Origin of the sequence: Bremerella cremea (assembly GCF_003335505.1) — a bacterium.
Taxonomy (GTDB): Bacteria; Planctomycetota; Planctomycetia; order Pirellulales; family Pirellulaceae; genus Bremerella; species Bremerella cremea_A.
Window position 1 is genome coordinate 288,358 of record NZ_QPEX01000046.1, and the last position, 57,671, is coordinate 346,028.

The window sequence follows — 57,671 nt, forward strand, 5'->3', positions numbered from 1 at the left end:
GAAGACGCCACGGAAGTCGATGTCGACTGCATCAGCGACGGCGAGAACGTGATTGTCGCCGGGGTAATGGAACACATCGAAGAAGCAGGCGTGCATAGCGGGGACTCGGCTTGTGTGATTCCTCCATACAGCTTGCCTGGCCCAGTCGTGCAGGAAATTCGCGAGGCAACCATTGCCATGGCGAAGTACCTGAAAGTGGTTGGCTTGATGAATGTTCAGTTTGCGGTCAAAGCAGAAGACGGCAAAATGAACGTCTACGTTTTGGAAGTGAACCCGCGAGCCAGTCGCACGGTTCCATTTGTAGCCAAGGCGACCGGAATGCCGGTTGCCAAGATTGCCGCCAAGGTCATGGCCGGCTGCACGCTGCCGGAACTTGGTATCACCGGCGAACCGATTCCGGCGCACGTTTCGATCAAGGAATCGGTCTTCCCGTTCCGCAAGTTCCCAGGCGTCGACATCGTGCTTGGCCCCGAGATGCGTTCGACCGGCGAAGTGATGGGGATCAGCGAACGTTTCTCGCTGGCATTCGCCAAGTGTCAACTTGCCGCTGGCGTGGTCTTGCCGCTGCCGAAAGATGGCAAGATCTTTGTGAGCGTCTCAGGTCGCCACAAAGACCAAATCGCCGACATCTCGCGCCGCCTTCGCGATATGGGTTACGAGCTTCTCGCCACCGACGGCACGGCCCGTCGTTTGGAAGAGGCAGGCGTCCAAGCTCAGCGAATCAAGAAGCTGGCCGAAGGACACCCGAACCTTTTAGACCAAATGATCGACGGCAATGTCTCGCTGGTGATGAACACGCCCAACGGCAAAGGGGCCCGTACCGACGAAGGCCGCATCCGCGCCGCCGCCGTGCAACATGGCATCCCTTGTATCACCACCATCCAAGCTGCCGAAGCCGCCACCAAGGCGATGGAAGCTTTGCGAGAAGAAGAAATGAACGTCGAGTCCCTACAAGACCGCTTCCGCGATGTGCGAATGCAACAGACGACGTAAGCTTCGACCGATTCATTCAGGCAACTATAGCGGGATAGTGTGCAGCTTGACTCTGCCACTATCCCTTTTTCATGCGCGCTCACACTAGCAGTCTGTTGATTTTCTGCTTCGTGAGCGAGTGATTGAGATTGGAGCGAGTGCAAGGCGTGAATCCGCAGGCATATCCACAAGATATGTCGAGGAATTCACAACGCCGCAATCGGCCCAAGCTCAATAACGTAGCCGATCTGAGAAATTCAACAGGCTGCTAGGCAAGCCTGACCAAACGTTGGACACCAACCCAAATTTCTCGTAGCGTATTGATCAGAGGCCAGTGCGTACTCTGAGGTAACGAGATGACCAGCGCTGAACCCAACCCGTATGTTTCGCCAGTCGATCGAAAGCCACTCGACGAGACTTCGTCCTACGGGCAAGCTATCGCCCGGATATTCTCTCTCGGAATCTTCAGTGCTTCTCTGCTGCCAACGCTCTACATTCTGTATGGCCTTAGCGTTCACTACGACTTTCTGTTGGCCCATCCCCATCGAAGCTATCGCCCCTTGCTCATTGTGTTCGGGCTGCCTCTCTCGATCGTCACAGTGTTCTTGCTGGCCATTGCGGCGGTCATTTTTACAGTGCTTGGGTGTGAAAAGGATGCCGCCCTAATACTAAATCTAGGGATTCCGCTAAGCATTCTCCCGTTTGCTTTAAGCATCCTCGGTCCGCTGGTAATCTGCTTATTAACGGGAGCCTCGCTGGGCAGCTAACGCTTTCCATGCGTTCCCAAAGTCTTCGCGAACCTGCAGCCCGGTTTTGGTGTCGCAGAGCAGATGCAAGCAACGGGATTAGCATTTGTTTTTAGTACGATTGAGAGCCGTGTCATGGACGTCCGCAAATTCAACCGCGAAGCCTGGGACCGAGATGTTGAGAACCAGGATCGCTGGACCATTCCCGTTTCGCCTGAGGAAGTCGCCCGGGCCAGAGCAGGGGAGTGGTCGCTGATTCTGACGCCGACCAAACCAGTGCCTCGGCATTGGTATCCCGAGCACATGGAAGGTTGCCAGATCTTGTGCCTCGCTTCCGGAGGTGGACAACAAGGTCCTATCTTGGCGGCGACCGGGGCGGACGTGACCGTGTTCGACAACTCGCCGAAGCAGCTAGGACAAGACCGCCTAGTCGCCCAGCGCGATGGGCTTTCCCTGAAAACGGTAGAAGGCGACATGGCCGATCTCAGCTGCTTTGCGGACAAGCAGTTCGATTTGATCTTTCATCCCTGCTCGAACTGTTTTGCGGTCGATATCTTACCGGTCTGGCGGGAAGCGTTTCGCGTGCTGAAGCCTGGCGGTCAACTGCTGGCAGGCCTCAGCAATCCGGTACGCTATCTCTTCGACGAGGCTGCCCAGGACAATCGAAATGAATTGGTCGTGCGGCATAAGATTCCCTATTCCGACGTATGCGACCTGACCGCCGAAGAATTGGAACATTACAAGCAGATTCGCCCGCTGCAATTCGGACATACGCTGGAGAACCAAATCGGTGGTCAGCTGGCGGCAGGCTTTGTGCTGGTGGAAATGTTTGAAGACCGTTTCGACGAAAGTGATCTTATTTCACGCTACCTCGATACGTTCATCGCCACACGAGCGATCAAGCTGAAGTCGCCTGACTAGTCGAGCTGAGGCAGCGGATCGGCGCGTTTGGCTTGCTCTTCCATCAACGTGCGAACGGAGGCGTTGGCCGATTCCCAGTTACCTTCCATGGCATTGCTGGCGATCTTTTTCAACCACGCTGCCTCTTGTTCGGGAAGTTCGCCAGCGATCTGCGATTGCTCGACCATGCTGACAATCTTCTCGATCTTAGCGGTACTCCTGCCGTTACAGGCAGCGAACAACGCCATCGCATAGTCGTACCCTTTGTCGCTAATCTCTCCGTAGCTAGGACGTGATAACCACCAAGCAAAGCCACCAACAACCACCACGCCGGCCAAGACAACCAGCGTAATATTACGTGTCGAGTTTTCCATCATCAAAGTCCATTCCCAGAGATGACTTCCCCTTCGTTCATACTGGCAAGTTCCGCTGCCAGCATTAAATCGATCGTTTCCGGCTGGAAGCCGACCGAACCGTCCCCCATCAGCACATTGCCTCCGCCAGGATGATCCGAAACCATCTGCCCAACGTGCAGCGTAGGGAAGTTCATCGGGTGAATGATGGGCGAACCGGTGATATCAAGCTCGCCGCCGGAGGGCCCAACGTGCATCAAAATCAACGTGGCGGCTGCATCCGGTCCGTTTTCCGGCGTGGAAATCCGTGGATGGGTGAAAGCCCCAGGAATCGCCCCAACCCAAGTTTTATCGCTGACCCGCGAGGTATGCTCGCTGATGAATAGCGTATTCGTCGTGCCGTCGGTCACGTCGCGAAAGCGGACTCGCGAATTGCGATAAAAAGGCCCATCGGCCACATTCGCGGCGTTGCCGTTGACCTGAACCGTCTTCGTTGTTCCGGTATAGATGTTGGTAAAAATCACCCCACTGGGAGACGCGCCACACTCTCCCCAGCATGATTCCTGGCCGTGGCTGGCGATGTAATTTGATCGCCCGATAACAATGGGATCACCGAAACGAGTTAGGGCATTTCCGGACGCATCGCGCACGGTAAATGGTTGGCTGTCACCACTTGAAGAAGGACAGAGATACGCTTCCAAACGCGTCGAAATCAACGGTCGGTTCGCTGCGTCCCAAATCGGTCGATCCAGGCGTAGGCTATCCGTGATAACTCGCTGCTCCATGAACGGCAAAATCAGCGTTGCCCATCCCCAGCCAGGTGCGGCATCCCAGGTTTTCGAATCGATCGCCGCCCAACCTGGGGCGCTGCCGTTTTGTGTGGCGTAGGAGACATAGCCGGAAGGAAAAACGCCGTGCGTACCGGCATAGTTATGAACCGCCAAACCGATTTGCTTGAGGTTATTCGAGCATTGCATTCGCCGCGCGGCTTCGCGAGCTTGCTGCACCGCTGGCAACAGCAAAGCAACAAGCACCCCAATAATGGCAATGACAACTAGCAACTCCACCAAAGTAAACCCTGAGGGCAACTTGGCCGTGCCTCGATGGACCGCACCCCGTATTTTCATATCTGCAAAATCCAATATTTGTCATAGCTCAATATTTTTTTTGAGCTATCAAAATACAAGACGAAGTCAGTGGATGTCAATAGACTTTGCTTTGCTGAAGAAAACACCCACGGCAGAAGGAACGCGTCACTCACGGTCCCTTAGAAAGAACTTCAAGCTGGGAGCTATTAAATTTCCGCGACCACTTCGCGACCAATTTTGACTTGGATTTTCCCCGATTCGAGATCAAAGCTAATGACTCGTCCTGAATTGCCGCCCACATGTTCGGCCAAGATCGGAATGCGGAGTTCGCGGAGCATCTCTTGAGACTTCTCGATATTACGGCGACCGACGTCCTGGGTGTTGGTTCCCCCTTTAAACATATTCGAGCCGCCACACAGCTTGGCCACAATGGCTCGGCGGCGTGCTCCTCGCTTGCTCAAGGTATCGAGCATGAAGGGAATCGCGCTATCAACAAAGCGGCCAGGCTGCTTCATTTCGCCTCGGCATTCGCTTAGCATCGCGTGAGCAAGCGAACCATGCTGGGTGTCACGACACCAGAGAGCGATACCCACACAACTCCCCAGCAACGTTTCTAACGAATCTGGTGAGCTTCCAGCCTCGATCCCGGCCATTGGCACGCGAATCGATTGCCTTTTAAGGTTTGCTGTTGCCATTTTATGCCTGCCCCATTCCGATTTCGGAGATATTCCCGAGCAACATCGAGTGCCAGGAAATCTAGCTCAAAATGGGCTAACGTTTCAGGGACGACATTATTTCCCCGTAACATTACCCAGACTTAATCTTGCTCCCAGCACAAACAAAGGAATAATTCGCTCTGTAACGATAAAAACGACGCCCCTGGCAGATCGATAACAGCCAGGGAAATTGTATTAATAAACGCAAGACAGCCCAAACAATAACTCAAGTGCTTGCAATTCAATATTGATTTTGCGTTGATAAATTGGTGTTAAATACTTTACAAGTTGCTCAGGCGCTGATAATCTCCGCTTGTAGAACCATCACGCACTTATAAAGATCTGTCATGGCGAAAAAGAAGGCAAAACCAGCCCCACCCGCGGATAACAAGAATCGAATTCCGCGTAAGGAACCTTACGATAGCGACCGCATGGCGAATGTGGTGGAACGCTTGCGAGAACAGGCCGGTCGACTCTCACAGCTCGCTCGCACCTTAGATGACGCCGATATCGATGAGGTCGTGATTGATGGCCATGCGATGCTTTTGCGTGGCTTGAACCAGATCGACAACTTCGCCGACAATGCAGCCCGCGCGGTTCGCGAAGCACGCACAATGAAGTTCGGCTAATACGCCCACGCGAATACTATCTTGCATTCCCAATCCGGTGATATGCTTGCGCTGGTATAGGTTAACGCTCGTGTGAGTATGTGTCGTGTAGAAGCTCGACACATGCGGCCGCACCCTACAAAGCCACATTCTGCGAATACAGCACAAGCAGGTTGTGAAAGAACTTCAAGGATTTGTCCGCGGAGAGGCAATGACTCGAAAACCGGTCTCTTGGGGTGCAGTGGGCTGGCTGACTCTACTTGGCTTGATGCTGCTGATTCCGCTGATGGGAATCCTCATCGATCAAGCGACCGCCCTCACTTCGCTAGTGTTTCCCGTATTCACCGGGGCAATCCTTGGGGCAGCTACGCTTCTGGTCGCCCGACACCTTCGCTGGCATCCTTGGTCGTGGTCGTTTGTCTTGGGAACTTGGGCTTTATTCCTGATTCTGTTCCATCGCCAGATTGGCTTGCTGCTGCTTGGTAGCGGCCTCGGAGTCGCGCTGACGCACTTTCGCGTTCCCGTACTTCAGGCAACAAGCAAAGCGTTTACCTGGGGCATGGAACGCCTGAAGCGAGCCACCAAGCAAGCGAAGTAGAGCCTTGACCGCAATTACCGCGTCACTCACTCGCAGGCTCGTCCGCCGCGCCCTTTTGTGACTCCTCGTCGGACGACCGCTTCCAAAGCGTCTCGATCAGACGGTACCCTTCCGGGTCGTGTTCTTTCAACTCAGCATTGTTGAAAGGGTAAAAATCGTTGCTGCCAAAATAGGCTTCGGTAGTTTCGGCGAAATACTCTTTGTGATTTTCCAAAGCGTAATGCTTACGCTTGCTGCCGTTGATATGCAGCACTTCCTCGTAGCCGCCTCCTTTTTTGGCCGAATTGTAGGCTTCGATCACCTGCGGATCGTCGAAACCTAACTCGCGATCATGAAAGCCGTGCGCGAGTTCGTGCAACAACATAAACGGCTGACGATGCGTCCAATCCAGAAAGGTTTTCGCGCTGGTGATCTCGACGCACTTTTCTTTTTCCACAAGAAAGCCGTTCTCTTTCAGCCAATCGACATCCGGATGATAGCATGCGCACGGGCTATCCTTCGTGTTTTCATTTTCGAGCCAGATCGGAATCTTTTGCAGATCGGTCAACGCTGGCTTCGGGATGCAACGGGTGACCTCGTAAAGCTGGTGATCTAGCATTTCCAATGCCGCGTCGCCGGTCTCTTTGTCTTCGCGAAGCAGCGTTTTATGGACATACACATCCCAGCCCCGGATGTTGGTCAGGTGATAAGCACTCACCGGATCAGGCTTCGCTGGGGCAGCTTCGTTTACTTCCGCACCAACCAACGCCGTAAGAACGACTAACCAACACATAAACGACTACTCCAGGAAAGAACCGCAAAATCGTCTCTTACCAGAATAGCTCAGTCAGGCAGGCAGAGCAAAACCAGCCAGGACGCTACTTGGCCGAATACTGCTCGGCATACTCAACGATCCACAAATCGATCAAGTCCCGGAAATCGGCTTCGTTGACTTCGCTGAGCTTCTCGAAGTGGCTTCGATTGAAGAGTTCTTTATTCCGGACCGTCCCCTTGGCAACCAATTCCAAGACGTGGACCGAGGAATAAGGTTTGATCGCCATCTCCAGTCGGCTATACAAATTCCGACGCTTGCCGCTGCCCAGATCGATATCGTCTCGCACGCAAGCACCGCCCCAGCCTTTGTCCCCGAAGAGAGTTTCGTACTCAAAACCGGGAAAGTAATTGGGCAGTTTTTCCAAGCACTGGGCGATATAGTCCGACAGCTTCAAACGCAGACTTCCATGCAGTTCGCGACACTGCTCTTCTGAAAGAGCGGCCTCGGCGGCAGCGCGTCGTTTCATGTCGTTGCGTTTCTCGCCACGTTCGATGGCGCGCTTCAATCGATCTTCAAAGTCGGACATTTGCACCTTTTAACCTACCGAGAATCATGAGACCGGGAACTTTCCATTATGCCTCCCCCAGGCGATAGAAAAAACCACGGCCCCACCAGAACACCGTATCGCCGCCTCACCATCTATCGATTTTTCTGCTTCGTGAGCCGAGTTTTAAGTCGTGCGGAGAGATTCGACCGGTCTAGCGACGTTTCTGCTGGCCTTGCTTCTGCCACAAGCGAATCACCTCGCGGCTAACACTTAAGACGGTCACAATCAGCATTGGGGCCGCTAGCGTCACGAACAAGAAGCCAAATCGTTTCGGCAGCAGACCTTGCTCCCCTTCGTTCAGCATCAAGTGCCCCATCAAAAACGCGACACTCAACAGCCCCGTGGCGAACATGATGGTGGCGATACCAAACCGAGGCCGCCACGGCCGGGCGAGTTCTTTTTCTTCCACGATCTCGGCTAGATCGTCATCGTCGAAGAGGGGATCGCTGCCCATAATACCTAAGGTGCCGCCACAAGCATGGGGTCGTGAAGAGAATAAATCCGGTTTAACAGATCATCCTGAGTCAGGCCGTCTGACATTGGTATCATCATATACTTGCCCAGCCGACTGCAACAATCCAACACAATTTGACGCGAATTAGGGGAAGCAAAGCCATATTTACACGGTTCGTGACCGGTAATGAACAAATCGACGCCCAATTGCTGAGCCAGATGGTCGGCGTTCTCTTGCCGAAAATCACGCCCCCAGACCATGCGGTGCAACGAACCACCACACGAACGATCGTGAACATTCAACTCGCGATCAAAGATCGAGATATCAAACGGCTCGGCGTCACAATGCTTGGGCAAGCTATGCGTTACCAGGATTTGCTGGCCTATTCGAATGGCTATCGGCAAGCTGGCTAAAAACTCAAGCTGGGCGGCTCGAATCATCGGCACCGCATCACCGTACATCTGTCCCATGCCACAGCGAAACATGAGGTTGAGCATCTTGCCCCCCTTCATGATGGGGTAATCGGTCAGTTCAGCCAGTTCGTGATTAGAAATCAGGAAATGAACCTGATGAGGAAACTCGACAATTAGCTGAGCAATATCTTCCAGCATCAAGTGCGACATGCACCCGCCCGCCTTGGGATAAGTAGGTCCGCCGTGGCAGACTTCCTGAAAAACGAGGTGGCGGTTCGGGTGGGCACCGAGATCAGCGATTTCCATGATTCGCCGGAAATTGGTGCGATTGCCGTGCAGGTCGGCCGTCACCATCACATCTTCGGTGTTCGACTTATCTAACTGGACGACGTTGCCTTTTCGCAGCGGCGAACTACGTAAAATTCGCCCAGCTTCCTGGTAAGTCCTGGCGGTCTTCTCAGCGACTTCAGCAGCAACACACATGAGCTTCAGTAAGAAAGAGCAAATAGGAAAACAAAAGAACCGGCACACTTTTATTGTTGTCAGTTCGCTCGGGCGAGGCAAACAGGAATCTTGTCACGATCCTTTATGCCGGTTTTTCCGCCAAAGCTGCACACCCCTCTAAAGCCTAGGTGCTTTCTCAGGCAATTCACCTCTTTCTTTCAAGGGGTGTGGGTAAATCGAAGCCTATATTTGCAATGAACTCATCTCCATGCTTCCCTTGTCCCGCTGATCGAAAATGAACGTAGACCGACGAAACTCCATGCGATTCGCCGTCACACCCACCCGGGTCAAAGCCCGGTTGCAGATCGGTCGCGATTGGTACAAGGCCGAACTTTTAGACGAATCGATGGCCGGTTTTGCCCTGTCGGTCGAGATTCCACGCCGTAAACTGGGCGAAAAAGGCTTCACTTGCGAAGCGGAATGTCCTTTTTTTGGTGAAATCGCCCGGCTTTCGATCGACAAACATTCCCAATACGAAATCCAAATCATCAGCATCGTTCCCCGCGAGGACGAGTCGTCTTCCTCGACACGTTCGCGGGCAAGCTTGCGTCTGGGAACCCGCGTCGTGCGCGAGATTTACCAAGAAGATCGCAACTCACTCGGCCGAAATTTACGATTGACCGCTGTCCTGGTCCTTGCCACGCTCTTTTCCTTTTATTGCACGGCGCACTCGTATTCTGGACAACTAGCCGCGATGATCCCCCACGCCGAAGCCAGCTTCGGTCAACTATCTGCCTTCTGGCCTAACGCCAACTCTCCCCAGCGCGTCTGGAAGCACGAGATCGCTTATGCCACCACGCACGGTTTTGTCATCCCTGGCACTCCTGAGATGGATCACCTTTTAGCCATCAGCCAGTCGCAAACTTCGCTACAGCGGGTTCAAAAATTGCTTCTCTTCCAGCAGGATAGCCCTTTTCTGCGGCAAATGAATCTGAACCCCAGCCAACTTCGCGAGGTGCGTAAGATCGCGATGGAAGCCCACGCCGAGATGCAGGGGCTCTGGCAACAACTGCAAAATCACCACGAAATCTTACAACAACAACTCACTGAACTGCTGGTCACCTTGGAAACACGTATTTTGGCGAACCTTACGCCAGTCCAAGCTGAAATGTGGACTCACGCCCAACTTGGCTAAACAATCCCGCTAGCAACGCGACATTCTTTCGCCCAGCCCAAGCCTGCTCAGCCCTAATTCTTTACCAGCCGGGTGGGATTGGCACGATTTGTTCAATTTTCACGATCTTGAGGCCGATCAATCCTACTGGACCGGCCTTACGACACTGGGCTGGTTCGAAATGGCATTGCCACAATCGGCTTGCCGTTTCCGCGTCTATGACCCGAATGACCCAACGCAGTGCCCGTTTCCGTGCGAGGAAATACGACATGAATCGCTTGTTCTTCATCTTGGCAGCCGTCTGCCTTTTAGCCGGTAGCGGTTGCTGCCATCACATCGGGTCGAGCCCCTGCAACAACCCGACCAGCGTCAGCGCTCCTCCGCCAGCCGTTCAAGGTGGTGGCAGTGCTCAAGTCACATACCCCTACTACACCACGCGTGGCCCGCGAGACTTCCTCAACCCGGCCCCGATGGACATCGGCTACTAATGCCAAGCCGGTAGGGCTAAAGAACACGAAGACGAAGGTGCCGCTTTCTGGAGAGTGGGAAGCGGCACCTTTTTTTGCGCGCAAATGATTTTTCGCAGGCTTTCCGGCAAGCGGGAAAGCATCTTACGCAACCCTTAAACATTCCCTGAATTGTGCTTTCAAGCCACCCAAATTGGGTTTCTAAGCGCAAACACAAGAAACGTCCGTTAAATATGGGCACAGATCTTCACGCTAATCCTTGACAAGTGCGATTGGGGCCCCTATGTTGCCGTGCTGGTATCATCGATACAAAATATCGCTTTAGTCAAACAGCATTTGCGCTTACGTCATTTCTCCGACGAGCAAATTTGCGACAGCTCCTACCCAGGCATCCCATGGATACGACAATCGTCACGGACCTTCAAATCGTCGCCCGTGAAGTTGGTATTCCTCTCGAAAAAGTCCAGCGCACCGTCGACCTGCTCGACGATGGCAACACCGTTCCATTCATCACGCGGTATCGCAAAGATGAAACCGGTGGGTTGGATGAAGAGCAGATCCGCGCGATTCAAAGCAGTACAACCAAGCTGCGTCAATTGAACGAGCGAAAACGGACCATCCTCAAGTCGATCCAGTCGCAGGAAAAGCTGACGGAAGAACTTGCCGACCAGATCCGCAAGGCTCAAACCCAAAAGCTGCTGGAAGATCTCTATCTTCCGTTCAAGCCAAAGAAGCAAACCCTGGCGACCCAGGCCCGCGAACGCGGTCTCGAACCGCTCGCCCTGGAAGTTCTGGGCGATGTCGAAGAAGCCAAAGACCTTTCAGCCCGCGCTACGGCATTTGTCGATGCCGAGAAGTCCCTGGCCGATGTCGACGCCGTCCTGCAAGGCGTCGGCTACATCATCGCTGAATCATTCTCGGAACATGCCCTGTTGCGAGGCCGTCTGCGAAAGCTTTTCTGGAAAACAGGCCAGCTAACCAGCACGCGGATCGAGAACGGCGGCCAAGATGATAAAAACGACGAAGAAGAAGATTTCGAACATTCGAGCGACGATTCGGACGTAACTGCGGAAGAAACCGCCACGCCCGAGCAAGCCCCCGACGACACCCCGTCGGAAACACCCGAAACGGCTTCCGCCGACGACACCAGCGCCGAGGCAGCCCCCGCCAGCCCGGCTCCTGCGAAGAAGGAAGGGGGCAAAAAGCCTACCATCCAAGAGATTCGTCGCGAAAAACGAAAGCGTCAAAAGGAAAAAGAACGCGCCAAGAAGGACAAAGCCTTCCGCGATTACTACGACTACCACGAGCCGGTCTCGAAGATTCCACCTCATCGCGTGCTGGCGATCAATCGTGGCGATCGGACCCGCTTCCTCAAAGTCCGCATTGAAGTCGACTTCGACAAAATCACGAAAACGTCGGAAGATACGGTCATTCCAGAAGGACATTCGCACGCTGCTTATTTGAAGCAAGTGTTGCGAGACAGCCTAAATCGACTGATCATTCCCAGTATCGAACGGGAAATTCGCCGCGAACTGACTGAAAAGGCCGAAACGCACGCCATCGAGGTGTTCGCCTGTAACCTCCGCAAGCTGCTGCTTCAGCCGCCAGTACGAGGCAAGCGCGTATTGGCCATTGATCCTGGTTTCCGCAGCGGTTGCAAGTTGGTCGCGATCGACCCGTTTGGCAACGTCATGGGGACCGGCGTCATTCACTTGATTGGCCCGCAAGATCGCGTCGAAAAGAGCCGTTCGCGTATTGTCGAAATGATCAAGCAGTACGACGTGCAGATAGTTGCGATTGGCAACGGCACGGCCTGTCGCGAGACCGAGCAAATCGTCGCCGGGGCGATTACTAACGAGTTGAAAGATCGAGATCTCTGCTATCTGATTGTCAACGAAGCTGGGGCTAGTGTTTACTCGACCAGTGAACTGGGCCGCGAGGAATTCCCCAAGTTCGACGCCACGATCCGAGGCACAATCAGCATCGGTCGTCGCCTGCTCGATCCTCTTTCGGAACTGGTCAAGATTAACCCGTCGAACATCGGCGTGGGCTTGTACCAGCACGACGTGAAAGCCAAGCATCTCCGCGATTCGCTGGACGATGTGGTCGAGTCTTGCGTGAACTACGTCGGCGTCGACGTCAACACGGCCAGCCCGGCCCTCTTGAGCTACGTCTCAGGACTCAACCAGCTGACTGCTCGGCGCATTTACGAGCATCGCCAAGCCAACGGTCCGTTCCGCTCGCGAGAAGAAATTCGCGAAGTCGCCGGTATCGGTGAAGCCACGTTCGTGCAAGCTGCTGGGTTCTTGAAGGTCGTGCCGACCGAAAATCCGTTGGACGCTACCTGGATTCACCCGGAAAGCTATGACGTTGCCACCCAGCTTCTCGAAAAGCTCGGCTGTTCGCTGACCGAAGTCTTGTCGACGGTTCCTTCGCCCCCGCCGATCAAACCGAAGACGCCAGCGAGTGCGCTGTTGGCTCCAGAGCCGGAAGCAGAGACGCCCGCCGAGGAAACGCCTACCGAAGAAGCCGCGGCTGTTGAGGCTCCGGCTGAAAACGCGGAAGCACCGGCGAGCGAAGAACATTCAGCCCCCAGCGAAGTCGCCGAAACGGTTGCTTCTGCTGAGCCTGCTGAAGACGCAGAAGCTTCGTCCGAGGCCGAACCTGCAGCGACGGACAGCAGCGAAGAAACGGCCACCACCGAGCCAACTGCATCCGACGAAGAAACAACCGCCGAACCACCAGCTCCGCAGCCGGTGCCAGTGGAAATTGCCGCGTCCGACGAACAGCACAAACAGCTGGTCGCCAAGATCACTTCGGCCAACGTCGAGCAACTGGCCGAAGAGCTGAACGTGGGTGTTCACTTGGCTCGCGACATCCTGGGGGCCCTTTCCCGGCCTGGTCGCGACCCGCGTGCCGATTTCCCACCACCGCTGTTCCGCCGAGGCGTGCTGAAGCTGGAAGACCTAGAGCCCGGCATGGAAATGATGGGCACCGTGCTGAACGTCGTCGACTTCGGTGCGTTCGTCGATATCGGTCTGCATGACAGCGGCATGGTCCATATCAGCCGGCTGGCGGACCGCTATGTGGGCGATCCCCATGAAGTGGTCAGCGTCGGCGATGTGCTGCGTGTGTGGGTTATAGAAATCGACCGCGAACGTCGCCGTGTCTCGCTCACCGCGATCGATCCCGCCAAGGAAGTTCCCAAGTCGGAAAAGCCACAGCGGCACAGCAATCGCCAACAGCGTACCGACCGCCCCCAACGCCCCAAGCAGCAGCAAAAGTCTGGTCACAAGCCACACGGCGGGCACGGCAAGGGGAAGCAAGGTGGCGGCAAGCCTCGTCATGGCGAGAAGCGTGGCAAACCGAAACCAGTGAAGCCACTGACCGACGCGATGAAGGAAGGCAAAGAACCGCTCCGCTCGTTCGGCGACCTGCAACAGTTCTTCCAAATGCAGAAGGACGACAAGAAAAAGCCCAACGGAAAGTAATTTCCCGGCAGCGATCCACACCAATAAAAAAAAGGGCTCGAACTTTCGAGCCCTTTTTTTAATCCATCTCTTACTGAAAACTTCAGACTACGCCCTTACAAATCTGCGTAGTCCAAATCATGAAGTCCTAAAGCTGGCCTTTCTAGTTAGCCAACCCACGGCGGCGCAGTTCTTCCACCACGCCGTGAACGATCTTTGCGACGTCGTCTGGATTCGGGTCGTTTTTCCCCGCTGGGCAGCCACCGACCGGTTCGTCGACGAAACCTTCTGCCGAGAGCATGCATTGCAATTGGTTTCGCAGCTTATCGACCTCCAACTTCTGGCTGGCCGATTGTGGCTGGCGACCACTGCCCGGCTTGAAGCCGCGCAAAGCCAACGCTGCTCGGAAACCTTCCGGAAATTCGCAGTTCTGAATCATCGCGTCGAACAACGTCAGCAAGCGGAACTGCAGGTCGCGGGCCTGGTCCATGCGGCCCAGTAGCGTTAAATCGAACAGTCGCCGAGTGATCTCTGGCACCACGCCACTCGTTGCGTTGGTTCCGCCATCGCAGCCGATCAAAAGCATCGGCATCAACGCCGCATCCCAGCCGGTCATAAAGCTGAAATCTGGCCGTAGCGGGCGAACCGCCGTGATCATTCGCATCATGTGCGGCAAATCGCCGGACGAATCCTTGATCGCCACAATCCGCGGGCATTCTTCCGCCAGACGCTGCACCGTAGGCACGTCGATCGGCGAAGCGAACATCGGAATGTTGTACAGTGTCACATCGATTGGCGAGTTGTCGCCAATCTCTTTGAAATAAGCGTAAACGGCCGAAGGGCTGAGCTTAAAGTAAAACGGTGAGACAATCGCCACGGCGCGGCAACCGAGCTCGTGGTACGCTTCACAAGCTTTCAGCGTTTCCTTGACGTTCGCCTCGGCGGCTCCGGCCAAAATGGGGACGCGTCCACGCGTTTGGTCGGCAATGATTTCGATAATCCGACGGCGTTCTTCCACCGTGAACCGGAGGAACTCGCCGGTCGAACCGTTGGGATACAAGCCGTGAACCCCTTTGTCGATTAACCAGTCGACGTAACGCCGCAATTCGGCTTCGTTAATGTCGCCGTTGGCGTCCAAGGGAACGATATTGGGGGTGAAGATACCAGAGAGACGCTGCGAGGTAGGAGCCATCGAAACTATTCCGCTTAGGGCGTGAAGGCTAACGTGAAGGGAGCAAACCCGTTAGAATCTACGGGCTGTGCTTGTCGTAGGCAAATAGTGATTCAGAAACACTAGCATAGTCCGCCCAGCAGGGCGAGTCAGCCCGACGAATCCTCGAAAAAGTAGCCGTCTTTCCCGTGTCTCGCCAGAAACGCACTTCCGCTCCCACTTCCGAGTCCTCTTCACTGCTCGACGCGCCTCTATATGTCTGGCTGCTGCTGGTTGGGATGCTCGTTTACGCGTCCTGGTATTTTTCGGCAGCCATGCCATGGCAAGCCGTCAGCCCCGATCTGCCCCCTTACAACCCGACACGTGGCCAACTATTAAAAGATGGCCTCCTTTTGCTGCCAGAGGCCCTCAGCAACTGGTTCGGCGGCGGCGAGGCTCCCCTGGGGCTTTTCGACCGGATGGGCATTGTGCTGATGGCCAGCGTAATGCTGCTGTGCAGCTACGCGCTGGGCGAGTTCCTGCTGTTCCGCCTCAAGCTGCTGCGGTGCTTTGGCCTGGTCGATGGTATCGTCCTACGACTGGCCAGCGGCTTAATGCTGCTGAGCTGGGGAACATGCGTGCTCGGCCAGTTCGGACTCTTGCACCATCCGCTGGTCTTTTTTGTGGCGTTTGCGATTTCGTTTTTTACTCTGGGAATCGCTTGGAAAAAGCAACTTTTCGCCCAATTAAAAGCCGAACCTCAGCCGCCTGAGCCCCAGCCACACAGCATGGAAACGCGGGGCTGGCTCTTGGCTGCGGCTCCGCTGGTGCTGTTTATCGTCGGCGTTTCGCTGCTGCCACCATATGAATACGATGTCTTAGAATATCATCTGCAAGTCCCCAAACAGTGGTATCAAGCCGGCCAGATTACCGTTCTGCCTGAGAACGTTTACTCTGGCATGCCGATGGGGGCCGAGATGTGGGCTTTGCTGCCGATGATCTTCCAGCCGTGGCCCTTGGACTGGTACTACGGGGCGTTGACCGGCAAGCTGGTAATGGGGCTGTTCACCTTGCTAACCGCTGGGCTGCTATACGGGGCCGGCAAGCGACTGGCAGGCGTATGGGCAGCCCGGGCAGCAGCCATCTGTGCGATTAGCGTCCCTACACTCATCTATCAAAGTGGCACCGGCCTGGTCGACGGTGTATGGGCTTTTTACACGTTGGCCGCACTGTATCCGGTGCTGCTTGTTCTGGGGCATAAACCCACCGAAGACGACACTCCGTTGCCACTTTACGGCCTGGGCATCCTCTCTGGCCTTATGGCCGGCATGGCTTTCTCAGTGAAGTATCCGGCTCTGCTCATGGCCGTGCTGCCGATCTTCGGGCTCTGGATTTTCGCCGTAAAAACCAATTGGAAAACACTTGGCTTGTACGTGGCCGCCGTGACCGTGGTTGTTTCCCCTTGGCTGGTGAAAAACGCGATCGCAACCGGCAACCCGGTCTACCCGTTGGCTGGCCAAGTTTTTCCTGCGGACATCCGCACCGAAGCCCAAATTACGCAGTGGAATCAAGCCCATCAGGTTCCCGCCAACGCCCAAGGCAGCCGCTATTCGGGTCCGCAACTTTTTGCCGGTATCACAACCTTTTTAGGGGCAGATCCTTGGTTGGGGCTAACCATGGTTCCTCTGGCCATCGCCGCGTTCTGGCTCGCTCCGCGCAAGCTCTCGCTGCCGTTAGCCGTTCTGCTGGCCATTGGCTGGCTGGTTTGGTGGGGCCTATCGCACCGGCTCGATCGTTTTCTAACCCCGACGATCCCGCTGGGCTGCCTCTTAGCTGGTCTGGCAGCACAGCGAATCGCCGAAAGCCCACTGGGCCGCTGCACGCTGCGAGTCTGGCTAGGCTGGGGACTGGTGACGGCGTTCGTCTTGGTGAACATGCCCCTCTCGATCAAGCTCGATCCGCGCATCTTCGTTTCACTAGAAAGCCTTCGCACTTCCAATACTTCAGATCCCCTTCAGTTTCTCAACGAAAACGTCACTGCCGACGAGACCGTTCTGGCGACCGGCGATGCAGCGTTGTTCTATTTGCAGCCACCGGTGATCTATCACACCTGCTTCGACGCAGCCCCCACCGAGCCGCTGCTGGACATGACCGCTCAGCAGCGTCAGACGTGGCTGGCCGACCGTGATATTAGCTGGATTTACGTCCATTGGGGCGAGATTGCCCGCTTCCGCAGCCCTGGGAATTACGGTTTTCCCCAGTCGGTAACTCCCGAGCTGTTTGAGGAAATGGAGAGTCAGGGCATTTTAGAGACCAAATGGGAACAGTTGCCCACTGGCGCCCCCAGCCCCCTAGCCGTCATTTATCGCGTTCACGCTGCAGACAGCCCGTAAGTCTGACTTGTTCAGCTTGCGAATCTGTCATAGGCTGACAGTTTGGAAGAAAAGAATCGCCCCTCGATCGCTATGTATTTGCCATGATGGATGGATCCTCCTCACTAGCCCGCGACCGGAATTCGGCATCGGACGCGGGGGTCAATGTCCCTTCGCTTTCTACCGCGATCCAGCGCACTTCGGACTGGCTGCTGGCCAATCAGCACCCCGAGGGCTACTGGTGCGCAGAGCTGGAAGGGGATTCGATCTTGCAGAGCGAGTACCTGCTGCTTCTCGCTTGGGCACGTCGCGAAGATACCGAAATCGCGCAAAAGCTTGCCAAAAAACTGCTTAGCCAACAGCGAGCCGACGGCAGTTGGGCTCAGTACCCTGAAGGCAAGATCGACGTCAGTTCGAGCGTCAAAGCTTACTTTGCGTTGAAGCTGACCGGGCACTCTCCCTCGGCAGACTACATGGTCAAAGCTCGCGATGCCATTTTAGAAGCTGGTGGAGCCGACACCGTCAACAGCTTCACGCGGTTGTACCTGGCATTGCTCGGCCAAATTCCGATGGAGATTTGCCCGGCAATTCCTCCGGAAATGATCCTGCTGCCAAACTGGTTCCCGCTGAACATCTACCGCATGAGCAGTTGGTCGCGCACGATTTTCATTCCGCTGTCGATCTGCTGGGCTTTGCGTCCGGTGGTCGATCGCTCGGAAGAATGCTCGATTCGCGAACTGTTCATCAAACCGCCGGAACATTGGCCAGAACTGCGCTGCCCTGGGCAGGAAAAAGCCAGTGGCCTGTTCACTTGGGATCGTTTCTTTCGCACGGCAGATGCCACGCTTAAACGCCTGGAAAAGTGGCGTCTGCGTCCGCTTCGCAAACGAGCACTCAAAGCGTGCGAGCAGTGGATCCTCGACCGCCTGCCCAAAAGCGACGGCCTGGGCGCCATCTTCCCGCCGATTCTGTGGAGCATCGTCGCCTTTCGAGCACTCGGCTACGACGACCAGCACGAGGCCGTCCAGTCTTGCTGGAACGAACTCGACAAGCTGATGATTCACGACGAAGAAGACGGCACCATCCGTATTCAGCCGTGTAAAAGCCCCGTTTGGGATACCACCATCACACTGCGTGCTTTGGCTGCTGGTCGCTTAGGGGCCGACGTACCACGAGTTCGCAAGTCACTCGATTGGTTACTGGCGAAAGAAGTTCGGGACAAGGGAGACTGGACCAACAACGTCCGCAGCGAGCCGGGCGGCTGGTACTTCGAGTTCAATAACGAGTTCTATCCCGATCTCGACGACACCGCGATGGCCCTGATGGCGATGCAAGAGCAACTGGCCGAGATGGGCATCACCTTGGAAGTCCATCCGGGGCAATCGTGGGAGAACACGACCGTTCTTACCACCTCAAGCGGCGTTACCGTTGCCGATGCAATCGATCGGACCATGCTGCTAGACAAGGTTTCTGGCGCCACCAAGCGGGCTCTCGCTTGGAGCGCCGACATGCAGAACCATGACGGTGGCTGGGGCGCGTTCGATAAGAACAACGATGCCGAGTTCTTATGCAAGGTTCCCTTCGCCGATCACAACGCGATGATCGATCCTAGCTGGCCCGATCTTTCCGCCCGCGTGATCGAATCGTTCGGCCTGTTAGGCGTCAGCCAACATAGCCGCGGCAAGCTGGGTGACGTCGTCCGTAAAGCGATCACGTACATTCGCGAGAACCAACATTACGACGGCTCTTGGTATGGTCGCTGGGGCGTCAATTACGTGTACGGCACTTGGCAATGCTTAGTCGGTTTGGTTGCCGTCGGCATTCCGACCGACGACGAAATGATTCAGCGCGGTGCCGCTTGGCTTAAAGGTTGTCAGCAACAATCAGGCGCTTGGGGCGAGACATGCGACAGCTATGAAAACCCCAACCTAAAGGGCATCGGCACGCCCACTCCATCGCAAACCGCTTGGGCTTTGCTCGGCTTGATGGCCGCTGGAGAAGAAAACAGCGAGGCCGTTCGCAAGGGTGTTCAGTACCTGCTGCGAACCCAAAAAGCAGATGGCACCTGGGACGAAGAACCGTACACCGGCACTGGCTTCCCACGCGTGTTTTACCTTCGCTATCACTATTACCGCATCTATTTCCCACTGCTGGCGTTGGCCACGTGGGCAAAGAAGACCAATTCAGGAACTGAGGCGTCTCGATGAGTGTCCCGATTTCGCAAATGTGGACCGTCGCATCGTACGTCCTCAAACAGAAGCTCCTAGGCCGCAAACGGTACCCGTTGGTCTTGATGCTGGAACCCTTGTTCCGCTGCAACTTGGCTTGCGCTGGCTGCGGCAAGATTCAGTTCCCGGTCGAAATTCTCCGCAAGCAGCTCACGCCCGAGCAGTGCTTCGACGCGGTCGAACAGTGTGGAGCCCCCATTGTCTCGATCCCTGGCGGCGAGCCGCTATTGCATCCGCAGATGCCTGAGATTGTCGCAGGCCTGGTCAAGCGGAAGAAGTACATCTACCTTTGCACGAACGCGCTGAAGTTGGAGAAGTCCCTCTCGCAATTTCAACCGAGCAAGTACCTGACCTTCTCGGTTCACATGGACGGTCCGCGCGAAGAGCACGACCACGCCGTCTGCCGCGAAGGAACGTACGACATCGCTGTGAGCGCGATCAAAGCCGCCCTAAAGCAAGGCTTCCGCGTCACCACCAATACCACGTTATTTGAAGGCGCTCAGCCTGAACGGATTCGCGGCTTCTTCGACGAGATGATGGCCCTGGGGGTCGAAGGGATGATGCTTTCCCCTGGCTACAGCTACGAGAAAGCCCCCGACCAAGATCACTTCCTGCAGCGCAATCAAACCTACCGTTTGTTCCGCTCAATCCTTTCGGCCCCGAAGAAGGCTTGGCAGTTCAATCAAAGTCCCCTGTTTGTCGAGTTCCTCAAAGGGAATCACGACCTCGAATGCACACCGTGGGGCAATCCCACCTACAACATTTTCGGCTGGCAAAAGCCATGCTACCTGGTCGACGAGGGGCACACGCAAACGTTTGATCAGCTGCTCAAAGAAGTCGAATGGGCCAACTACGGCACCCAAAGCGGCAACCCCAAATGTGCCAACTGCATGGTCCATAGCGGGTACGAGCCGAGTGCGGTCAACGAGACCTTCTCGTCTTTGGGTGGCTTGTGGAAGACCGCCAAGCTCACCCTCTTCGGCCCGCCGAAATCGAATCGGCCACTGCCACAGTTGGAATCGGAAGATCGCTTCGACGATCCGCACTCGCCTCAGCAGCCAGAAGAGAAGCAAACCAAGCTGCCGGTGCTGCAGTAAGCCAGCCGCTTACACCCCGGACTCCACTGGGGGCAAATCGCTACGGAATATGCCCCCAGGGTTGTAGGTTATTGGCTATCTGCTTCGGCCTTTAATTCCTCCAACGCTTCCGCAGTCGCTTCAACCGCGTGTCGGATTTGCTCTTCGCTGTGGCAGCTAGTGATAAAGAACCGGAGCCGAGCGGCCTTTTCTTCGACCGCTGGGTACATGATTGGCTGGACGTTGATTCCCCGGGCATACAAGCTGCGCGAGAGCTTTAGCGCCAGGATCGAATTGCCCGTAATCACCGGTACCACCGGGGTGTCGTCACTGTGCCCAGTATCGAGCCCCTTTTCCTTGGCCAGCTTTAAAAACAGCCGCGAGTTGCTAATGCACTTGGAAACTACTTCCGGATGCTTTTCAATTCGCCGCAGTGCCGCCAAGGCCGCCGCCGCATTCGATGGCGGCATGCCGACACTAAATACAAACCCAGGCGCCGTGTACTTGAGGTACTCGATCATCGTCTTCTTGCCGGCGATGTAACCACCACAGCTACCAAACGACTTGCTCAGGGTCGCCATCAGAAAGTCAATTCGCGAGCCAGGAATGCCGTAGTATTCGCAGATACCGCGCCCCGTCTTGCCCATCGTGCCGATCGAGTGGGCCTCGTCGACAAAGAGCATCGCTTTGTACTTCTCTTTAATCTCGACCAGCTTGGGCAAATCGCAGTAGTCGCCGTCCATGCTGTAAACGCCTTCGACAACGATCACTGCCCGGCGATACTTACCCCGCATTTCGGCCAGCATCCGTTCACAGGCCGCCGTATCGTTATGCGGGAAGGCCCGCCGCTGGGCACCTGATAAGATACAGCCCTGCACGAGACTGTTATGGGCGAGCTCGTCGTGCAAAATCAAATCGCCTGGATTCATCAAATGCCCGATCGTTGTTTCGTTGGTCGAGTGCCCACCAACAAAACAAACCGAAGCTTCCGTCCCCAGGAACTCGGCGATGGCACGTTCTAACTCGCCGTGAATGGTCTTCTCGCCCGAGACAACCCGGCTGGCCGAAACGCTGGTGCCGAACTTTTCGATAGCGGCCTCGGCAGCGGCGTTCACTTCCGGATCGCCACTGCTCCCCAAATAATTGTAGCTGCTAAAGCAAATGAACTCGCGGCCATCGATGATTGCCGTGTCGCGAGTCGTTCCTTCATGGACGTCGAAATAGGGGCTCTCCATTCCCATCCGGGCGAAGCGAGCCAGGCGTTCTTGCAGCTCGATCACTTCGGGAAATTGATCGGTCTGGTAATCGGCGACAGGGATCTCGTCGAGCGCCCGCGCTGGCTTCTCTTTGGCGACCGGTGCGGCGGCTTGCCCACTGCTGGCCGTGAAGTCCCCTTCCACACCAATCAACCCAGCAACCGCCGTAGCCAGGGTAGTTACGGTGGTATCTTGCGAGAACTCTTCGAGCGGGATGTCAATCTCCAGTTCCGCTTCGATGCCGTTCTTCAGCTCGATCCCCATCAACGAGTCGAGCCCCATCTCGGCGAGTGGTTTGGCTCGGTCGATCTGCGTCGCGGAAATTCCCAGCGTCTTGGCCGCTTCGTCCGCGACATAGTCAGCAATCAACGCGGCACGGGCGTCTTCGTCGGCTTGCTGCAAACGATCTCGCAGCGAACCGCCGCCACTGCTCACCGCTTTGCGTTCTTGACGATGTAACTTGGCTAGTTCGTCAAGCAAACGGGGATGCTTGTTGCGACCGAACTGCTTGAGAAATTTCGTCCAATCGACCGGAAAGACGCCCACGTTGGCATGTCGGCTCGGCAGCAGTTCTTCCAAGGCCAGCAAGCCTTGCTGCGGTCCGATCATCCCTAGACCGATACCGGCAAACCGACGGGCATCGGCCCCGGCGGCCATGCCTCCGCCGCTCCATGGTCCCCAGTTGACGCTCAGCCCTGGCAAACCTTCGGCTCGCCGGGCAGCACAGAGGGCATCCATAAACGCGTTGGCCGCGGCATAGTTGGCCTGACCAGGCGAACCAATCACCGCCGCAATCGACGAGAAGCAAACGAAGTAATCCAACGGCAAGTCGCGTGTTTGCTGATGCAAATACCACGAACCGTCCACCTTCGCCGGCATCACCTTAGCGAAACGCTCCCACGTTTGCTGCGGCAATGTGGCGTCGTCGAGTACACCGGCGGCATGAAACACGCCCGCCAAAGGAGGCAACTCGGTCTTAATAAATTCGAGCACGGCAGCAACCTGAGCGGCATTGGCGGCGTCCATGGTCGAGATGGTCACCTGCGCCCCGTCTGCTTCCCAAGCGGCAATTCGCTCGGCAGCTTCTTCGCTGGCTTTTCCACTGCGGCTGGTCAGGACAACGCTCTTCGCCCCTTGCTCGATCAACCATTGGCAAACCTCTAGCCCGATGGCCCCAGTGCCGCCGCTAATCAAGTAGCTGGCATCGCCACGCACCAAAGGCCGTTCACCCCTTGGTGGCGTCATCTGCAAGATCACCTTCCCCAGGTGCTTGGCTTGCTGCATGAAGCGAAACGCTTCGACGGCGTCTTCAATGCGGTACGCCTGCAACGGCAACGGGGTTAGCTTCTGCGATTCAAACTGCGGCAACAGTTCACCCAGCATCGCAGCAATCAGACCTGGCGATTGGCGTTCTTCGTCACCCAGGTCGAAGGGGAAGTAGGTGGCTTTCGGACGCACGGCGGCAAACTGCTCTGCCGTCCAAATCCCGATCTTGCCGATCTCGACAAAACGTCCCTTCTGGGCCAAGCATTCCACACTCTTGGGAATGAACTCTTGGTTCAAGCTGTTCAGAACAACATCAACACCGGCGCCGTCAGTATCTTCCAGAACTTGCTGGCTGAAGTTGGTGGTGCGCGAATCGTAGATATGCTCGATCCCCAACTCGCGTAGGAAGTCCCACTTCCCTTGGCTGGCGGTCGCGTAAATCTCGGCACCGATCGCTTTGGCAATCGCGACGGCGGCCTGGCCAACACCGCCGGCGGCTGCATGAATGAGAACTCGCTCTCCCTTCTTCAGCTTCGCCAAACGAACCAAACCGTAATGGGCCGTTAGGAAAGCCAGCGGAATGGTCGCGGCCTCGTCGAACGTTTGATTGCTCGGCTTCTTGGCGACGTAATTCTGATCGACCAACAAATGGCTGGTCATGCTGGCCGTCGACAGGGCGATCACTTTGTCCCCCGGCTGAACGTTCTTCACGTTCGGCCCCACGGCGGTCACGATACCGCTACACTCGAAGCCAAAGGTCACGTCCGCTTCGCTGAGGATGCCGATTTCTTTCTCGTATTCCTGCAGCATCCCCAGGGCCCGCAACACGTCGCGGAAGTTCAAGCCGGACGCTTTGACGGCGATCTCTACTTCGGTCGGACCTGGCTCGGTGCGTCGCTTCGGGGCGAGCTCTAAGTTGGTCAGCATGCCGAACTTCTTCAGCCCCAACTGGTACGGCTGCTCTGGCACCACCAGTTCGCCATCGGCTGCTAAACGCAACGGAACCAAGCGAGCCGAATAACGCTTCTCGCCTCGCAAGGCGATCTCGGTTTCGGAATCGGGCACCCAGATTTCGCCGAAGACGCGTCCGGCCGCTTCCCGGTCGTTGGCATCGACATCGATTCGCGTGCAGGCCAGCTTGGGCATCTCGTTGGCGATCACGCCAGCCAAGCCCCAGGTCGCTGCTTCCAGCGGGTGGCCAATCGCTTCGCCAGCCACAACCGGCTGACCATGGAGCGTTACCACATGCAGGCGAGGCGTTTGATCTTCCAAGGCCCCCACAGCCTGGGCGAGGTGCAACAGCCCTTGGCAGCCGAACGCCTGATCGACAACCGACTCGTTGGCGGCACCTTCGCCATCTTGCTCGGCCCAAAGATAAACCACACCGCGCAGCTTCCGCGTGTCGGTTAGCTGAAGCCCTGCCAGTAAATCGGCAAACTGCGACGGATCACCCGGGTCGAGGCTGGCATCTTCCGCCCCGAATTCCAGTTCCGAACCTGGCGTCACCAACATCACGTGCTGCTTGCGTTGTCGCAGCTGCTCGCACAGGTAAGTCGTCATCGGTTGGTTATCGCCGAAGACTAGCCAGACGGACTCTTCCTTGTCGTCGACCGTCAGCGGTTTGCCAATGCGGGGCGTTTCGAGCCACTTCACTTCGTGGTACCAGCGATCGACATCGGCGACGAGTCGCTTTTGCAGATCGATCTTGGCCAAGCGAGCCAAACGTAGCCCGCGTACTTCGGCCAGCACTTCTCCCTCTTCGTTGGCCAGCAAAAGGTCAGCTTCGACCTGTGGCATTCGCCCTGGCTTACGCGTGACAATCCTGGCTGAACATGCAACACGCTGCGGCGAGTGCTGCTCGAAACAGGTCACGCTTTCAACGCCAATGGGAATAAACGTTGTCCCAGGCGTCAAGTCTTCCGCCAGCAAGCTGCCAACCGTTTGGAAGCAAGCGTCGAGCAGGGCAGGGTGGAGCGTGTAATTTCGGGCATCGCCTTGCAGCTCGCTCGGCAAGGCGACTTCAGCCAGCGATTCGTCCTCGCCGTTACCGAGTTGCTTGATCCCTTGAAACGCGTGCCCATACTGCAGCCCGCTTTGCTTGGCGGCTTGATAAAACTCGGCCACATCGACCTGCTTCTCCATGCGGAAGAAGGCTTCTTGCAAGTCGGCTTTTTCAGGGCGGGCATCGGCGGGAACGATTTTGCCGGCGGCGTGCAGCTTCCAAACCGTATTCGTTTCGTCCGACGTCTCCGCGCTTAAAATCCGGAACGAGGCGTAGCCGAAATCTTCTGGCAGCAACACGACCTGAAGCGTTTTTGAGTGCTGTTTTTCGAAGACGAGCGGCTGCTGCACTTGCAGCTGATGAACCGCAAACAGGCCACCCTCGAAGTGGGCCTGGGCAGCGGCCAGGGCTAGTTCAATGTAGCCGGTGGCCGGGAAGACCGGCTGGCCGAACAACTGATGGTCGTTCAAGTAAGCCGGAAACCCAGGGGCCAGGTTCGTTTGAAATAACACTTCGTCGGTCGCCGTCGGGATCTTCATCCCCAGCAGCGGATGCGACGTGCGCGTTGGCATCAATCCGGCCCCGGCGCCAAAGTCATCGCCAGAGCTGACCGGCATGGTGTCGGGAGCCCAAAAGCGGCTACGCACAAACGGGTAAGTCGGCAGATCGATGCGTTTCCGCGTGTACGGAGCATCGAACGCTTGCCAGTCAATCGGAATGCCAATCTCGTAGAGTTCGCCCAACGAATTGAGCATCATCTGCCAATCGTCGCGACCACTGCGCAGGCTGGGCAGCCAGACATTTTCTTTCCCCGGCACGCTCACACGCCCGAGGCTCGACAACACCGGCTGCGGGCCGATCTCGACAAAGACGTTCCCACCTTTATCGGCGATGGCCTGGATTCCGTCAGCAAAGCGGACTGCCTCGCGGAGGTGCTGCCGCCAGTAATCGGGCTTGGTGAAGGCATCTTTAGAAAGCTCGCCGGTTAGGTTCGCCGCAATTGGGAACGAAGCAGGCTTCATCTCGATCGACGAAACGGCTTGTTCAAACTCGTCCAGAATCGGTTCCATCAACTCGGAATGGAATGCGTGCGAAACGGTCAAACGTGTGGCCCGGATGCCTTCGCTTTGGCATAACTCGGCCATCGCATCGATGGCCGCAGCGGTTCCGCTGAGTACGGTCTGTTGCGGACTGTTGACGGCTGCCACGCTCACTTTGGGCATCTTGCCGTTCATTAGTGCCGAGACTTTATCGGCCCCAGCCGACACGGCCAACATCGCGCCCCCAGCAGGCAGGCTTTGCATCAGCTTGCCCCGCAGGGCGATCAAGCGGAGCGCATCTTCCAACGCGAACACCCCAGCAAAGCACGCCGCGACATATTCCCCCACGCTGTGCCCAATGGCCATGCTCGGTGTCACGCCCCACGACTTCCACAGTTCGGCCAAGGCGTACTCGGTGGCAAACAATGTTGGCTGCGACAGGGCCGTTTGATGGATCGCTTCGCTATCGCTTTCCGCAAACAGCACATCTAACAGCGGCACGTCGTACTTGGCCAGTTCCGCAGCGCAGCGATCGATTGCCGCGCGATAGATTGGCTGTGTCTGGTAGAGCTCGCGTCCCATGCCGGGATATTGCGAACCCTGACCGGTGAAGAGAAACACCACCTTGTTGCGGCGGCGGACGACCTCGCCCCCATTGGGGCCAGCCGTCCCTTTGTTGGCCGACTTGTGCAGCGCGGCAATGGCGTCTTCTTTGGTCGCGGCGTTTACCGTAGTCCGCACATCCAGTGTCGACCGTCCGACCGCCACGCTATGGGCGAAGTCCGCCAGGCTGACCGCTTCCTCTGCGAGCGTTTCCAAGTAACGTTCGGCCAGCAGTGGCAAGCCGTCGGCCGTTTGCGTTGTCAGCGGGATGATATGTCGCGGACGATCTTGCTGCGGCTTCGCGGAGTTCGTTTCTGACTTCGCAACGTAATCTCCCACGATCACGTGACAGTTGGTGCCGCCGAAACCAAATGCGCTCACCCCTGCGATTCGCTGGCCTGGCTCGGCATTCCAAGGCTTAGCCTCGGTGATGATCTCGACCTGGGCGCCGCGCAGGTCGATGTAGGGATTCAGCGTTTCGAAATTCAAATGAGGCGGAATCTGCCCCTTGGCAAGCGCAAGGACCAGCTTCAACAAGCCAGCCACGCCGGCGGCCGATTCGAGATGGCCAATGTTGGTTTTGACACTTCCCAGCCGCAGTGGCTTGCCCTCTTCCCGATCCATTCCCAGCACGGTCTTCAAGCTGCGAACTTCAATCGGATCGCCTAGCGACGTACCGGTCCCGTGGGCTTCAATCAGTTCAATCGCTTGCGGCGGCAAACCGGCATTGGCTAAAGCGGCCCGCAGTACCTCTTGCTGCGAAGGGCCATTGGGCGCGGTCAGCCCGTTGGTCAAACCATCTTGATTGACGGCGGTCCCTTGAATGACGGCCAAAATCCGATCGCCATCACGTTCGGCATCGCTCAAGCGTTTCAAAATAACGGCGCCACAACCTTCGCCACGCACGTAGCCGTCGGCTTTGGCATCGAATGTCTTGCAGCGGCCATCGGGGGCCATCATGCGGGCCTGGCAGAAGGTGATCGTTCCTTCGGGGGTAAGAATCAAATTCACCCCGGCAGCCACCGCCAAATCGGTCTCGCCCGATTGCAGCCCCTGACAGGCCAAGTGGGCCGCGACCAACGAAGAACTACAAGCCGTATCAACGGCGATGCTTGGTCCGCGGAAGTTGAACAGGTAACTCAGGCGATTGGCGGCAATCGACAGACTGGTCCCCGTGGCGCTGTACGCACTTAAGGAATCGAGCCCGCGAAAGAGTAGCCGTTGGTAGTCGCTGTTGCTGATCCCAACGTAGACACCGGTGGCGCTGTCGCCGAGCGACTTGACCGGAATGCCGGCGTCCTCGAATGCCTCCCAGGTCACTTCCAACAGCAGCCGCTGCTGGGGATCCATCTTCTCGGCTTCTCGCCCGCTGATCCCGAACAAAGTCGGATCAAAGTCGGCCACATTGCCGAGAAAGCCTCCCCGACGGGTATACATCTTGCCGGGCGTGGCGGGCTCGGGATCGTATAAGCGATCGACGTCCCAGCGATCGGGCGGGACTTCGCCAATGGCATCCCGCCCCTCGACCAGAAGATTCCAAAACGCTTCCGGGCTATCCGCCCCTGGCAAACGGCAACCGATTCCGATAACGGCAATCGGCTCATGATTTGGCTGCATCGAAAAGACTTCCGTCGCAGGTTGTTAGTTGCAGGCAGCTACTTGGTACGAAGCGTCCAACGCTTTATTGACCCGCTAGATAGTTCGAAAACTCCTCGATCGTGGGATAATCGTACACGATCGTAGGATCGATCCGCTTTCCCAGCCAGTTCTCTAAGTCCCCGGTCATGCCAATCGCAGTGGCGGAATCGAGGGCAAAGGAATCGAAGGTCGCGCTGGGATCGATCGAGCTGGGCTTGGCGTCCAACTCTTTGGCTAGATAATCGATAATCCAATCTTGGATTTCTTCGGCGCTTTTGGAGGCGTCGCCGGAGGGTCCGGATTGATCGGCAGTCATTACAAACCTCGTGGCTAAGGGTAACGCTTCAGTTTACCGCTTATCCGACGAATCGACCACTGACCCAACCGAACGTTTTGATCTCTGGAGACTCTGTGTGGGTCGACCCGACCGCCCCAACAAACCCTTCGCAAGGGGCAAGTTCCATCAGCCGAATGACGGGCTGCTTTGGAAACAGGTGAAAATGATTCACCACTTTGCGTCCTTCCGGAGCCAATAGATCGAGCGTGAGCTGATCTAGCGGGGCTCGCAAACCGACGCCAATCGCCTTCAAATAGGCCTCTTTATGGGTCCAAAACCGCAGAAAATGGCGGTGCCGGTCATCTTCGTGATGATCGCAAACATCTTTTCGCTCGGCTTGCGAAAGGCAACGTTCGAGCATGCTAGCAAAGCTGCGAACGACACGTGTTCGCTCGATATCGACACCGACCTCAGCCCCCCGCGAAACAGCCACAACCGCCAATTCGCCAGAGTGCGTCAGGTTAAACCGTAAGCCATCCGCCTGCACGCTAACGACGTTTGGCTTGCCAAACTGACCGGTTTCGTAGGCGATTTCTCTCGGGCGTACACCGACATATCGGGCCAAGATGTCACGCAGGGCAGCGTGGTAGACGACAAACTGCTGAGCTTGAGCTTCCCGAAAAAACTTGCCAGCGCGTACCTGCTCTGCTTCTGAGAGTTGCTTCTGAAGCTGATCGACCGAATCGAGACCTTCTTCCAGCGAAATTCGCCAAAGGTGAAGCTCGTTTTGGGCGATTTCCAATTGGCGCGTTGGACGCGGCAGAGGAAACGGTTTAGTGGAAAGCTGGATCATGAAAGGTGGGCCCGTGTGGGTGTGCCGTGATCGGACGTATACCCGTCGCTGTGGTCGGGATCGGCTTTTTTCGGGTTCCGAGGCCATTGTTTTCGGCCAGGTGGGAGTAATCCGAAGAATCGCAATAGATTCGCATGCAAATCAAAATCGATCATCCGAAGAACAATTGAAGTGACGTTTACCTGATACAACCCGGCCAATCAAACCCCAGTTTATTACTGGACTTTCCTGAATTAGCAGGACAGGTGAAACAGGCAAAATAGCCCAATATTCATACGCCGCAAACCCAGCGCCAATCCCCCAATTTAAAATCCCCCTGAAGTTACGAACCGCTTTTCTGAAAAAAGAGCCCAATAATTCCTGTTAGCGAGCTTTGCTAGCTGTTGTTACTTCGAAATAGACAGCACTCCCCCTGAAAGGCGTACACACTTCTGGCATAAACACTTAAGACAAGCCAGACTAGGCGTATTCGGTCGGATCGAGCAGCCCCTGAGAGGCGAAAGCTTCCCGCCGCTCGACACAGGCTCCGCACTTGCCACAGTGCAATTCGAGCCCCTTATAGCAGGTCCAGGTCTTCTCGAAGGGAACCCCTAGGTCGACGCCCCGTTTGGCGATTTGCCCTTTATCAAGGTGAACAAAAGGACGCCATAGTTCGATTGGGTTCCAATCGCACAGCCGCGCGGCTTGGTCCATCGCTTCGGCGAATTCAGGGCGGCAATCAGGATAAATCGCGTGGTCGCCGCTGTGGGCTCCGTAGGCGACCGCCTGAAACTTGTTGGCCGCCGCCGCAGCGATGGCAACCGAGAGCAGCAACATATTGCGGTTGGGCACCACCGTTTGTTTCATACTCTCTTCCGCATAGTGCCCCTCGGGAATCTCCATTTCGCGGCCAGAAAGGCTGTTATTGCCGAAGATTGGGTTGATCGCAGAAAGATCGGCCACTTGGTGCGCAACGCCAACCCCTTCGCAAAGTTGTCGCGCATAGTCCAGCTCTTTGACATGCCGTTGGCCGTAATCTACCGAAATGGCCCGTGCCTCGTGCCCTTGGTCCAAAATGTGATACAGCAGCGTGGCCGAGTCCATACCGCCTGAAACCACTACCACTACCTTTGCCATGCGAGCTTCCTTTTGACTGTTTCGCGCCCTTTTTTATTCGTTTCCCAGTTTAGCGCGTCGGTTGACGACTGAAAACTGCTTGTCTTGGTGCGGCAACTCTCCGCAAATAAACTTGCAAATCGGGCGAAAGTTTCATTACACTCAACAGTACTTAGCTCTCCCCACCTCGCGGCACTCCTACGTACGGCTCGGCGAATCGAAGCTGGACACCTCCTTCCTTTTCCCTTGGCACTCCTTTTCCTTCCTCAGGTAACCCTATGGCGGTTTCTCGTGTTTTGCTGGCGCTGTTTATTGCCGCGCCGACAATGGCCCTGGCCGAAGAGCCCGTTGCTACTGCGTCGCCCCAAGTCAGCTACTACCGCGATGTCCGCCCAATTGTGCAAGCCAACTGCCAAGGCTGCCACCAACCGGCAAAACGGGGTGGCGACTATTCCATGATCGATCACGCCCACCTTTTGGCCAGCGGCGAGTCCGGCTCTGCGGCGATCGTTCCTGGGAAGCCGACTGAAAGCTATCTGATCGAACTGATCACTCCGGTCGACGGACAAGCCGAAATGCCCCAAGGGAAAGCCCCACTCTCTGAAACCGATCGTCAGACAATCGCCCGCTGGATCGAGCAAGGAGCCCAAGACGACACGCCCAAGTCGGCCCAAGCAACCTACGACGCCGAGCATCCTCCCACCTATGTTCGCCCACCGGTGCTGACCAGCGTGGCGTTCTCGCCCGATGGCGAAACCTTGGCGGTCAGCGGCTTCCACGAAGTGATCCTGCAAAAAGCGGACGGCAGCGGCATGCAAGGGCGTTTAGTCGGTTTATCGCAGCGAATCGAATCGACTGCGTTTTCTCCCGATGGCAAGCAGTTGGCCGTCGCTGGCGGTTCGCCTGGTCGGCTGGGGGAACTGCAAATGTGGAACGTTGGAGATCAGCAGTTGGCCTACTCGATCCCCGTTTCGTACGACAGTGTCTACGGCGTGAGCTGGTCTCCTGATGGCAAACTGGTCGCGATTGGCTGCAGCGATAACTCGGTTCGTGGCTATGAAGCGGCGACCGGTAAACAGGTTTTCTTCAACGGAGCCCATGATGACTGGGCACTGGATACCGTCTTCTCAAAAGATGGCTCGCACTTGGTCTCGGTTGGTCGCGACATGGCCGTGAAGCTGTACGAAGTGAAGACGCAACGCTTTGTCGACAACGTCACCAGCATCACCCCTGGCGCGCTCAAGGGAGGCATCAACGCGGTGGCTCGCTACCCGGGTGAAGATCAAGTGCTGATTGGCGGCGCCGATGGAATCCCCAAGCTTTATCGCTTGTTCCGCGAAAAGGCCCGAAAGATCGGTGACGACTTCAACAAGATCAAAGACTTTCCCGAGATGCCTGGCCGCATCTACGATGTCGCGCTGACTACCGACGCCAAAATCGCAGTCGCTTGCAGCAGCCTAGATGGGGCTGGCTTTGTTCATGTGTTCGATGTCGCAAGCGGCACCAAGCTACGAGAACTCGAAGGCCCCTTTCAAGCGATTTACTCGCTCAGCCTTTCGCCAGACAACAAGCAGATCGCCTCGGTCGGTTTCGACGGCCAAATCTTCCTGCACGATCTGGAAACGGGCAAGAAGATCGGGCAATTTGCCGCCGTCCCCGTTTCGCCTCACACGGCCTCCACGAACTAACCACACGTCTGACTAGGATTTTGAAGACCATGTTTCCGAAAGTAGTTCTGGCCGGTCTGATGGTGGTTAGCTTCGCCCTTTCTGGCTTCGCCGAAGATGCCGCCAACACCATTCCTTCCGGCAAGAAAATCGAGAAGATCACCGTTTTTCCCGAGAAGCTGGTCCTGGAAGGCCCGTTCGCTTATGCCCAGGTTTTGCTTACCGCCCACCTGGATAGCGGCGAACAAGTCGATTTGACCCGGGCAGCCGAGTGCCTCGCCCCATCCCCCGCGATCACGATCACACCAGGTGGGCTCGTCTCGCCGGTTGCCGATGCCCAGGGAGAACTGGTTTTTCGCGTTGCCGGGCAAGAAATAAAAATTCCGTTCGAGGTAAAAGATTCGCACGCCGACTATCAAGCCGACTTCATCCGCGACGTAACCCCAGCGATGAGCAAAATGGGCTGCAACGCCGGCACTTGCCACGGGGCGAAAGATGGCAAGAACGGCTTCAAGCTTTCGCTACGTGGTTACGATCCGCTGTACGACCATCGGGCGTTGGTCGACGACGTCGCCGGTCGCCGTTTCAACCGCGCGGTGCCAGAACAAAGCCTCATGCTGCTGAAAACCACCGGCGTCGTGCCCCACGTCGGAGGCTCGCTCACCCAGCCTGGCGAACGCCATTACGAGATTCTCGAGAACTGGATCGCTGGCGGCGTGCAGTTAGATCTCGATTCTCCGAAGGTCGCCAAGATCGATCTCTACCCCCAGAACCCAACCGTCCCTCTGCCCGGCATGACGCAGCAGTTCGCCGTTTATGCCACGCTCACCAATGGCAAGGTACTCGACGTGACCGCTGATTCATTCATCAGCAGCGGCGATATTGAAGTCGCGACGGCGGACGAGCAAGGCGTTTTGCAGCTACTGCGTCGTGGCGAAGCCCCGGTGCTGGCTCGCTTCGACGGGGCCTACGACGCCACCACGGTTACCGTGATGGGGGACCGCACAGGTTTCGAGTGGGACGACCAGCCGCAGTACAACTATATCGACGAGTTCGTCGATCAAAAGCTGCAACGCGTGAAGGTCCAATCGTCTGGTCTTTGCACCGACGACCAATTCGTCCGCCGGCTATACCTAGACCTGACTGGTCTTCCTCCTACGGCCGATCAAGTCCGCAGCTTCCTCACCGATTCGCGTCCCTCGCCAGAAAAGCGAAATGCGTTGATCGACGAGCTAATCGGCAGCGGCCCTTACGTAGAATACTGGACCAACAAGTGGTGCGACTTGCTTCAGGTAAATCAAAAGTACCTGGGCGATCCTGGCGTGCATGCGCTACGTAACTGGGTCAAGAACGCCGTCGCTTCAAACATGCCGTACGATCAGATGGTTCACGAAATCTTGACCGCTTCCGGCTCGACTCTCGATCACCCGGCCAGTGCCTACTACAAGATTCTCCGCACGCCCGAAGACACGATGGAGAACACCACGCAGCTTTTCCTGGCGGTTCGCTTCAATTGCAACAAGTGCCACGACCATCCTTTTGAACGCTGGACACAGAACCAATATTACCACCTGTCTGCTTACTTCGCCCAAGTGGGACGGAAGGAAGACAAACGCTTCGCTGGGCAAAAAATTGGGGGCTCGGCAGTCGAAGGGGCCACGCCGCTAGTCGAAGTGATTTACGATACCGGCAGCGGCGAAGTGAAGCACCTTTTGACTGGTAAGGTCTCGGAGCCCCAGTTCCCCTATCAGGCCGATCTGGCCGAAACCCAAGACTCGCGCCGTGAAGAACTGGCCGACTGGATCACGGATCCCAACAACCAATACTTCGCCTCCAGTTACGTCAATCGTTTATGGGGCTATTTGCTGGGGCGGGGCATCATCGAGCCAATCGATGACATCCGCGCTGGCAACCCACCAACCAATCCTCAACTACTAGCCGCTCTGACCCAGAGCTTCGTAGATAGCGGCTTCGACACGCGGCACATCCTGCGCGAGATCTGCCGGTCGCGTGTTTATCAGCAGTCGATCGCCACCAACCGCTGGAACGAAGATGACGGTATCAACTTCTCGCACGCCGTGCCTCGCCGCCTGCCAGCCGAAGTCCTCTTCGATTCCATTCACCAAGTCACCGGCAGCAGCTACAAATTGCCCCAGCTTCCCTCTGGTTTCCGCGCCGCTCAATTGCCGGGCTCTGAAGCTAACATTCCGTTTCTGGACGACTTCGGTCGACCGGCGCGGGAAAGTTCGTGCGAATGCGAACGAGCCACCGGCGTGATGCTGGGCCCCGTGATGAAGCTGGTCAACGGCCCGGTGATCAACAACGCCATCTCCGACAGCAACAATGCGTTAGTCAAGCTCGCGCAAGAAACGCCTGACGATGCGGCGTTAATCGACGAAATCTTCCTCCGCTTCTTAGGCCGACACCCTAGTGAAGAAGAAACGAAGCTGGGCATTGATCTGCTAAATCAGCCAACGCCAGATCTAGGCATCGCCGAACAAGCTTACAACAGCCGGCGCGAAGCCTTGCTGGCCAAAATGCCGCAGTGGGAACAAGCACTTAGCCGAGTGGCTCGTTGGACGCCGCTGAAGCTAGTTTCCGGCAGTTCTCGTGCTGGGGCCAACTTTACTCAGCGCGACGACCAATCGGTTCTGGTTTCAGGGCCGCTCGACAAAGATCTGTACGAAGTGGTATTCGACCTGCCGGAAGGACCCCTGACTGGAATTCGCCTGGAAGCGTTGCCGGACGACAGCTTGCCGGCGAAGGGACCAGGCCGCGCAGCCAACGGCAACTTCGTACTCCACGAACTGACCGCCGAACTGCGTCTGGCGGACGGTAGTCAGGGCCCAGCAGTCAAGCTGGGCCGCGCCGAAGCGACCTTCTCGCAAACTAACTGGGACGTACGCGGCGCAGTCGATGGCAACCTTGGCAGCGGCTGGGCGGTCAGCCCTCGCTTTGGCGAAAAGCACACGGCGTTGTTTGAATTGGAAGAAGACATCACCGTTCCCGCTGGGGCTAAGTTAGTCGTTCGCATGGACCAGCAGTACCAGGACAGCAAGCATCTGCTGGGCTGCTTCCGCTTGGCGGCGACCGCCAGCGAACGCCCAGTGCGGCTGGAAAGCAACGTCCCTGCGGACATTCGCGAAATCGTCGGCAAGCCAGCCGACCAGCGAAGTGCTGCCGAACAGCAAAAGTTGCTCACGAGCTACCTTGCCGAAGACGCTCCCCTGAAAGAACTGGAAGCCAACCTCAAGCAAGCCCAAATGCTCGACTCCAATCGACGCCTAGCAGGCCTGCAAGACTTGGCTTGGGCACTGATCAACAGCCCGGCCTTCTTGTTCAATCGTTAAATGGGCGCAGCAAACCACGGCCCGGTTTCCACTCAAAGGAAGGGGGCCGGGCGATTCTCCTCTATCGGCGGGTCTGCTGGTCTGCCAAAATCGACGCGTTAATAGCGGGAAACCTTTTGCGGTTTCGAGCGGTACTAACTGTAACAAAGCCAACCGCCCCATGCTGAAAACGTACGATTTAACCAAGAAATACGGCAAATTCCTGGCTCTCGATCATGCCAACATCGAGGTTGCCGAGGGAGAATGTTGCGGCGTTCTTGGGCCGAACGGGGCTGGAAAATCGACCCTGTTTCGCTTGCTAATGGGTTTTCTGCGTCCCACCCACGGCCAAGCCACCATTGGCGGCAAAGACTGCCAGCACGAGAAAGTCGCCGTCCACAGCTTGGTCTCGTACCTGCCTGGCGATGTCCGTCTGTTCGGTGAAATGAAAGGGCGGGACGTTCTCGAATTCTTTGCCGACATCCACCCGCGCGGCAATCGCGAACGTTCGTACGCCACGGCCAAACGGTTAGATCTCGATATCACTCGCCGCGTTGGCTACATGAGCACCGGCATGCGGCAGAAGCTGGGGCTTTCCATTGCCCTGGCAACCGATGCCCCAATGCTCATCATGGACGAACCCACCACTAGCCTCGATCCCAACGTCCGGGCCGAAGTCATTCGCATGATCGGCGAAGCCCACAAGTCAGGTCGCACGGTGGTTATCTGTTCGCACGTGTTGTCCGAAATCGAGGATATCTGCAATCGGGCCATTATCATGCGGCAAGGGCACGTGGTTCACGATCAAAACCTGGAAGACCTCGCCCGGCGGCATGCCGTAACCTTTCAACTCGCGCAGCCGCTGCCTAGCGTGCCAGATAATCTTCGCGATCGTATCGCCAACATTCGCCAAACCGAAGGCTCTTTCAGCCTCGAAACGGATGGAGATTTACGCGACGTCATGGCCTGGCTTGCCCAGCTTCCACTCAGCAACATGAAAGCCCAACGCTTAGGGCTGCGCGAAGTTTACGACCGCTATCATGCCCCCGAAAGCGAGCAGGCCGCATGACTTTGGCAATGTTACGACAAGTGTGGCGAGAATCACGCTGGCTGATGCTCGGCTGCTCGCTGGTGCTGTTCATTTTCTGTTGGATTCGCGTCTGGCTGGTCGGGCGCATCGACATGAGCCGCTTCCAGGGCATCTTAGAAATCTTACGGCCAGAGTTCGAAAACTTCTCGCCGGTCGACTTCGAGCAAGCTCTCACTTACCCAGGCCGCGTGGCGTTCACCTTCACTGAACCGATGGTCGTTTTCATGATCGTCATTTGGGGCATTGCCCGCGGCAGCGATGCCGTCAGCGGCCCCCTCGGGCGCGGAACGATGGAGATGATGCTCTCGCAACCGGTCAGCCGCTTTCGATACATGCTGTGCAAGAACATCATCACGTTTGCCGGAGCGTTGGCGATTGCCGCTAGTGCTTGGGCGGGCATGGCTTGCAGCATCGAGACCACCTCGGTTAAACGAGAAAACCAGCCGATCAAAATGCAGATCCCGCTGGTGAAAATCGAAGTCGCGATTCCTTTCACCCGCGATGCCAACGCCCCGCAGCGCATGCCGCTGTCGGACTTTGTCGACAAAGAAGACATGCTCGCCTCGGCACTCGACCTGATGGCCCTGGGGATTTTCTTTGGGGGCTTCACCACGCTGATGTCGGCCTGGGATCAATATCGCTGGCGAACAATCGCGATTGCCACCGGTTTTCTTATCGCCCAACTACTTTTGCGAGTCATGTCGCTTTCGATCGAAGACATGGCCTGGCTGAAGTACACGACGATCTTTTCGCTATACGAACCGGAAGTCTTGGTCAGCTATGCCGTTCATCAGCGTGGGGCCGAATGGAGCTTTTGGTTTCATCCCACGCCAGAAACCTGGAAGCTAGGCGGACTGGCCTACATCAGCATCCTCAGCGGTGGCGGGCTGGCAGGCTTTGGCCTGGCGACCTGGATTTTTTGTCGACGCGACTTGCCTGCCCCGGTATAAACGTGGCCACAGAACATAGCAGCTACTCGCTAGAAAAAGCTCGCCAGCGAACAGCAAGATGCCGACATGGCGAAAACAGACGAACCCACGCCTGGCCCCACATCCGAACGGCAGAGCCATGAAAAAAGCCACATGAAAATCATGTGGCTTTTTTGTAATGCAAAGTACGGGAGGAGGGACTCGAACCCCCAACCCTCGGTTCCGAAGACCGATGCTCTATCCATTGAGCTACTCCCGCTTGCAAGTGCGGTAATTTGCAGATGATACCATTTTCGCGATTCACCGCAACTATGGCAGCAGACACTTATGGTCCGTTGCTGGTTCGCTAGTAGCTGCTAAGATGTGCAACCTGCACACTACTCGCGAAATGCCCCCATCTGAGGCATAATAAAGGCGGTAACCATTTGCCGCGAACCCCATCGCTTCCCGAGCAGAACTCTTCAAGTCTATGGCTAGCATCACGTTGCGTATTATTGACGGCGCCGACCGGGGGGCGGTTTACGAAGAGTTGGAGACGCCGGTTTCCATTGGGCGGGAAGAAGGCAATACGCTGCAGCTGAAGGATGATCGCGTCAGCCGTTTTCACCTGAAGATTCAGGAAGATCACGGCAAGATTGTGCTGACCGATCTGGAAAGCACCAACGGCACCCGCGTTAATGGCGAAGATGTTCACCTAAGAATCTTGCGGCATGGAGACATGATCCAAGTCGGGCGCTCGGTCATTATCTACGGTTCCGAAAAACAAATTGCCGTCCGTCTAGCTGCCTTGCGTAAGCAGCAAGAGGCCCAGAATGGTGATCTTCCCGCAGAGGATCGCACCTCTGGCCCTGGTGAATCACCCGATGCCGAGTCGTCGCTCGAGTTCGAGTTGAATTGGAACGCCCAACAAGACGACCTGCAAGCGGCCATTTACTCGCTGCAACCACCCGAGTTGCCGGAACGCCTCAGCCCGGCCCAAGCCGCACAGCTCGCTGAACTCATGGACTACATCCACATTCGTTTGCGGCATCTGCTGGTCAGCGTAGAAGTGAATGAACGGACCGAGAGCGTCGTGCTAGAAATGCGCGAGTGGCAAAGCCTGCTCGACCTACAAGCCCGCTTGGCCGTGCTGCTGCGAAGCATCGGCGAGCCTGAATAAGCCCTCTTCTGCTGCCACCTTATCTCATGCATTCCCACCATCCGTAGGGTCCACTGCGCGGACCGAAAAACATCTTTCTCAATCAAAGCCAAGGCAAAAGGTCCGCGCAGCGAAGCCGACGTGTTGTTTCATCTTTTGTGGCGAGCGTGACTTAGGTCTTTCGGTTTTCATTCTTCGCCAACGTGATAGAATCGTGGCGTTGATGATTCTTCTTGCTGCGGCAGTCTAACTTTGCTGCGGCCTAGTCCAGGGAGCGGAGCCTGAATGAGCCAGTCGTTCGTCCATTTGCATTGCCATTCGCATTACAGCCTTTTGGACGGAGCAGGGCCCATCCCTCGGCTGGTCACGCGTGCTAAAGAGCACGGCATGAACGCCTTGGCCCTAACCGATCACGGCAACCTACACGGGGCGTTGCAGTTCTACAACACTTGCAAAGCGAACGAGATCAACCCGATCATCGGCTACGAAGCCTACATCGCCCCAGCGAGCCGTTTGGAAAAATCGGGCGGGATGAAGGGCTCGAATTACCATCTGACGCTGCTGGCCCAAAACAAGATCGGCTTCAAGAACCTGATCAAGCTGGCCTCGGCGGCGTACCTGGAAGGGTTTTATTTCAAGCCGCGAATTGATAAAGAACTGCTGGAGAAATTCAGCGAAGGAATCATCTGCCTCAGCGGCTGCGTCTCGAGCGAATTCTCGAAGATCGTCATGCGCGGTACCGACACCGCCGAGGTAGTCAAAGAAGCGACCGAAACGGCTGGCTGGTTCAGTAACTTGTTTGGCGATCGCTACTTCGTCGAGATCATGAACAACGGTCTCGATATCCAGAAGATGCAGCTTGAAGGGGCGGTGGATGTCGCCAAACGACTGGGGCTTCCCCTGGTTGCCACCAGCGATACGCACTATGTCGATCAAAGCGATGCCGAGGCCCAAGACATTCTGCTGTGCGTGAACACCGGTAAATTCCGTACCGATGCCTCGCGTATGAAGATGGAGAACGATCAGTTCTACCTGCGCAGCCCCGACGATATGTACGCCAGCTTCCCTGGCCTGGAAGACGCCTGTTCGCGCAGCCAAGAGATCGCCAACACGGTCGACATCGACTTGGAACTTGGCAAACGCCACTTTCCGTCGTTCAAAGTCCCCGATCAAAAAACGGCCGACGAATACCTCCGCGAGCTTTGCATTCAAGGGCTGAAAGAACGCTACGAGGGGAACGACGAAATGTTGCTTCCCAATGGCGAACTGAGCGAAGTTGTCATGGCCCGCTTAGACCGCGAACTGGGCGTGATCAGCCGGCTTGGCTTCCCCAACTACTTCCTGATCGTGTGGGACTTTGTGGTCGAAGCCCGAAAGCAGAACATTCCGGCCACGGCTCGTGGTAGTGGTGTGGGCGCGATTGTCTGTTACGCGCTGTATATGAGCCACGTCTGCCCGATCAAGTACGACTTGCTGTTCGAGCGATTCCTTGACGAAAACCGCTTGGAAGCCCCCGATATCGATATCGACTTCGATAAAGAACGTCGGGGGATGGTCATCAAATATGTGAAGGACAAGTACGGCGAAGCGAACGTGGCCCAGATCGGCACGTTCGGAACCCTCGCCGCGCGGGCCGCGATTAAAGACGTTGGCCGCGCGATGGGCTTACCGCTGGACATGGTCAACGAAGTGACCGGCATGGTGCCCGACCAGTTGGGCATCAAGCTGAAAGCAGCGCTCGAGCAAAGTGCCGAGATGCAGGCCGCCTACAACGCGAACCCTGACATCAAAGAACTGCTCGATCTAGCGATGAAGATCGAAGGGCTTGCGCGGAACGTCGGTACGCATGCTGCGGCGGTGGTGATCGCCGACGAACCGCTGACCGAGTACGTTCCCCTTTGCCGTGTCTCTGGCAAGGAAGACATCATCACCCAGTGGTCGATGAACGACGTCGAAGCGGCTGGTCTCTTGAAGATGGACTTCCTGGGCCTGCGCAACTTGACGATCCTGCGTAACGCAATCGATCTGATTAAGAAGGTTCGCGGCGAAGATCTCGACATCTTGCGGCTGCCGCTGGACGACAAAGCCAGCTTCGACCTGCTTCGCCGTGGCGAAACGAAGGGTGTGTTTCAGCTGGAAAGTGGCGGTATTCGCGACTTGCTGAAGCGCATGAAGCCGGACAGCTTCCTCGACATTATCGCCACGAACGCGCTTTATCGACCTGGTCCGCTGGAAGGTGGGATGGTCGACGATTACATCGAGGTGAAGCACGGCCGCAAAGAGGCTGTCTACAAACACCAGGTGCTAAAAGACGTGCTGGAAGAGACCAACGGCGTGATGGTCTACCAGGAACAAGTGATGCGGATTTTGAACCGCTTAGGCGGTATTCCGCTCGCCAAAGCGTACACCTGTATTAAGGCGATCAGTAAAAAGAAAGAGTCGATCATCCAGGCCAACCGAGAGCAATTCTTGGAGGGTGCCCAGGAAAAGGGGCTTACCAAGCAGGAAGCGACCGATTTCTGGGACATGATCGTTAAGTTCGCCGGCTACGGTTTTAACAAGAGCCACTCGACCGCTTACGCCTTGGTGGCCTATCAAACGGCCTACCTCAAAGCACACTACCCGATCGAGTTCATGGCTGCACTGCTTTCCGGTGACATCTCGGGGCGAAACTTCAAAACGAAGGACTCGCTGGTCGAGCACATGGAAGACGCCGAGCGGATGAACATCGAAGTTGCTCCGCCCGATGTGAACCACTCGGACGAAGAGTTCACCGTGAAAGATGGCAAAATCGTTTTCGCCCTCAGTGCCATCAAAGGCTGCGGGGGTGGTGCTGCCGAAGCGATTGTTGCCGCGCGCGAGAAAGATGGCCCTTTCACCGACATCTATGACTTCTGCGAACGAGTCGACCATTCGCTGTGCAGCAAAGCCGCCATCGAAACGCTGATCAAAGCGGGCGCCTTCGACAATATGGGTGGGACGCGGGCCCAGTACGCAGCGGCTCTCGACAAGGCAATTCAGTCAGGTGCTTCGGCCTTGGCCGATCGCAAATCAGGTCAAAAGAATCTGTTTGCCGCCGTGGAAGACACGGCCGAGGTGGCCAAAACGATTGTCCTTCCTGATGTTCCTGCTTGGCCCGACAAAGAGAAGCTGTCCTACGAGAAGGAATGCTTGGGCTTCTACTGGTCGAGCCACCCACTGGCCGAATACACACGCAAGTTCGAGATGTGCTGCTCGCACCGCACGTCGAGCTTGGCTGGCGTGAAAGACAAGACCGAAGTCACCTTGGGGGGCATGGTCTCTTCGATCAAGCTGGCCCACACCCGCAAAGCCCGCCCTGGCAGCACCCACACCAAGTACGCCAACTTCGACCTAGAAGACGTCGACGGCGGCATTCGCTGCATTATGTGGCCAGAAGATTTCGCGAAGATGGGCGAAATACTGCGTCCAGAAGGGGTTTACATTGTCTCGGGGCGTCTCGATCGCCGTGGCAACGACGACGAAGCCAACTTGATTGTCAACGAGCTCATCCCAATTGAAGAGGTGGAAACCCGCTACGCCCGGGGTGTGATGGTGCGTGTCGACGAAAAAGCGCACGGCGAAAGCACGCTGGGAACCCTGGTCGAAATCGTACGTGGTTACCCTGGCAACTGCGAGTTGCGGCTGATGCTGGTCCTGGGGGATGGCCGCCAAGTTGCTCTCCGCAGCAAGAAAGGGGTCGATCTTTCGCCCGAAATGAGGAACCGCGTGGACGAACTTCTGGGGGAAGGAAATTTCGAATTGCTCTTGCGTCGCCCCGCGAATGGCGGGGTACGCAACTCAGCGTAGCCAACGCTAACCGCTTGAAACGCATACACTTGCATCAATTATTTCGATTATCAGAGGAGCATTCGCCCGAGTAAGCCAGCGAATCGCTCCTCTTTTCGCTATTTGCTTGCCTTTCCTATCCCCTCAAATTAAGATCACTATTAACCCTTGCCCAATCCAGGGCCAGTACGCCTTACTTGTGTCATCATTACGACGATCACAACAGAGTTAAGGCCTACCAGGACGAATGTCCACCAATCTTCCCCCTTTTCGAGCTCGACTGCATCCAGGGATCTATTATGGATTTGCGACTTTTGAAGCTGTTCTCGGCGCTCTCGGTCGCCATGGTATTGCTGTGTGGAAGCAACGCCTTTGCCCAGAACACCACCAATAATACGACGAACATCAATAATGTGGTTTCCGGTGTCTACGTTGACCCGCAAGGCGTATTAAAGATGCGTCGGGCGACCGATCCGACCGGTCAGTTGATGCGTCAACGCGTCCAACAAGCGGCCTCGGTATTGCCACCGGAATTGAATCGCCCTAGCAAGCTTCGCAAGATCTCGCTCAACCGCCTGGAAAAGGCCGCTGCGGAAGCTGCTGCCAAGGGTGGCGGGCTGCCCGAAGAAATGAAGAACCTGGCCGGCCTCACCGAGATCCGCTATGTCTTCTACTACCCCGAAACCAAAGACATCGTCATCGCTGGCATGGCCGAAGGGTTTGTCAAAGACCTCAACGGCGTCAACGTCGGTACTTACAGCGGTAAGGCTACGCTGCAGCTCGAGGACTTGATTGTTGCCCTACGTGCCTACGGCCCTTACACCAAAGGTGCTGGTCACGTTAGCGTTTCCATCGACCCGACCAAAGAAGGCCTGGAAAAGCTGAATCAGGTGATCGCCTCGATTCCTCCGACCAGTGTCCGCCCTGGCGACACCAGCACCATCGTCAACGCGATGAAAAATGCCCTCGGCATGCAAATGGTCTCGGTGCGAGGCATCTCGCCCAACACCCACTTTGCTCGCGTGATGGTCGAAGCCGACTACCGCATGAAGCTGATCGGAATTGGTCTCGAACAACCACCGGTCAAAATTCCTAGCTACGTTGAGAAAGCCCGCCCTGGCTCGATCGCCTCGAACGCAATGCAACGTTGGTGGTTCGTGCCGAACTACGACTGCGTGAAGGTCTCGGAAGATGGCCTGGCGATGCAATTGCAGGGCGAAGGGGTGAAGCTGGTTGGCGAGAGCGAAGTGGTGACTGCCCAAGGTGGTCGTCAGAAGACAGACGCTCAAGATCGCTCTAGCTACATTTTCACCAGCACCTTCACCAAGAAGTATCCTGAACTCGCCGAACGGGAAGCCGTTTACGGCCAGCTGCGTGACCTGATCGACATGATGATCTGTGCCGCTTACATCCAGGAACAAGACTACTACCAACAAAGCGGCTTCGACCTGGGTATCTTCGCCGATGAAGATGGTTACCCTGTCGAAACGCTACCAGCTCCGGAAACGGTGGAAACGGCGGTCAACGCTATCTGGAAGGGTAGTCGTCTGCTAACGCCAATCGGTGGTGGTGTCGATATCCAAGCCAAGTTGGCTCTCACCCCTGATAACGTCCAAACCGACGAAAAGGGTGAACTGGTTGAAACCCAAAAGACCATCTCGCTCAACAATCTGACCCCTGGTCAGTGGTGGTGGGACTAACGTTCCACTGGCTAAAATCCAAATCGCAACCACGCCGAGTTCTTCCGACTCGGCGTGGTTCGTTTCTTGGCTACCTACTTTCCTAAAAGTGGCTCGAAACAACCAACCTTCTGGCTGTCCAACGAGCTTGGGCCGCTTCCGCTACCGAACAATGGCTTCTCTCAAAGGTAGCACCTGACCAGACGTCCGGTTATCGAACTGCGGCCAGGGTCTTATAATGAGAGCCACTCAGCTAAGCGCACTCACTACAGAAGCAAAAGGAATATCCATGAAAATCGCCACCATCGAAACCAACAAAGGGACCATCAAGCTGGAACTCTTCGAAGATAAAGTCCCCAAGACGGTGGGCAACTTCGAGAAGTTGGCCAGCGAAGGCTTTTACGATGGGCTGAAATTTCATCGCGTGATTCCCGATTTCATGGTCCAAACTGGCTGCCCTAACGGTACCGGCACCGGCGGTCCTGGCTACAAATTCGCCGACGAATTCCACCCAGACCTAAAGCACGACGGACCTGGCGTTCTCTCAATGGCCAACGCTGGCCCGAACACCAACGGTTCGCAGTTCTTCATCACCCACGTCGAAACCGCTTGGCTCGATAACAAGCACTCGGTCTTCGGCAAAGTGCTGGAAGGGCAAGACATCGTCGACGCCATCGAGCAAGGCGACGTCATGGAAAAGGTCACCGTCAGCGAAGGCTAACCCCCTACAAGTAAACACAGATCGGCCCAGGCATTATCAAGCATGGGCCGATCACGCCGTGGCAATCAGTTCGGCATTTCGCACCGAACTGAAGCTCTCTTCACGCCTGCCTTCGCCCCCGACAATCGGTATCTCGCTCGCGGATCGAGCTTGGCGTACGGCTGCTTGGTTACGGCTCGTACTCGTGCATCGCATGAAATTCCTTGGGTGGTTCATATCGCCTCAGGTCTTTGGCCAGGTAAGCGTTCTGGCTCTTGAGATCGCCTCGAATGAGGTAATACTGCGGCTCCTGATAATAGTCGCTGTAGCGAATCGCATAGATCTTACCGACCGACATCTTATCGACTTCTAGCTGGTGGGCTAACTCGACCACCTCGCCCATCTTGAATTTAGGCTCCGGCACTTCGTCGACCATCACGGGGCGAGTTTTGAGGCAAACATCGCCGTAACTCAATAGGTACCAGTCGTCGTCGGTCAATTCGCGACGGAAAATGAAATCGCTCGGGATCAGGCCTTCTGCTTTATGCCGATCGTCAGGGTGAATCCAGTGATCGCTATCCTCTGGCCAGTGCGGGATGATCACCCAACTAACCGGCGGCTTAACGGGAAAGGCCTCGCTATGGCGAATCGGTGTCGAATCGTCGGTGGGCATGGAAGGTACTTCTCGCGTTTTTGTCCACAAAGAAATTAGTTATTGATGTCTGAGCCGGTAATCCAACATGACTATGGGCCAACTTGCCACCAATCCGGGGCTTCCGTTGGTCGCCCCTGTTGGAATGCTGGCGCCGACGTCAATAGTAACTATTTTCATTGATGATAACGCGCCACGCCGTGGCAGTCTGTTGGTTTTCTGCTTGGAAATAGAGTTCTTGAAATAGGCCGCGAGAGGGCAGGGCTTACCTCGCAGGCAGATCCCTCTGATACGGCGCGGAAATCATAACGCGGCCGGCGGCTCCTGCTCCATAATTTCGCCAACTCGGCAAATTCAACCGGCTGCGAGCCAAGAAATAACACAAGGTGGTTGTCGCGAGGCTTCACCTTCACGACAACCACCTTGCAGGACACGTCATAGTGTCTTCTGAGTCCGATCGGCCCCGCCTATTCATCCAAGCAAGGTCCGATCGGAAACAAACGGTTTACTCTTTGGTTTGGCTCAAATCGTAGACCAATTGCGGTGGGGGCACTTTCGCTGCAATTTGGCGGAAGGCAGACAACATCTGTTCTTCCAACTCGGCAATCGTAGCACCGCCAGGAACGGCGATGTGAATTCCACCACAGGCATTCGCAATCGCCGTCATCACCTCGCGGTCGGCACTCGCCCCCACGCTCATGGTGTGAATAGTCACGCCTCGTTTATGCGCTTCCACGGCTTCCCAAATCGCGTACTGCTTCGAGCGATCGTAGGTAATGTAGTCGGCTTGGCCGTCACCGTTGTAATCGGTCAACTCGTTCCAGTTCCAATCGTGCGGCAAAGACCAGCCGCTTTGATAACGGTTCGCGTTACCGTCGGTCATCAGCACGATGGTTGGCCGCGCGCCGTGACGCGAGTGGTTTTTCAGCAGCTCGTCCGCTTCGTTCACTCCAAAGCCCATTGCCGTGTAGGAACCGTAGTGGCCAGACTGCTTATGGCGCTGAATCGTGTTGAGCGTCGTGTAATCGTCTGAAATCCAATCGCCGTTCAAGCTGGCGTAAATTCCGTCATCGCTCAACGTGTGCTCCACACGCGAGTTCTCGTCGTAAGACACAATCCCCACTTCATCGCCGAAATCAAGGTCTTCCAAAAATCCGAGGAACAACGTTAACCCTTCTTTCACCGCGTGAAACGGATAATGAGGTGCCTTCCACAAGTCTTCGGTTTCGTAATGATGATATCGGTTGCTCAGGATATAGTCGCAGAAGTTCAGCTTGCCATACTTCTGCCGATTGCCTGAATTCGAAGGGATATTGTTGCGGCAGTAATTGATGAACTCGTCCCAACTGCCACGCTTGTACGGATAGGGAATGTCATCGAGACCAAACGCTCGCTTCACGGCATGGTTGGTATCTTCAAACTTTTCGCCATTGCCAGAGGCGTTGCCAGCTTTGACGTACACAGTTTCAATTTTTCGATTGTTATTGCGTCCCGTGCCGCGAAAGGTTCGCGTCGTTCCCGAAGTGTTAAATGTCTGCGAGCGTCCGTTATCAAAATACAGCTTCACCCGCGAAATATTCTTGCTCGATTCGACGTAAACCTCTCGGTCTTTGAAGGTAACCACATTTTGCGGCGCGCCTCCGTTGCGAGGTGGATTGCCCACGATCCGCAGGTATTCTTGCCCGAATGTCAGATCACCCAAGTTGGGATTCATCGCGTTGATGATGTTGGTCATGTTCGCTTCAATCGGGCCTTGCCCCAAGCGATTGATCGCGTTGTAACGGCTGTCGTCGTTCATCGAGCCAGAGAAGTCAAGCACCACCACCATGTCTCGGGCTTCGACAAAGGCAATCGCTTCCGCCCGTAGGTCGATGGTCGGCTTGCCAACCGCCCATCCAAATGCCAGCGGTAACTTACTATCGCGCGCCTGCACGTCAGGCTGATCGCGGCGAGCGACCACCTTCACCACGTTGTAAGGTTCGGCATTCCAAGTAATGTCCCATTCTCCGGTCCCTTCGTTGTAGGTCCGTTTGCCGAAGACAATGTCTTTGGCCGGATTCACATACACGCCGTTGCGATCGGCCACATCAACCGCCATTTCCTTGGCTTGCTCCACAGCAATCGAGTTCGGGTCGGCCCCATCGTCTGCAGCGGCATGCACCGATGACGTAATCTCTTGCGAGGCCGCCAAAGCAGCAGAATCCACGGCGTTCTGCAGACGTGTCTGTTCCAATGCAATCAGGCCGGTGTCGAGGCCCAACGATAGAAACGCGAACAATACGATCATGATGATCGCTGCCAGAACGATGAACACGCCACGGCGAGTTTGCCGACGCCCTGCGATATTGGTTGACGTGCCGACCATGATACTGCTCACTCTCTCCCGGGGAAATTTGTGGCAATCCCGGGCTTACCGAATTACGAAAAAAATAAGGACGTTGGACGAGAAAAGGACTGGTTTACTGGATGATGGTCGACTTGGTGTTGCGGAACGTTACCGTGGTGGACAATGCGTAGTCCAAGTCTTTAGGAACCGGCATCGCTGCCACCTCGGAAAATGGAACCGAGATGCGAACCTGAAATAAGTCGAGATCGTTGTTAGGATCGTCCAAGTCAAAAGATTCCCCTGGCTTTCCGGCAGGCTCTATCGAAATTTCCAGCTTGTCAGGATCGTATCCCGCTGCGATCAGGCTGTTACGCATGTCGGAGATGATCTTGCTATTGGAACTGATTCCGTTAGCCACCCAATCGGAGCGGTCCATCGCGCCTAAGCGACCACCATCGCGGGCCACCTGGGCAAACTGCCCGTAGGTATCAAACAAGCGGCTTGCTTCCAGCATTCCTAGAATCAGGATCAGAAACACCGGGGCGATCACGGCAAATTCAACCGTTGCCGTACCGCAGCGTTTCTCGTGAGAGCGTCCTCGTCGTAAGAAATACATGGCATTACGTTTGGGTTATAAGTGCTTTTATAAAAACGCGGTAACGCGTGAGTTGCCTATTCGTGTCGGGTAAAGGTTTCGCCACTGAGCAGGACATCGCTAAGCCACGGTTGTGGAATCAACGAGGTGTCCCCATAACGGATCGAAGCTCGCACCATAAATAGCTGTCTTGGCTCGGCGTTCTCGAGTTCGATGTCCGGCATATTCTCAAAGTCTTCCAACGAAGAGGGTGGATCGCCCCCGGTGTCGAATTGACTTGCGTCTTTAACCTGAAAGCTAACCAAGCCGGTATCGACTGCGCCTCCCATCCGATCGCGAGCATATTGCACCACTTCGGCGGTAGATGCACCGGTAGCCGAGCCCCAACGAGCCGCCGTGCGACAGGCATTCTTAATGACGTTGTTGATCATGATGGCATGGCCAAACTCGATGATCGCGAACACGAACATAAAGAAAACCGGCATCACGATCGCAGTTTCGACAATCGTTGCGCCGGTTCTCATGCCCCATCTATTGTTGGATTGGGGTGAAGATACCGAGCGCGATTTACGACGCTGTCGCCACATGGCGATACCTCTTCTAAGTTGCGGAAATGTCCCCGCAGATAAGCCAATGAGATTAGGTTATGTTGCCTTAGCTCCGCTTCACCGAGTCGTGGCTTAATCGCAACGCATCAGTGGAAACGGATCTACTGCTATCGAAAGCCTAGGTTACAAACGCGCAATGGGCGGGAGATTTTTTCCACTTTTGAGAGAAGTGGGGCGCGGGAAAGAAAGTTTCAAGTTGGCTTCGCGCAATAAATCGGGGCCCCAAGAGAACCCCGATGCTCACGGTGACGTGAGCATCGGAAATCGTGAAAAACAAGGCGGCGAAGACGCTGGCCCCCGTTTTTAGGTGAGTTTTACGGGACAAAACTCCCGCAGAGGTGGTCGCCGCTTACGGACCTTCTTGCTGGGCTACCGTATCAACCAACACCATGATCTTACCGGTATCTTCGTTGTAGCCGTAAATTTCGTACCAACGTAGTTGAGCGAATTCGATCCGGTTTTCCCGCATCATTTTCATGAACTCTTCATAAGTTGGGTAACGATCGTTCAACGCTCGGTAATTTTTAATCGCCGATTGCAAGCCGAGCGTGCTGGCCTGGGCCGCTAAGGTAAAGTAGCTCGAAGCGGCTCGGCTTAAGGGATCGACTCCTTCAATATCGCCGTTCTTCCCTTCGATTCCTTCCTTCTTGAGCCACTCTTTGGCGTCAACCACCTTATCGGTCGTTTGGTGGATGACACCTTTCTTGGGCTTCGGTTCTGGGGCTGGCTCTACGACCGGGGGCTGACTCGCGGTTTCTTCGGCCATCGGTTGTCCTGGTTCACTTGGCGGTGCGGTGGCGGTTTCGCCAGACGAGCCCCCCTTAGGCGAAGCCGCATCAGCCGGGGCAGGGGAGCTGTCGGCCGTTTCCGGCGTGCTCAACGGCTGGATCGGCTCGGCACAGCCCATCACCAAAACGGACAAAGCAATACAAATAGCAAGACGCAACATGGGACAATCGCCTTGTGCGAGATGAGAGGTAAGAGCTTAAGACCTTCTTATCTTCATGCCTTTTCGTCCGGCTTGCAAGCGCACTGGGTTTCCGCCCGGCAGGAGAGAGCACCCAGCCGATAATTGCCGTCGTCTTGGCCTGGCTGACAACGTGCGTGTGCTGATCTTGGCATGTGCAGTATAAACGAAAACCTATTGACTGCCTTAACTTACGAAGAATGTATCGTTTTCTATCCTGTCGCGCTATAATAAAAAGACGTTTCCCTCCTTCCTGAAATTGCCTCTCCGGCGCCTTGGCATGGCTTCTGATAACTACGCATCTCACCAATCCCCTGCCGATCAAGCGACCGATGGCGAGATCTTGGCGGCTATGTTGGCGGGGGATGCGGATCAATACGGCACCATTGTCCGACGTTATCGCCGGGCTTTGCACAATTTGGCGTTCAGCTACCTGGGAGATGCCCAGTTAGCCGAAGACGCCGTGCAGGAAGCCTTCTTAAATAGCTTCCGCTGGCTGCACACGTACGACTCACGGTATAGTTTCCGCACGTGGCTCTGGCGAATCTTGCTGAACGTTTGCCATCGTCTCCGCGAGAAAGCCCAACGCCAGCCGGTTACCAGCACCACGCTTACCGCTGGGTCGACCCCCATGTCGCCGCAACTGCTCGACAGCGAAGTTCCCTGCGAGGCCCTTTCGCGTTTGATTCATAGCGAGCGTCGCGAGAGCGTTTTAAAACTACTGGACCAGCTCAGTCCGATTCAGGCCGAAGCGATCCGGCTTCGCTTTTTTGGCGAAATGAAATTTCAGGAAATCGCCGACGCGCAGGGAATTGGCCTGCCGGCAGCGAAGGCCCGCGTTCGCAATGGCTTGCTACAGATGGCTAAACTGATTCAGAACACTTGCCAAGAATTGGCCGAGGAACACACCTGATGATTCAGTCTCATCATCTTCCAACTTGTGACGACGTGTTCGACGTGCTGACTCGGGGCCCTTTCCCGACCGGGCAACACGACACCGATTTCCCGGTACAACGGCACTTAACGGTCTGTCATAGCTGTCGCGAGTTGGCGGAAGCATTGCGACCAGTGACGGCGGTGCTAGCCGAAGGGCAACAAGAGGTTTCTACGGAAGAAACTTCTCTGCCGGTCTTTTTGGCTGAAGCTCAAGCCCCTTGCAACTGCTGCGTGACTGACCAAGCTGAACAGAAAAGCACCGATCCCATCCGAGTACTGCGTGGCCCACTGATCGCGTTTGCCCTCTGCGTTATGGTCATGCTGGCTTTCACCAGTAACTGGCTAGGCGGTCAACACAAGCCGAACCCAACCCCAGTTTCCCCCAGTGGAACGTTAGTCGCGGATGTGCCAGCACCGAATTCCGGCTTGCTAGAAGCAGGTTTCTCGCTGGCGAACTGCTCGTTGCTGGCGGTCGACAATGTAAAAAAACCAGCAGCCAGCGTCGCCGAAAGCACTCCAGTCCAAACCGACGAGCACCTCAGCCAAAAGTTCTCGGCCGAGCAGTGCTGCAGCCAATGTCACCACGCAGGCCAAGCATCTCAGCCTGCGGCAAGCAATACGGTGACCTTAAAAGGAACCCAGATCATTGCGTTGGCCAGCCGCTGCCACTTATGCCACGGTCAATAATCGAACCGGCATCGTTATAGAAAACCAAAGCGGCTAAGCAAGCCGCCGAGGGTGAATCGCCAAACGAAGCTGCCGTTACGGAGCCGGGCGATAGGCAGGAGCAGGAACCGTCTTCATGCGACGAGCCAAGTAGCCCCACGAGGCTCCTCCGAGAACGCCGATCACCGAACCGGCCAATAGGCCGCCCGATTGCCAAACCAGGTTGCTGCCCAACAAAATCGAAACCGCCGACCCAGCGGCGAGCCCTACACCAGCACCGATGTAAAAACCGAGTTGGATGGCTTCTTTACGGGCGTTAGACGAATTAGAAATCGAAGTTGAAGAAATATCGTTCACGAAGAAGGGTTCGCCTAATCAACAAAGTCTGTTCCAAGAGAGCTGTGTAAATCGTCCTCGAAATCTAGCAGGTAGGCTAGTGGGGATCAAACCAGAAACAGGTTTTCAGACCCCATTTCTTGATAAGAAATAAGAAACAGGGAGATCTTTCTAGGAAACACGGCACGCTGAAACAACCTATTTTACCGGTTAAATAACTTACGCAGGCTGCACGCACTGCTGGCAACAATAACCGCCACCGTTGTCTTTCTTACAAAGTTGGTCCGTACGTCACAGCTAGACCGGTGCTATCGTCACGTCTCGATTGAGCACCCAAGCCAGGCCCCAACTTGATGCCGTAGCAACCTTACCCGCTGCTCGGCTTATTGATGAGATAAGTGAATGGGGTGAGCCATCCCATTGGCAACGACGGCATCGTCTTCGTTCACGCCAGCGGCGACTTCCCCTTTGTCGTTCAGGAAGTATTGTCGCAGGGAAGTAGGGATATCCTCGACGGCTAAGTACTCGACATGCCCGTCGTCGAACAAGATGTTGGCCCGCCCATCGGCGTGACCTTGCGGAACAATCTTGCCATCTTCCCACAAGACAACATCTGACGAGACCGGCAGGTTGCTTAGTCCTCGCATGGCCGGTGCTAGCAAGTTGCCGTTGACCATGCCTCCCATGTTGTAGTTGTAAACGCTGCTCAAGCTTTGTTGCAGCTTCTCAACCTCTTCCGGTGGCGCGTTTTCCAGCTGCGCAATGGTGGGGATTGGCTGCGTGTTGAGGTCGTTTTTGTTGACAGCACATTGAAGCGTATCGGCATGCTGAATGAGCCCGGCGTCCATCAACTTCGGCGCGTAGCTACCGGCCAACGAAAGTGGACCTTCTACGGAAATTCCGGGGTAACGGTGGTCTGGGCTATTGGTGGCAAACTGTTGCAGCGCCAAGCTGACTTGGTGCAGATTGTTTTCGCATTGCATGCGGGTGGCCAACAAACGGGAACTGGCCAGCGCAGGGAAGAAAATAGCGACGGCCGCCACACAAGCCCCGACCGCTACCAGCATATCCATAAAGGTAAAAGCCGTTCGCCCGCCACCGATCGACTCGAACGCATCGCGTTGTTTGGGCTGGGGGGCATTACTGTCTTTTGGGGACGCGGTATCAAGAACCTCGGCAAATAAATGCGGATTATCCAAGACGGCACACGTTCGCGAAGCAAGCCCTACCGGAGGAGCAGCCTCGTCGAGACCATCGGCCAGTAAATCGAGGTGGCAACGTAGTTGATCTAATTCATCTGCGGCACGAGGGTCGTTCGCGATATGCTGTTCGACCAAGTCTCGCTCGTTTTCGTCTAAGGCTCCCATAAGGAAGCCTACCCAATGCTCACGCGTCATCGTCATCAGTGGTATAAACTTGATTCCAGGCTTCGGTAAGTTTCTGCACGGCGGTGTGCAATCGGCTTTTGACCGTTCCGACCGGAATCCCCAAGATGTCTGCCGCTTCGCGGTACTTCAGACCTTGGTAATAAACCAACACAATGGCGGTTTTCAACGATTCCGGGAGTTCTTGAACTGCGTCGCGCATCACGCGTTGCCGTTCCATGTCGTCCATCTGCGACATCGGCCCTGCTTCGCTACTCACCAGCAAATCGACCAGGGAACCCGTTTCCTGATTCTCGCCCGATGTGCCGGCTCGATCCAAACTGACCATCTTGTGGCGTTTGGTCTTGCGCTGTGCATCGATCGCCTGATTCGTGGCAATCGTGTACAGCCAGGGTCGGAAACGACGTCCTTCTTCAAAAGTATCGCACTTCAGATGCACTTGTAAAAATGCGGCCTGAAACACATCTTCCGCCATTTCTGGATCGCCCAGGTAACGACGCAAGTAGTTGTACAACTCGCGTTCGTAACGCTGAACCAACCTGGCGAAGTACTCTCGGTTACCGGAATCTCGATACGCCAGCAGCAAGTCCTCATCGGACTTGGGTTGAACGAGCGAAGGATCCGAGTAACTCGACGTCATTTCAAGTGTGGCAGTTGTCATTTTCTACGAAGTATCCCAGCAATGGTTCGAAATCCGTTTCCTGTTGGGAGCGATCTTTTTCAAATTCCTGCGTTACCAGGCTTGAACCAAGACCTTTCGACCATCGCCGCGATCCGTATTCTAGCACGCTTGTTCTCTGAGACAGAGACGAACGTGGGAGATGGTCGAGAATTGACAGCCCCAAGACAGGCTCCTAAACTCGTTCTACCCATTATGCAACGCCCGTGCCGAAAGCAAGAAAATGAATGAAACCAAATACAAATGGGCCGTTGCAGGCGACGTTAACGCCTTCTTTGGCTTGATGTTAGATAACATCGCCGATCTTCTGCTAACCATTGGCTTGCTAGCAGCGGTCTTTAACTTTCCTACATCGTTTGCCATCGGACACATGGTCCCCGGGACGGCGTTGGGGGTACTGGTCGGCGACCTGATTTTCTTTTGGATGGCGCTGCGTCTGGCGAAAAGAACTGGACGTAACGATATAACTGCTATGCCTTTAGGTCTCGACACCCCGAGTACCTTTGGCATGGTGTTTTTCGTTTTAGGGCCATCGTTTGCCCTGGGAGTCGAACAATTACAAGGCTCTGGCTTGAGCCCGGAAGAGATTACAAGAGAAGCTGCTATCCGTACGTGGCACATTGGAATTTGGTCCATTGTCATGTCCGGTTTTTTCAAAACTGCTTGCGCCTTCGGTTCTAGCTGGATTCGTAAAATCATCCCGCGTGCTGGCTTGCTAGGTTCGCTAGCGGCGATCGCCTTGGTGCTGATTAGCTTCCTCCCCTTTGTCGAAGCGCTTCATTTTCCGATCGTTGGCATGACGGCCCTGTCGGTTATTCTGGTCACGCTGGTCGCGAGAATTGGCTTGCCGGCGAAAATCCCCGGGGCACTCGCTGCGTTGCTGGTCTCGGGCACCATTTACTATGCGATGTCAGGCCTGGGCGTCTTAGGGGGCACGCCAGAAGGAATGAACTTCAATCCGACCGAAGCCTTGCTGCCGACCGATTGGCTGGCCGTCTTCCGCTTCGAGTGGATGAACTGGAAGACCTTCCAAGAGGCTGCGGTTTACTTGCCGATTGTGATCCCGTTTGCTTTGGCCACGGTCATTGGCGGGATCGACTGCGTTGAAAGTGCGGCAGCGGCCGGCGACGACTACAACACCAATCGCATCATCGGGGCCGAAGCACTCGCCACCCTCGTGGCTGGCTTCTGCGGCGGTGTGATCCAAACAACGCCCTACATCGGCCATCCCGCTTACAAAGCGATGGGAGGTCGGGCTGCTTACACACTGGCGACCGCCTTGTTCGTCGGCGGGGCTGGCGTGCTAGGTTACTTTGGCTTTTTGTACTGGGCCATCCCCAAGCCAACCGTCTTCCCGATCCTTGTCTTCATCGGGCTAGAGATCACCGCACAGAGCTTTAAAGCAACGCCCAAGCGACATTACCCGGCGGTTTCCATTGCCTGCATCCCGGCACTCGCGGCGTTGGTGTTGATCTACACCGGCGACCTGCAAGGGCAATACACCGGGCTATTCTTTCAAATGAAGCAGCAAGCCACCGTTCAAGTGGAAAACGAACTCACCCAGTATCGCCAGGAACTTACCGCCTTGGCCGAAGCCGGGCACATCGACGAAGAAGCCCTAGCGAAGTTGACTCCACGGCTCGATAAGCTAACCGCAGGCTCTCAGGCCTTAGAAGCCAGCGTCGACCAACTGGGGCAGTACGCCCAGGGAAACATGGAAACGCCGCCTGACGAGCAAGGGCATTCGCACCCCAACGGCACAGCGATCAAATTGCAAACCCTGCAAATGCTGGCCGGCGGTTTCATTGTCACCAGCATGCTATGGGCAGCGATCCTGGCCTTCATCATCGATCGCCGTTTGTACCTGGCCGCGACCTTTAGCTTGGCGTGTGCAGCATGCAGCTTGTTTGGGGTAATTCACTCACCGTATCCCAGTGGTAAGCTGGTATTAGGTTGGAACGAACTGACCGACCTGCCCGCCGCCGCAGCAGGGCAGGGGCCCATCTACATGATGTGGGCTTACGTCAGCATGGCCGTCGTCCTGTTGGTTTGCGGTGCCTGGCAAGCCTCGAACCCCGATATTGTTTCCGAAGACCTTGCCGACAACGAATAGGCAAAACTTCGGGAAGAGAGTCGAGCCCCTACAATCGAATTTTTCCTAGGCATCCTCCTGTCCCATCTACCTTAAAAGGTACCTCCCGATGATCGAGCGAATTCTCGAACCCGAAGTCATGGACACGCCTCAGGAAGCGATGGACTACGACGACATGGACCACGCAGCGGTCAACGAGCTCTTTGTCGACGACCTGATCGCGTTTTTAGGGGTCGAACCGAATCGCGAAGCCGAGATGATCGATATTCTCGATCTCGGAACCGGCACGGCCCGAATTCCGATTATCCTGGCCGATCGCATCCCGCAGTGCCGGATCATGGGGGCGGACGCCTCGATCGCAATGCTGGATGTCGCCCGGATCAACATCGACATCGCCGGTCTGTTAGACCGCATCCAACTGATGAAAGTCGACGCCAAGCAAATCCACCACGAAGACGGCTTCTTCACTGGGGTTATGTCGAACAGCATTGTCCACCATATTCCCGAACCGTTGGCCGTCTTGCAGGAGAGCGTCCGCGTGGTCGAAGCTGGCGGGTGGCTCTTCTTCCGCGATCTGCTGCGACCTGATTCGCTCGATCAACTGAACCAATTGGTCGCAACCTATTGCGGTCAAGAGATCGAATCATCGCGTAAAATGTTCGCCGATTCGTTGCACGCTTCTCTCTCTTTAGAAGAGATTCAAAACCTGGTTGTTTCGCTGGGATTTCCCGCAGAATCAGTACAGCAAACATCCGACCGCCATTGGACATGGGCGGCCCGGAAGGCGACATAATCGATACAGGCAGCAGCTTTGTCGGACGTGGCGAAAAACTTGCGTTTCTTAGGTGCCGCAACACTCGCCGGATCATTAGCCACAACTACTATGCACGTAGTAGTGCGCGGATTCGTCGATCATAGAACATGGGTTTCAGCGGGAAAGCCTGGGATGATCGTGCGACGACTCCTGGAAAAGATGAACTCGTAAACATGGCTATCGATTGCCAGACACCTAACGCAAAATTTATTGCGGAACAAGTTATTACAACTCAAGCAGCCAACTGGCGAGTCGAACACGTCACCGACCTCAGCCCGGAAGATCCTTTATGGACCCAATGGGAAGAACTCGCCGGTTCGCGACTCTTTCTGGCGCCACGTTGGTTGATGCCCTGGTGGCGTGCCTATCGCGCACCAGGCTCGCAACTGCTGCTGCTTACGGTGCGTAACGCTCAAGACGAACTTATTGGCCTGGCTCCTTGGTTTCTGCAACGTACCTGGCTAAGCGGTAACAAGTTGCAATCGCTCGGCTGCGGCCTGGCTTGCACCGATTACATGTCGATCTTAACTCAGCCTCACAAGGAAGAAGCGGTCCTTTCCGCTCTGGCCGAGTACCTGAAGCAGCGCATGCCTCAAATCGATCACATCTATCTGGAAGGCATCGAAGCAGACAACCTTACCATGGGGCGTTTCGCC

Annotated in this window: 44 protein-coding genes and 1 tRNA gene (2 of these 45 only partly in view); 24 read left to right on the forward strand and 21 right to left on the reverse strand. The window is 55.9% G+C overall.

Translation table 11 applies throughout. From position 1 onward, the window contains the following. From carB to DTL42_RS24955, 3 genes are all read left to right on the forward strand, one after another. On the forward strand, positions 1–993 hold the 3' portion of the coding sequence (carB, locus tag DTL42_RS24945) for a carbamoyl-phosphate synthase large subunit (protein ID WP_114373457.1). Its footprint begins 2,283 nt before the window's first position; 993 of the gene's 3,276 nt are visible here — the last part of the coding sequence; its start codon lies beyond the left edge, outside the window; it ends in the stop codon at positions 991–993. A 335-nt stretch (positions 994–1,328) separates the two neighbouring features. Continuing rightward, positions 1,329–1,739 carry a hypothetical protein gene (locus tag DTL42_RS24950; protein ID WP_114373460.1) on the forward strand — a complete coding sequence of 137 codons (411 nt, stop codon included), beginning with the start codon at positions 1,329–1,331 and terminating at the stop codon, positions 1,737–1,739. Positions 1,740–1,853: 114 nt separating this feature from the next. Further along, the gene (locus DTL42_RS24955) at positions 1,854–2,639 is read left to right on the forward strand and encodes a class I SAM-dependent methyltransferase (RefSeq protein WP_114373462.1); all 786 of its coding nucleotides are present in this window, start codon (positions 1,854–1,856) and stop codon (positions 2,637–2,639) included. On the opposite strand, the gene DTL42_RS24960 is transcribed toward DTL42_RS24955, so the two are convergent. From DTL42_RS24960 to DTL42_RS24970, 3 genes are all read right to left on the reverse strand, one after another. Beyond that, positions 2,636–2,995 (reverse strand): hypothetical protein, encoded by a 360-nt coding sequence (locus DTL42_RS24960; RefSeq protein ID WP_114373464.1) that lies wholly within the window; start codon positions 2,993–2,995, stop codon positions 2,636–2,638. The two genes, DTL42_RS24955 and DTL42_RS24960, sit on opposite strands and share 4 nt — an antisense overlap. Continuing rightward, positions 2,995–4,098, reverse strand: coding sequence for a DUF1559 domain-containing protein (locus tag DTL42_RS24965; protein WP_114373466.1), 1,104 nt, complete (start codon positions 4,096–4,098; stop codon positions 2,995–2,997). The genes DTL42_RS24960 and DTL42_RS24965 overlap by 1 nt, the downstream gene beginning before the upstream one ends. 167 nt (positions 4,099–4,265) lie before the next feature. Next, a complete protein-coding gene (locus DTL42_RS24970) occupies positions 4,266–4,754 on the reverse strand; it encodes a chemotaxis protein CheD (protein ID WP_114373469.1) in 489 nt (162 codons plus the stop codon). 368 nt (positions 4,755–5,122) lie between these two features. On the opposite strand from DTL42_RS24970, the gene DTL42_RS24975 reads away from it, so the two are divergent. Together DTL42_RS24975 and DTL42_RS24980 are read left to right on the forward strand one after the other, a co-directional pair. Then, positions 5,123–5,404 (forward strand): hypothetical protein, encoded by a 282-nt coding sequence (locus tag DTL42_RS24975; protein ID WP_114373471.1) that lies wholly within the window; start codon positions 5,123–5,125, stop codon positions 5,402–5,404. Between the two features lie 190 nt (positions 5,405–5,594). Further along, complete coding sequence (locus tag DTL42_RS24980; RefSeq protein ID WP_114373473.1) at positions 5,595–5,981, forward strand: hypothetical protein; 387 nt, start codon at positions 5,595–5,597, stop codon at positions 5,979–5,981. A gap of 22 nt (positions 5,982–6,003) precedes the next feature. Here DTL42_RS24980 and DTL42_RS24985 read toward each other — a convergent pair whose 3' ends face one another. The 4 genes from DTL42_RS24985 to DTL42_RS25000 all read right to left on the reverse strand — a co-directional run bounded on the left by DTL42_RS24985 (position 6,004) and on the right by DTL42_RS25000 (position 8,692). Beyond that, complete coding sequence (locus DTL42_RS24985) at positions 6,004–6,753, reverse strand: hypothetical protein (RefSeq protein ID WP_114373475.1); 750 nt, start codon at positions 6,751–6,753, stop codon at positions 6,004–6,006. Between the two features lie 85 nt (positions 6,754–6,838). Beyond that, positions 6,839–7,321, reverse strand: a complete 483-nt coding sequence (locus DTL42_RS24990) for a hypothetical protein (protein WP_114373477.1) — start codon at positions 7,319–7,321, stop codon at positions 6,839–6,841. A gap of 172 nt (positions 7,322–7,493) precedes the next feature. Beyond that, positions 7,494–7,796 carry a hypothetical protein gene (locus tag DTL42_RS24995; protein ID WP_114373479.1) on the reverse strand — a complete coding sequence of 101 codons (303 nt, stop codon included), beginning with the start codon at positions 7,794–7,796 and terminating at the stop codon, positions 7,494–7,496. A 5-nt stretch (positions 7,797–7,801) separates the two neighbouring features. Then, on the reverse strand, positions 7,802–8,692 hold the full coding sequence (locus DTL42_RS25000) for a metallophosphoesterase (protein WP_114373481.1): 891 nt from the start codon (positions 8,690–8,692) through the stop codon (positions 7,802–7,804). 280 nt (positions 8,693–8,972) lie between these two features. On the opposite strand from DTL42_RS25000, the gene DTL42_RS25005 reads away from it, so the two are divergent. The 3 genes from DTL42_RS25005 to DTL42_RS25020 all read left to right on the forward strand — a co-directional run bounded on the left by DTL42_RS25005 (position 8,973) and on the right by DTL42_RS25020 (position 13,785). Then, entirely contained in the window at positions 8,973–9,848 is an 876-nt protein-coding gene (locus DTL42_RS25005) for a hypothetical protein (RefSeq protein WP_114373483.1), read from the forward strand. A gap of 248 nt (positions 9,849–10,096) precedes the next feature. Further along, positions 10,097–10,315, forward strand: coding sequence for a hypothetical protein (locus tag DTL42_RS25015; RefSeq protein ID WP_114373487.1), 219 nt, complete (start codon positions 10,097–10,099; stop codon positions 10,313–10,315). Positions 10,316–10,689: 374 nt separating this feature from the next. Further along, positions 10,690–13,785, forward strand: a complete 3,096-nt coding sequence (locus DTL42_RS25020) for a Tex-like N-terminal domain-containing protein (protein ID WP_114373489.1) — start codon at positions 10,690–10,692, stop codon at positions 13,783–13,785. A 142-nt stretch (positions 13,786–13,927) separates the two neighbouring features. Here the strand turns inward: DTL42_RS25020 and DTL42_RS25025 are convergent, their stop codons facing one another. Further along, a complete protein-coding gene (locus DTL42_RS25025; protein WP_114373491.1) occupies positions 13,928–14,956 on the reverse strand; it encodes a dihydrodipicolinate synthase family protein in 1,029 nt (342 codons plus the stop codon). Between the two features lie 167 nt (positions 14,957–15,123). Here DTL42_RS25025 and DTL42_RS25030 point away from each other — a divergent pair, with 167 nt between their 5' ends. The 3 genes from DTL42_RS25030 to hpnH all read left to right on the forward strand — a co-directional run bounded on the left by DTL42_RS25030 (position 15,124) and on the right by hpnH (position 20,611). Then, a complete protein-coding gene (locus DTL42_RS25030; RefSeq protein ID WP_114373493.1) occupies positions 15,124–17,307 on the forward strand; it encodes an ArnT family glycosyltransferase in 2,184 nt (727 codons plus the stop codon). Between the two features lie 83 nt (positions 17,308–17,390). Next, positions 17,391–19,493, forward strand: a complete 2,103-nt coding sequence (locus tag DTL42_RS25035) for a terpene cyclase/mutase family protein (protein ID WP_234824354.1) — start codon at positions 17,391–17,393, stop codon at positions 19,491–19,493. Then, positions 19,490–20,611: an adenosyl-hopene transferase HpnH gene (gene hpnH / locus DTL42_RS25040; protein WP_114373495.1), complete on the forward strand. Its 1,122-nt coding sequence runs from the start codon at positions 19,490–19,492 to the stop codon at positions 20,609–20,611. Before DTL42_RS25035 ends, hpnH begins: the two co-directional genes overlap by 4 nt. 68 nt (positions 20,612–20,679) lie before the next feature. Here hpnH and DTL42_RS25045 read toward each other — a convergent pair whose 3' ends face one another. The 4 genes from DTL42_RS25045 to queC all read right to left on the reverse strand — a co-directional run bounded on the left by DTL42_RS25045 (position 20,680) and on the right by queC (position 30,641). Next, on the reverse strand, positions 20,680–28,374 hold the full coding sequence (locus tag DTL42_RS25045; protein WP_114373497.1) for a type I polyketide synthase: 7,695 nt from the start codon (positions 28,372–28,374) through the stop codon (positions 20,680–20,682). Positions 28,375–28,438: 64 nt separating this feature from the next. Next, positions 28,439–28,711 carry an acyl carrier protein gene (locus DTL42_RS25050; RefSeq protein ID WP_114373499.1) on the reverse strand — a complete coding sequence of 91 codons (273 nt, stop codon included), beginning with the start codon at positions 28,709–28,711 and terminating at the stop codon, positions 28,439–28,441. A 40-nt stretch (positions 28,712–28,751) separates the two neighbouring features. After that, positions 28,752–29,525: a 4'-phosphopantetheinyl transferase family protein gene (locus DTL42_RS25055; protein WP_158545544.1), complete on the reverse strand. Its 774-nt coding sequence runs from the start codon at positions 29,523–29,525 to the stop codon at positions 28,752–28,754. Between the two features lie 459 nt (positions 29,526–29,984). Beyond that, positions 29,985–30,641, reverse strand: coding sequence for a 7-cyano-7-deazaguanine synthase QueC (gene queC, locus DTL42_RS25060; protein WP_114373503.1), 657 nt, complete (start codon positions 30,639–30,641; stop codon positions 29,985–29,987). Between the two features lie 257 nt (positions 30,642–30,898). Between queC and DTL42_RS25065 the strand changes: the two genes are divergently transcribed. From DTL42_RS25065 to DTL42_RS25080, 4 genes are all read left to right on the forward strand, one after another. Further along, positions 30,899–32,308, forward strand: a complete 1,410-nt coding sequence (locus DTL42_RS25065; protein ID WP_234824355.1) for a WD40 repeat domain-containing protein — start codon at positions 30,899–30,901, stop codon at positions 32,306–32,308. Between the two features lie 29 nt (positions 32,309–32,337). Next, positions 32,338–35,637, forward strand: coding sequence for a DUF1549 and DUF1553 domain-containing protein (locus DTL42_RS25070; RefSeq protein WP_114373505.1), 3,300 nt, complete (start codon positions 32,338–32,340; stop codon positions 35,635–35,637). 160 nt (positions 35,638–35,797) lie between these two features. Then, a complete protein-coding gene (locus DTL42_RS25075; RefSeq protein WP_114373506.1) occupies positions 35,798–36,685 on the forward strand; it encodes an ABC transporter ATP-binding protein in 888 nt (295 codons plus the stop codon). Beyond that, positions 36,682–37,656, forward strand: coding sequence for an ABC transporter permease subunit (locus DTL42_RS25080; protein WP_114373509.1), 975 nt, complete (start codon positions 36,682–36,684; stop codon positions 37,654–37,656). Before DTL42_RS25075 ends, DTL42_RS25080 begins: the two co-directional genes overlap by 4 nt. Positions 37,657–37,821: 165 nt before the next feature. Here DTL42_RS25080 and DTL42_RS25085 read toward each other — a convergent pair. Further along, a tRNA-Arg gene (locus tag DTL42_RS25085) sits at positions 37,822–37,894 on the reverse strand. A 210-nt stretch (positions 37,895–38,104) separates the two neighbouring features. Between DTL42_RS25085 and DTL42_RS25090 the strand changes: the two genes are divergently transcribed. The 4 genes from DTL42_RS25090 (at position 38,105) to DTL42_RS25105 (ending at position 44,980) form a co-directional block, all read left to right on the forward strand. Beyond that, positions 38,105–38,794, forward strand: a complete 690-nt coding sequence (locus DTL42_RS25090; protein WP_114373511.1) for an FHA domain-containing protein — start codon at positions 38,105–38,107, stop codon at positions 38,792–38,794. Between the two features lie 264 nt (positions 38,795–39,058). Next, entirely contained in the window at positions 39,059–42,601 is a 3,543-nt protein-coding gene (gene dnaE, locus DTL42_RS25095; RefSeq protein WP_114373513.1) for a DNA polymerase III subunit alpha, read from the forward strand. Between the two features lie 278 nt (positions 42,602–42,879). Beyond that, positions 42,880–44,280 (forward strand): DUF1598 domain-containing protein, encoded by a 1,401-nt coding sequence (locus DTL42_RS25100; protein WP_114373515.1) that lies wholly within the window; start codon positions 42,880–42,882, stop codon positions 44,278–44,280. Between the two features lie 268 nt (positions 44,281–44,548). Next, positions 44,549–44,980 carry a peptidylprolyl isomerase gene (locus DTL42_RS25105; RefSeq protein WP_114373517.1) on the forward strand — a complete coding sequence of 144 codons (432 nt, stop codon included), beginning with the start codon at positions 44,549–44,551 and terminating at the stop codon, positions 44,978–44,980. A gap of 169 nt (positions 44,981–45,149) precedes the next feature. Here the strand turns inward: DTL42_RS25105 and DTL42_RS25110 are convergent, their stop codons facing one another. The 5 genes from DTL42_RS25110 to DTL42_RS25130 form a co-directional block, all read right to left on the reverse strand. Then, a complete protein-coding gene (locus tag DTL42_RS25110; RefSeq protein WP_114373519.1) occupies positions 45,150–45,632 on the reverse strand; it encodes a DUF6960 family protein in 483 nt (160 codons plus the stop codon). Between the two features lie 484 nt (positions 45,633–46,116). Continuing rightward, positions 46,117–47,976: a pilus assembly protein TadG-related protein gene (locus tag DTL42_RS25115; protein WP_114373521.1), complete on the reverse strand. Its 1,860-nt coding sequence runs from the start codon at positions 47,974–47,976 to the stop codon at positions 46,117–46,119. A 94-nt stretch (positions 47,977–48,070) separates the two neighbouring features. Beyond that, the gene (locus tag DTL42_RS25120; protein ID WP_114373523.1) at positions 48,071–48,553 is read right to left on the reverse strand and encodes a TadE/TadG family type IV pilus assembly protein; all 483 of its coding nucleotides are present in this window, start codon (positions 48,551–48,553) and stop codon (positions 48,071–48,073) included. Between the two features lie 56 nt (positions 48,554–48,609). Further along, a complete protein-coding gene (locus DTL42_RS25125) occupies positions 48,610–49,056 on the reverse strand; it encodes a TadE/TadG family type IV pilus assembly protein (protein WP_158545545.1) in 447 nt (148 codons plus the stop codon). A gap of 433 nt (positions 49,057–49,489) precedes the next feature. Then, the gene (locus DTL42_RS25130; RefSeq protein WP_114373527.1) at positions 49,490–50,089 is read right to left on the reverse strand and encodes a hypothetical protein; all 600 of its coding nucleotides are present in this window, start codon (positions 50,087–50,089) and stop codon (positions 49,490–49,492) included. A 298-nt stretch (positions 50,090–50,387) separates the two neighbouring features. Between DTL42_RS25130 and DTL42_RS25135 the strand changes: the two genes are divergently transcribed. Both DTL42_RS25135 and DTL42_RS25140 read left to right on the forward strand, forming a co-directional pair. Continuing rightward, entirely contained in the window at positions 50,388–51,020 is a 633-nt protein-coding gene (locus DTL42_RS25135) for an RNA polymerase sigma factor (RefSeq protein ID WP_114373529.1), read from the forward strand. Then, positions 51,020–51,730: a hypothetical protein gene (locus DTL42_RS25140; RefSeq protein WP_114373531.1), complete on the forward strand. Its 711-nt coding sequence runs from the start codon at positions 51,020–51,022 to the stop codon at positions 51,728–51,730. Before DTL42_RS25135 ends, DTL42_RS25140 begins: the two co-directional genes overlap by 1 nt. Positions 51,731–51,805: 75 nt before the next feature. Here the strand turns inward: DTL42_RS25140 and DTL42_RS25145 are convergent, their stop codons facing one another. The 3 genes from DTL42_RS25145 to DTL42_RS25155 form a co-directional block, all read right to left on the reverse strand. Beyond that, positions 51,806–52,066 carry a hypothetical protein gene (locus tag DTL42_RS25145; protein ID WP_114373533.1) on the reverse strand — a complete coding sequence of 87 codons (261 nt, stop codon included), beginning with the start codon at positions 52,064–52,066 and terminating at the stop codon, positions 51,806–51,808. A 362-nt stretch (positions 52,067–52,428) separates the two neighbouring features. Beyond that, positions 52,429–53,448 (reverse strand): hypothetical protein, encoded by a 1,020-nt coding sequence (locus DTL42_RS25150; protein WP_114373535.1) that lies wholly within the window; start codon positions 53,446–53,448, stop codon positions 52,429–52,431. After that, positions 53,432–54,091, reverse strand: a complete 660-nt coding sequence (locus DTL42_RS25155; RefSeq protein WP_234824356.1) for an RNA polymerase sigma factor — start codon at positions 54,089–54,091, stop codon at positions 53,432–53,434. The genes DTL42_RS25150 and DTL42_RS25155 overlap by 17 nt, the downstream gene beginning before the upstream one ends. A 241-nt stretch (positions 54,092–54,332) precedes the next feature. On the opposite strand from DTL42_RS25155, the gene DTL42_RS25165 reads away from it, so the two are divergent. From DTL42_RS25165 to DTL42_RS25175, 3 genes are all read left to right on the forward strand, one after another. After that, entirely contained in the window at positions 54,333–56,222 is a 1,890-nt protein-coding gene (locus tag DTL42_RS25165; RefSeq protein WP_199590216.1) for a permease, read from the forward strand. A gap of 88 nt (positions 56,223–56,310) precedes the next feature. Beyond that, positions 56,311–56,994: a class I SAM-dependent methyltransferase gene (locus tag DTL42_RS25170; RefSeq protein WP_114373540.1), complete on the forward strand. Its 684-nt coding sequence runs from the start codon at positions 56,311–56,313 to the stop codon at positions 56,992–56,994. A 194-nt stretch (positions 56,995–57,188) separates the two neighbouring features. Next, positions 57,189–57,671 carry the 5' portion of a GNAT family N-acetyltransferase gene (locus DTL42_RS25175; RefSeq protein ID WP_158545546.1) on the forward strand. The gene runs 732 nt beyond the window's last position, so the window shows 483 of its 1,215 coding nt (coding positions 1–483); it begins with the start codon at positions 57,189–57,191; its stop codon lies beyond the right edge, outside the window.

Excerpts from the sequence above, each read along its gene's own strand:
- hpnH (WP_114373495.1), top strand. The coding sequence starts at position 19,490 with ATGAGTGTCCCGATTTCGCAAATGTGGACCGTCGCATCGTACGTCCTC.
- DTL42_RS24995 (WP_114373479.1), bottom strand. The coding sequence starts at position 7,796 with ATGGGCAGCGATCCCCTCTTCGACGATGACGATCTAGCCGAGATCGTG.
- DTL42_RS25125 (WP_158545545.1), bottom strand. The coding sequence starts at position 49,056 with ATGAGAACCGGCGCAACGATTGTCGAAACTGCGATCGTGATGCCGGTT.
- DTL42_RS25065 (WP_234824355.1), top strand. The coding sequence starts at position 30,899 with ATGGCGGTTTCTCGTGTTTTGCTGGCGCTGTTTATTGCCGCGCCGACA.
- DTL42_RS25000 (WP_114373481.1), bottom strand. The coding sequence starts at position 8,692 with ATGTGTGTTGCTGCTGAAGTCGCTGAGAAGACCGCCAGGACTTACCAG.
- DTL42_RS25020 (WP_114373489.1), top strand. The coding sequence starts at position 10,690 with ATGGATACGACAATCGTCACGGACCTTCAAATCGTCGCCCGTGAAGTT.
- DTL42_RS25025 (WP_114373491.1), bottom strand. The coding sequence starts at position 14,956 with ATGGCTCCTACCTCGCAGCGTCTCTCTGGTATCTTCACCCCCAATATC.
- DTL42_RS24970 (WP_114373469.1), bottom strand. The coding sequence starts at position 4,754 with ATGGCAACAGCAAACCTTAAAAGGCAATCGATTCGCGTGCCAATGGCC.
- DTL42_RS24980 (WP_114373473.1), top strand. The coding sequence starts at position 5,595 with ATGACTCGAAAACCGGTCTCTTGGGGTGCAGTGGGCTGGCTGACTCTA.
- DTL42_RS25150 (WP_114373535.1), bottom strand. The coding sequence starts at position 53,448 with ATGACGATGACGCGTGAGCATTGGGTAGGCTTCCTTATGGGAGCCTTA.
- queC (WP_114373503.1), bottom strand. The coding sequence starts at position 30,641 with ATGGCAAAGGTAGTGGTAGTGGTTTCAGGCGGTATGGACTCGGCCACG.
- dnaE (WP_114373513.1), top strand. The coding sequence starts at position 39,059 with ATGAGCCAGTCGTTCGTCCATTTGCATTGCCATTCGCATTACAGCCTT.
- DTL42_RS24990 (WP_114373477.1), bottom strand. The coding sequence starts at position 7,321 with ATGTCCGACTTTGAAGATCGATTGAAGCGCGCCATCGAACGTGGCGAG.
- DTL42_RS25165 (WP_199590216.1), top strand. The coding sequence starts at position 54,333 with ATGAATGAAACCAAATACAAATGGGCCGTTGCAGGCGACGTTAACGCC.
- DTL42_RS24950 (WP_114373460.1), top strand. The coding sequence starts at position 1,329 with ATGACCAGCGCTGAACCCAACCCGTATGTTTCGCCAGTCGATCGAAAG.
- DTL42_RS25120 (WP_114373523.1), bottom strand. The coding sequence starts at position 48,553 with ATGTATTTCTTACGACGAGGACGCTCTCACGAGAAACGCTGCGGTACG.
- DTL42_RS25080 (WP_114373509.1), top strand. The coding sequence starts at position 36,682 with ATGACTTTGGCAATGTTACGACAAGTGTGGCGAGAATCACGCTGGCTG.
- DTL42_RS25050 (WP_114373499.1), bottom strand. The coding sequence starts at position 28,711 with ATGACTGCCGATCAATCCGGACCCTCCGGCGACGCCTCCAAAAGCGCC.
- DTL42_RS25110 (WP_114373519.1), bottom strand. The coding sequence starts at position 45,632 with ATGCCCACCGACGATTCGACACCGATTCGCCATAGCGAGGCCTTTCCC.
- DTL42_RS24965 (WP_114373466.1), bottom strand. The coding sequence starts at position 4,098 with ATGAAAATACGGGGTGCGGTCCATCGAGGCACGGCCAAGTTGCCCTCA.
- DTL42_RS25035 (WP_234824354.1), top strand. The coding sequence starts at position 17,391 with ATGATGGATGGATCCTCCTCACTAGCCCGCGACCGGAATTCGGCATCG.
- DTL42_RS24975 (WP_114373471.1), top strand. The coding sequence starts at position 5,123 with ATGGCGAAAAAGAAGGCAAAACCAGCCCCACCCGCGGATAACAAGAAT.
- DTL42_RS25070 (WP_114373505.1), top strand. The coding sequence starts at position 32,338 with ATGTTTCCGAAAGTAGTTCTGGCCGGTCTGATGGTGGTTAGCTTCGCC.
- DTL42_RS25155 (WP_234824356.1), bottom strand. The coding sequence starts at position 54,091 with ATGACAACTGCCACACTTGAAATGACGTCGAGTTACTCGGATCCTTCG.
- DTL42_RS24955 (WP_114373462.1), top strand. The coding sequence starts at position 1,854 with ATGGACGTCCGCAAATTCAACCGCGAAGCCTGGGACCGAGATGTTGAG.
- DTL42_RS24985 (WP_114373475.1), bottom strand. The coding sequence starts at position 6,753 with ATGTGTTGGTTAGTCGTTCTTACGGCGTTGGTTGGTGCGGAAGTAAAC.
- DTL42_RS25140 (WP_114373531.1), top strand. The coding sequence starts at position 51,020 with ATGATTCAGTCTCATCATCTTCCAACTTGTGACGACGTGTTCGACGTG.
- DTL42_RS25135 (WP_114373529.1), top strand. The coding sequence starts at position 50,388 with ATGGCTTCTGATAACTACGCATCTCACCAATCCCCTGCCGATCAAGCG.
- DTL42_RS25170 (WP_114373540.1), top strand. The coding sequence starts at position 56,311 with ATGATCGAGCGAATTCTCGAACCCGAAGTCATGGACACGCCTCAGGAA.
- DTL42_RS25005 (WP_114373483.1), top strand. The coding sequence starts at position 8,973 with ATGCGATTCGCCGTCACACCCACCCGGGTCAAAGCCCGGTTGCAGATC.
- DTL42_RS25075 (WP_114373506.1), top strand. The coding sequence starts at position 35,798 with ATGCTGAAAACGTACGATTTAACCAAGAAATACGGCAAATTCCTGGCT.
- DTL42_RS25045 (WP_114373497.1), bottom strand. The coding sequence starts at position 28,374 with ATGCAGCCAAATCATGAGCCGATTGCCGTTATCGGAATCGGTTGCCGT.
- DTL42_RS25130 (WP_114373527.1), bottom strand. The coding sequence starts at position 50,089 with ATGTTGCGTCTTGCTATTTGTATTGCTTTGTCCGTTTTGGTGATGGGC.
- DTL42_RS24960 (WP_114373464.1), bottom strand. The coding sequence starts at position 2,995 with ATGATGGAAAACTCGACACGTAATATTACGCTGGTTGTCTTGGCCGGC.
- DTL42_RS25055 (WP_158545544.1), bottom strand. The coding sequence starts at position 29,525 with ATGATCCAGCTTTCCACTAAACCGTTTCCTCTGCCGCGTCCAACGCGC.
- DTL42_RS25090 (WP_114373511.1), top strand. The coding sequence starts at position 38,105 with ATGGCTAGCATCACGTTGCGTATTATTGACGGCGCCGACCGGGGGGCG.
- DTL42_RS25015 (WP_114373487.1), top strand. The coding sequence starts at position 10,097 with ATGAATCGCTTGTTCTTCATCTTGGCAGCCGTCTGCCTTTTAGCCGGT.
- DTL42_RS25100 (WP_114373515.1), top strand. The coding sequence starts at position 42,880 with ATGGATTTGCGACTTTTGAAGCTGTTCTCGGCGCTCTCGGTCGCCATG.
- DTL42_RS25115 (WP_114373521.1), bottom strand. The coding sequence starts at position 47,976 with ATGGTCGGCACGTCAACCAATATCGCAGGGCGTCGGCAAACTCGCCGT.
- DTL42_RS25105 (WP_114373517.1), top strand. The coding sequence starts at position 44,549 with ATGAAAATCGCCACCATCGAAACCAACAAAGGGACCATCAAGCTGGAA.